Source organism: Arthrobacter sp. AB6, assembly GCF_031844545.1.
GTDB lineage: Bacteria > Actinomycetota > Actinomycetes > Actinomycetales > Micrococcaceae > Arthrobacter.
The window spans coordinates 1-50728 of the sequence record NZ_JAUZVL010000031.1; the positions used below are offsets into that span (position 1 = coordinate 1).

General features: G+C 66.2%; 48 protein-coding genes and 2 pseudogenes. 19 read left to right on the forward strand and 31 right to left on the reverse strand.

Features of this window, described 5'->3' with window-relative positions; translation table 11 throughout:
- The 8 genes from Q9R30_RS17985 to Q9R30_RS18015 all read right to left on the reverse strand — a co-directional run.
- Window positions 1-1290: S8 family peptidase (locus Q9R30_RS17985; protein ID WP_311218442.1), on the reverse strand; the 1290-nt coding region annotated here is incomplete at its 3' end.
- A gap of 662 nt (window positions 1291-1952) precedes the next feature.
- The gene (locus Q9R30_RS17990) at window positions 1953-2417 is read right to left on the reverse strand and encodes a DUF4383 domain-containing protein (RefSeq protein WP_311218443.1); all 465 of its coding nucleotides are present in this window, start codon (window positions 2415-2417) and stop codon (window positions 1953-1955) included.
- A 262-nt stretch (window positions 2418-2679) separates the two neighbouring features.
- Window positions 2680-2958, reverse strand: a complete 279-nt coding sequence (locus Q9R30_RS17995; protein ID WP_104997116.1) for a DUF4190 domain-containing protein — start codon at window positions 2956-2958, stop codon at window positions 2680-2682.
- A 135-nt stretch (window positions 2959-3093) separates the two neighbouring features.
- The gene (locus Q9R30_RS19385; protein WP_396136744.1) at window positions 3094-3306 is read right to left on the reverse strand and encodes a Wadjet anti-phage system protein JetD domain-containing protein; all 213 of its coding nucleotides are present in this window, start codon (window positions 3304-3306) and stop codon (window positions 3094-3096) included.
- 125 nt (window positions 3307-3431) lie between these two features.
- Window positions 3432-3809, reverse strand: a complete 378-nt coding sequence (locus Q9R30_RS18000) for a type II toxin-antitoxin system VapC family toxin (protein ID WP_311218444.1) — start codon at window positions 3807-3809, stop codon at window positions 3432-3434.
- 8 nt (window positions 3810-3817) lie between these two features.
- Window positions 3818-4084 carry a type II toxin-antitoxin system Phd/YefM family antitoxin gene (locus tag Q9R30_RS18005; RefSeq protein WP_104997117.1) on the reverse strand — a complete coding sequence of 89 codons (267 nt, stop codon included), beginning with the start codon at window positions 4082-4084 and terminating at the stop codon, window positions 3818-3820.
- Window positions 4085-4133: 49 nt separating this feature from the next.
- A complete protein-coding gene (locus tag Q9R30_RS18010) occupies window positions 4134-4898 on the reverse strand; it encodes an alpha/beta hydrolase (protein ID WP_311218445.1) in 765 nt (254 codons plus the stop codon).
- A gap of 54 nt (window positions 4899-4952) precedes the next feature.
- Window positions 4953-6209: an NAD(P)/FAD-dependent oxidoreductase gene (locus Q9R30_RS18015; RefSeq protein ID WP_311218446.1), complete on the reverse strand. Its 1257-nt coding sequence runs from the start codon at window positions 6207-6209 to the stop codon at window positions 4953-4955.
- Between the two features lie 250 nt (window positions 6210-6459).
- Here Q9R30_RS18015 and Q9R30_RS18020 point away from each other — a divergent pair, with 250 nt between their 5' ends.
- From Q9R30_RS18020 to Q9R30_RS18030, 3 genes are all read left to right on the forward strand, one after another.
- Entirely contained in the window at window positions 6460-6663 is a 204-nt protein-coding gene (locus tag Q9R30_RS18020) for a cold-shock protein (RefSeq protein ID WP_009372930.1), read from the forward strand.
- 180 nt (window positions 6664-6843) lie between these two features.
- Window positions 6844-7338, forward strand: a complete 495-nt coding sequence (locus Q9R30_RS18025; protein ID WP_311218447.1) for an IS1096 element passenger TnpR family protein — start codon at window positions 6844-6846, stop codon at window positions 7336-7338.
- 247 nt (window positions 7339-7585) lie between these two features.
- Window positions 7586-8434, forward strand: a complete 849-nt coding sequence (locus tag Q9R30_RS18030) for an alpha/beta fold hydrolase (RefSeq protein ID WP_311218448.1) — start codon at window positions 7586-7588, stop codon at window positions 8432-8434.
- A gap of 18 nt (window positions 8435-8452) precedes the next feature.
- Here the strand turns inward: Q9R30_RS18030 and ctaD are convergent, their stop codons facing one another.
- Together ctaD and Q9R30_RS18040 are read right to left on the reverse strand one after the other, a co-directional pair.
- Complete coding sequence (ctaD, locus tag Q9R30_RS18035) at window positions 8453-10207, reverse strand: cytochrome c oxidase subunit I (protein ID WP_311218449.1); 1755 nt, start codon at window positions 10205-10207, stop codon at window positions 8453-8455.
- A 114-nt stretch (window positions 10208-10321) separates the two neighbouring features.
- Window positions 10322-11056 carry an FCD domain-containing protein gene (locus Q9R30_RS18040; RefSeq protein ID WP_311218450.1) on the reverse strand — a complete coding sequence of 245 codons (735 nt, stop codon included), beginning with the start codon at window positions 11054-11056 and terminating at the stop codon, window positions 10322-10324.
- A gap of 190 nt (window positions 11057-11246) precedes the next feature.
- On the opposite strand from Q9R30_RS18040, the gene Q9R30_RS18045 reads away from it, so the two are divergent.
- The 3 genes from Q9R30_RS18045 (at window position 11247) to Q9R30_RS18055 (ending at window position 14236) form a co-directional block, all read left to right on the forward strand.
- Window positions 11247-11792, forward strand: a complete 546-nt coding sequence (locus Q9R30_RS18045; protein ID WP_311218451.1) for a gluconokinase — start codon at window positions 11247-11249, stop codon at window positions 11790-11792.
- A 41-nt stretch (window positions 11793-11833) separates the two neighbouring features.
- Window positions 11834-13237, forward strand: a complete 1404-nt coding sequence (locus Q9R30_RS18050) for a GntP family permease (RefSeq protein ID WP_104997124.1) — start codon at window positions 11834-11836, stop codon at window positions 13235-13237.
- 249 nt (window positions 13238-13486) lie between these two features.
- Window positions 13487-14236, forward strand: coding sequence for a hypothetical protein (locus Q9R30_RS18055; protein WP_311218452.1), 750 nt, complete (start codon window positions 13487-13489; stop codon window positions 14234-14236).
- An 80-nt stretch (window positions 14237-14316) separates the two neighbouring features.
- On the opposite strand, the gene Q9R30_RS18060 is transcribed toward Q9R30_RS18055, so the two are convergent.
- On the reverse strand, window positions 14317-15906 hold the full coding sequence (locus Q9R30_RS18060) for an alkaline phosphatase (protein ID WP_104997125.1): 1590 nt from the start codon (window positions 15904-15906) through the stop codon (window positions 14317-14319).
- A gap of 105 nt (window positions 15907-16011) precedes the next feature.
- Here Q9R30_RS18060 and Q9R30_RS18065 point away from each other — a divergent pair, with 105 nt between their 5' ends.
- Window positions 16012-16665: a LysE family translocator gene (locus tag Q9R30_RS18065; protein WP_311218453.1), complete on the forward strand. Its 654-nt coding sequence runs from the start codon at window positions 16012-16014 to the stop codon at window positions 16663-16665.
- On the opposite strand, the gene Q9R30_RS18070 is transcribed toward Q9R30_RS18065, so the two are convergent.
- On the reverse strand, window positions 16666-17052 hold the full coding sequence (locus tag Q9R30_RS18070) for a TfoX/Sxy family protein (RefSeq protein ID WP_104997127.1): 387 nt from the start codon (window positions 17050-17052) through the stop codon (window positions 16666-16668).
- Between the two features lie 148 nt (window positions 17053-17200).
- On the opposite strand from Q9R30_RS18070, the gene Q9R30_RS18075 reads away from it, so the two are divergent.
- Window positions 17201-18022 (forward strand): SDR family NAD(P)-dependent oxidoreductase, encoded by an 822-nt coding sequence (locus Q9R30_RS18075; protein WP_311218454.1) that lies wholly within the window; start codon window positions 17201-17203, stop codon window positions 18020-18022.
- Between the two features lie 62 nt (window positions 18023-18084).
- On the opposite strand, the gene Q9R30_RS18080 is transcribed toward Q9R30_RS18075, so the two are convergent.
- A complete protein-coding gene (locus Q9R30_RS18080) occupies window positions 18085-18714 on the reverse strand; it encodes an FMN-binding negative transcriptional regulator (RefSeq protein ID WP_311218455.1) in 630 nt (209 codons plus the stop codon).
- Between the two features lie 4 nt (window positions 18715-18718).
- Entirely contained in the window at window positions 18719-19699 is a 981-nt protein-coding gene (locus tag Q9R30_RS18085; protein ID WP_311218456.1) for a DMT family transporter, read from the reverse strand.
- On the opposite strand from Q9R30_RS18085, the gene Q9R30_RS18090 reads away from it, so the two are divergent.
- Window positions 19698-21158 carry a PLP-dependent aminotransferase family protein gene (locus Q9R30_RS18090; protein ID WP_311218457.1) on the forward strand — a complete coding sequence of 487 codons (1461 nt, stop codon included), beginning with the start codon at window positions 19698-19700 and terminating at the stop codon, window positions 21156-21158. The two genes, Q9R30_RS18085 and Q9R30_RS18090, sit on opposite strands and share 2 nt — an antisense overlap.
- A 36-nt stretch (window positions 21159-21194) precedes the next feature.
- Window positions 21195-21671, forward strand: a complete 477-nt coding sequence (locus Q9R30_RS18095) for a tetratricopeptide repeat protein (protein WP_311218458.1) — start codon at window positions 21195-21197, stop codon at window positions 21669-21671.
- 56 nt (window positions 21672-21727) lie between these two features.
- Here Q9R30_RS18095 and Q9R30_RS18100 read toward each other — a convergent pair whose 3' ends face one another.
- Both Q9R30_RS18100 and Q9R30_RS18105 read right to left on the reverse strand, forming a co-directional pair.
- Window positions 21728-21949 (reverse strand): hypothetical protein, encoded by a 222-nt coding sequence (locus Q9R30_RS18100; protein WP_104997132.1) that lies wholly within the window; start codon window positions 21947-21949, stop codon window positions 21728-21730.
- 39 nt (window positions 21950-21988) lie between these two features.
- Window positions 21989-22412, reverse strand: a pseudogene (locus Q9R30_RS18105) (dihydrofolate reductase family protein).
- 210 nt (window positions 22413-22622) lie between these two features.
- Here Q9R30_RS18105 and Q9R30_RS18110 point away from each other — a divergent pair.
- A complete protein-coding gene (locus Q9R30_RS18110) occupies window positions 22623-23045 on the forward strand; it encodes a hypothetical protein (protein WP_311218459.1) in 423 nt (140 codons plus the stop codon).
- Here Q9R30_RS18110 and Q9R30_RS18115 read toward each other — a convergent pair.
- From Q9R30_RS18115 to Q9R30_RS18130, 4 genes are all read right to left on the reverse strand, one after another.
- The gene (locus Q9R30_RS18115) at window positions 23042-23959 is read right to left on the reverse strand and encodes a diguanylate cyclase (protein WP_311218460.1); all 918 of its coding nucleotides are present in this window, start codon (window positions 23957-23959) and stop codon (window positions 23042-23044) included. The two genes, Q9R30_RS18110 and Q9R30_RS18115, sit on opposite strands and share 4 nt — an antisense overlap.
- The gene (locus tag Q9R30_RS18120) at window positions 23956-27009 is read right to left on the reverse strand and encodes a response regulator (RefSeq protein ID WP_311218461.1); all 3054 of its coding nucleotides are present in this window, start codon (window positions 27007-27009) and stop codon (window positions 23956-23958) included. Before Q9R30_RS18120 ends, Q9R30_RS18115 begins: the two co-directional genes overlap by 4 nt.
- Before the next feature lie 139 nt (window positions 27010-27148).
- Entirely contained in the window at window positions 27149-29248 is a 2100-nt protein-coding gene (locus tag Q9R30_RS18125; protein ID WP_311218462.1) for an EAL domain-containing protein, read from the reverse strand.
- Between the two features lie 227 nt (window positions 29249-29475).
- On the reverse strand, window positions 29476-29745 hold the full coding sequence (locus Q9R30_RS18130) for a GlsB/YeaQ/YmgE family stress response membrane protein (protein WP_104997136.1): 270 nt from the start codon (window positions 29743-29745) through the stop codon (window positions 29476-29478).
- Window positions 29746-29910: 165 nt separating this feature from the next.
- Between Q9R30_RS18130 and Q9R30_RS18135 the strand changes: the two genes are divergently transcribed.
- Complete coding sequence (locus Q9R30_RS18135; protein WP_104997137.1) at window positions 29911-30777, forward strand: HAD family hydrolase; 867 nt, start codon at window positions 29911-29913, stop codon at window positions 30775-30777.
- Here the strand turns inward: Q9R30_RS18135 and Q9R30_RS18140 are convergent.
- Together Q9R30_RS18140 and Q9R30_RS18145 are read right to left on the reverse strand one after the other, a co-directional pair.
- Window positions 30774-32153, reverse strand: a complete 1380-nt coding sequence (locus tag Q9R30_RS18140) for a UDP-glucose/GDP-mannose dehydrogenase family protein (RefSeq protein ID WP_311218463.1) — start codon at window positions 32151-32153, stop codon at window positions 30774-30776. The genes Q9R30_RS18135 and Q9R30_RS18140 overlap by 4 nt on opposite strands.
- On the reverse strand, window positions 32150-33307 hold the full coding sequence (locus Q9R30_RS18145; protein WP_199775338.1) for a glycosyltransferase family 1 protein: 1158 nt from the start codon (window positions 33305-33307) through the stop codon (window positions 32150-32152). Before Q9R30_RS18145 ends, Q9R30_RS18140 begins: the two co-directional genes overlap by 4 nt.
- Window positions 33308-33566: 259 nt before the next feature.
- Between Q9R30_RS18145 and Q9R30_RS18150 the strand changes: the two genes are divergently transcribed.
- Window positions 33567-34403 carry a DUF2382 domain-containing protein gene (locus Q9R30_RS18150; protein WP_104997139.1) on the forward strand — a complete coding sequence of 279 codons (837 nt, stop codon included), beginning with the start codon at window positions 33567-33569 and terminating at the stop codon, window positions 34401-34403.
- A gap of 264 nt (window positions 34404-34667) precedes the next feature.
- On the opposite strand, the gene Q9R30_RS18155 is transcribed toward Q9R30_RS18150, so the two are convergent.
- The gene (locus tag Q9R30_RS18155; protein WP_104997140.1) at window positions 34668-35126 is read right to left on the reverse strand and encodes a DUF4383 domain-containing protein; all 459 of its coding nucleotides are present in this window, start codon (window positions 35124-35126) and stop codon (window positions 34668-34670) included.
- A gap of 155 nt (window positions 35127-35281) precedes the next feature.
- On the opposite strand from Q9R30_RS18155, the gene Q9R30_RS18160 reads away from it, so the two are divergent.
- Window positions 35282-36595: a DUF6350 family protein gene (locus Q9R30_RS18160; protein WP_104997141.1), complete on the forward strand. Its 1314-nt coding sequence runs from the start codon at window positions 35282-35284 to the stop codon at window positions 36593-36595.
- 23 nt (window positions 36596-36618) lie between these two features.
- Here the strand turns inward: Q9R30_RS18160 and Q9R30_RS18165 are convergent, their stop codons facing one another.
- Window positions 36619-37050 carry a hypothetical protein gene (locus tag Q9R30_RS18165; RefSeq protein WP_311218464.1) on the reverse strand — a complete coding sequence of 144 codons (432 nt, stop codon included), beginning with the start codon at window positions 37048-37050 and terminating at the stop codon, window positions 36619-36621.
- Window positions 37051-37089: 39 nt separating this feature from the next.
- Between Q9R30_RS18165 and purN the strand changes: the two genes are divergently transcribed.
- Window positions 37090-37659: a phosphoribosylglycinamide formyltransferase gene (gene purN / locus Q9R30_RS18170; RefSeq protein ID WP_104997143.1), complete on the forward strand. Its 570-nt coding sequence runs from the start codon at window positions 37090-37092 to the stop codon at window positions 37657-37659.
- A gap of 451 nt (window positions 37660-38110) precedes the next feature.
- Entirely contained in the window at window positions 38111-38749 is a 639-nt protein-coding gene (locus Q9R30_RS18175; RefSeq protein WP_311218465.1) for a hypothetical protein, read from the forward strand.
- A gap of 65 nt (window positions 38750-38814) precedes the next feature.
- On the opposite strand, the gene Q9R30_RS18180 is transcribed toward Q9R30_RS18175, so the two are convergent.
- Window positions 38815-40167 carry an MFS transporter gene (locus Q9R30_RS18180; RefSeq protein ID WP_104997145.1) on the reverse strand — a complete coding sequence of 451 codons (1353 nt, stop codon included), beginning with the start codon at window positions 40165-40167 and terminating at the stop codon, window positions 38815-38817.
- Between the two features lie 141 nt (window positions 40168-40308).
- Between Q9R30_RS18180 and purH the strand changes: the two genes are divergently transcribed.
- Entirely contained in the window at window positions 40309-42006 is a 1698-nt protein-coding gene (purH, locus tag Q9R30_RS18185; RefSeq protein ID WP_311218466.1) for a bifunctional phosphoribosylaminoimidazolecarboxamide formyltransferase/IMP cyclohydrolase, read from the forward strand.
- 128 nt (window positions 42007-42134) lie between these two features.
- Here purH and Q9R30_RS18190 read toward each other — a convergent pair whose 3' ends face one another.
- Window positions 42135-42341 carry a hypothetical protein gene (locus Q9R30_RS18190; protein ID WP_311218467.1) on the reverse strand — a complete coding sequence of 69 codons (207 nt, stop codon included), beginning with the start codon at window positions 42339-42341 and terminating at the stop codon, window positions 42135-42137.
- The gene (locus Q9R30_RS18195) at window positions 42325-43305 is read right to left on the reverse strand and encodes a hypothetical protein (protein ID WP_311218468.1); all 981 of its coding nucleotides are present in this window, start codon (window positions 43303-43305) and stop codon (window positions 42325-42327) included. Before Q9R30_RS18195 ends, Q9R30_RS18190 begins: the two co-directional genes overlap by 17 nt.
- 331 nt (window positions 43306-43636) lie before the next feature.
- Here Q9R30_RS18195 and Q9R30_RS18200 point away from each other — a divergent pair, with 331 nt between their 5' ends.
- On the forward strand, window positions 43637-45856 hold the full coding sequence (locus Q9R30_RS18200; RefSeq protein WP_311218469.1) for an NADP-dependent isocitrate dehydrogenase: 2220 nt from the start codon (window positions 43637-43639) through the stop codon (window positions 45854-45856).
- Between the two features lie 82 nt (window positions 45857-45938).
- Here Q9R30_RS18200 and Q9R30_RS18205 read toward each other — a convergent pair whose 3' ends face one another.
- Window positions 45939-46862 carry a DMT family transporter gene (locus Q9R30_RS18205; RefSeq protein ID WP_234005532.1) on the reverse strand — a complete coding sequence of 308 codons (924 nt, stop codon included), beginning with the start codon at window positions 46860-46862 and terminating at the stop codon, window positions 45939-45941.
- Window positions 46863-46945: 83 nt separating this feature from the next.
- Here Q9R30_RS18205 and Q9R30_RS18210 point away from each other — a divergent pair, with 83 nt between their 5' ends.
- Complete coding sequence (locus tag Q9R30_RS18210; protein ID WP_311218470.1) at window positions 46946-47869, forward strand: LysR family transcriptional regulator; 924 nt, start codon at window positions 46946-46948, stop codon at window positions 47867-47869.
- A 37-nt stretch (window positions 47870-47906) separates the two neighbouring features.
- Here the strand turns inward: Q9R30_RS18210 and Q9R30_RS18215 are convergent, their stop codons facing one another.
- The 3 genes and pseudogenes from Q9R30_RS18215 to Q9R30_RS18225 form a co-directional block, all read right to left on the reverse strand.
- Entirely contained in the window at window positions 47907-48401 is a 495-nt protein-coding gene (locus tag Q9R30_RS18215; protein ID WP_311218471.1) for an FIMAH domain-containing protein, read from the reverse strand.
- Entirely contained in the window at window positions 48398-49624 is a 1227-nt protein-coding gene (locus Q9R30_RS18220) for a serine/threonine-protein kinase (protein ID WP_104997153.1), read from the reverse strand. Before Q9R30_RS18220 ends, Q9R30_RS18215 begins: the two co-directional genes overlap by 4 nt.
- A gap of 275 nt (window positions 49625-49899) precedes the next feature.
- Window positions 49900-50728: pseudogene (locus Q9R30_RS18225) on the reverse strand (hypothetical protein); the annotation flags it as partial.

Genomic DNA, 50728 nt, shown 5'->3' on the forward strand with positions numbered 1-50728 from the left:
GCCGGTGCCGGGGTAGGTCCAGAGGGTGCCGTCGGTGTCCCGGGCCAGCAGGTCGGCCAGGCCGTCGCCGGTAAAGTCCCGTGCTGCCGCCACAGGAGCAGGCAGCCAGGCATCACGGCCTGTGTTGAGCAGGCGGTTCGGGGTGCCCGGTGACGCGCCGGCGATAACGTCCGGGACGGCAGCCGAGGTTATTTCCGCGGAAACTCCTGCCGGCGTCTGCCCGGGGTTTTGGGACAGGACTACAGCCGCAGCACCCGCAACGTGCGGGGCTGCCATGGACGTGCCGTTCAAAGTGGCGGTGGCCGTCGTCGAGGTGTGCCCGGCTGACTGGATGCCGACCCCGGGCGCGTAGAGGTCAACACAGCTGCCGTGGTTCGAGAACCACGCCTGGCGGTCCGAGGAATCGCTGGCGGCCACCGTCAGCGCCTCGGGCACCCGTGCGGGTGACCGGGTGCAGGAATCCACCCCGGTGTTGCCTGCGGCCACGACTGTCGTGACGCCGTCACCGATGACGCCCCGGACCGCCGCGTCCACCACGCTGTTGCCGCCGCTGCCAAGGCTGAGGTTTGCGACGGCGGGCGTCCCGGCGGCGTGATGCGCAGCAATCCAGTCAAGGCCCGCGACGACGTCCGAATCGTAGCCGGAACCTTCGCAATCGAGGACGCGGACCGGAACGATGGTGGCGGCCTTCGCCACTCCGAACGTCCTGCCGGCGATGGTTCCCGCGACGTGCGTGCCGTGTCCGTTGCAGTCACTGCTGCCCACGCCGTCCGCGACGGAAGTCCAGCCAGCCGCGACCCGGCCGCCAAAATCCGAGTGGGCAGCCAGCACGCCGGTATCGATGACATAGGCGTTGACGCCGGCGCCGGAGGAAGGCGGCGTGAACGTGCCGGAGAGCGGGAGCGCCTTTTGGTCGATCCGGTCCAGCCCCCACGGCGGCGACTGCTGGGTCTCGTCCAGCGAAACGGGCCCGTCCACCTCGATGGCCGCAATCCGGGGCGAGCGGGCGAGGGCAGCGGCCTGCCCCTTGGTGGCTGTGATGACTGCACCCCGTACCGCGGCGGAGAAGGTTTTTCCCACGGCCACGCCTTGGGAGCGCAGGGCCTGGGCCTCATGGGCGACGTCGGCGCCCGGGGAGAAGCTGATCAGGTACCGTTCCGCGCCGCCCTGGTCCTGCTGGCCGGGAGCCACCGTGAAGGGCGCTGCAGCAGCGGGCACGGCTGCCGGCACTGCAGCGGCTGCAACCGCGAGGGCGCCAAGCGCGCTCAGGAGTCGTTTCGGGAATGGCATGGTGTCCTCCTCAGGACCTGCACGGACGGGTTGGGCAGCTTGACGGTAAACCAGAAGAAGTTCGCAGCGGCGGGACCAGCCGATTGGCTGAGGTGCTGAAGGGCATTGACGCAGTGCACGTTTCGCAGGCTGCGCTCCCGCGGACAAGATCCAGCGTCCCGGCTGGCGGGCGCCACAGTGGCCCCCAAGCCATTCCTTACGCCCCCGTCAGGCTTGAGCGAACAAGTGAACCCGTCCGTTGTCACGCGATCTTGTCTTCCCCCCGGTGTACACCCCGGCTGAGCCCGGAGCCTGTCCCAACGCTGGGTTTCCGCTCAGGAAACCGGGGCGTTGTGACGCAACAAGTTTACAGGAGCAGCCCGGGCCTGTGGCCCCTGCGAGGGCCCGTCGCATGGGTCAGTAGCGAGGAGGGCAAACACGGTGGCGATGGTCTGTGACCACCACCCAGCCGCTCCATGCGCGGGTGTTCGGCGATAGTTGTCAGCGCGCCTGGCTTTCGTCGGTGGGGCTTCAACCGAATACTCGGGCCTGCCGCCCTGGCCGAGGTGCCCAGCCTCGAATAGTGGACGGGAGCTCAAACGGCAATGCCCCCGGCTGCAGCGAAGGCTGCGGCCGGGGGCATTACTGGATTCGGTTGTGCGGGCGTCGCCCGGACGGTGCCTTTAGACGGTGCCTTTAGCGTGGGTCCTGCTGTGGCCCTTGGTGAGGACCAGGGCCAGGGCCACCATACCGGCGCCGAGCAGCAGGTGCAGGCCGTTGTCGAAGGCGTTCAGCGGGACGAAGTTGCCGGCCGAATCCTGCGGGACAACCAGGCCGTAGACAAAGAGGACCAGGTAGATGATGCCGCCGTAGAGCAGGAATGAGCGGGCGCCGCCGGCGGTCTTGGCCAGGACGATGCCGGCAACGCCGAAGAGCAGGTGGACGATGTTGTGCAGGGCGGAGACCTGGAAGAGGCCCAGCAGCATTGCCTCGGAATGCGCGCCGGCGAAGTGCAGCTGTTCGAAGTTGGCCGTGATGCCCGGAACGAATCCCAGGATTCCGACCAGCAGGAATACAGCACCTACGGCCAGTGATGCCTTTTGCACGTTGGTGCGGGTTGCAGTGCCGGTGTTCGTGTGTGTTGCCATGGTGTTTCTCCTGAATGCGATATGGGTTTATGGGTTTAGCTGGTTGTTTTTACCTGCCTGCCCCAAAGGGTTATGCCAGCAATTCGTGCTGTATCGCATTGCGGATGGGTCCGCACTCAAAATGATTTGGCCGGGCCACCATCCAGCCGGTCATGGCCAATAGGAGCACGGCCGCGTCAACGCACTGCCGGAAGTTTGCCGTAAGCGGGCAAAAAGGAGACCCGTGCCCGGAATGTCCGGGCACGGGTCTCCTTTTCTGCGGTCAGCCCTGGTAAGCGGCAGCCGACGCGAAGACGACGATGATGATGATGACGGCGAGCGCCAGCGACAAGTAGCCGATCACTAGGGCGGCGATTGCCAGGCCGCGGCCGCCTTCACCGGTGGTCTTGATCTGGTTCAGGGCGATGTGCCCCAGGATGATGCCGAGCAGGCTGACGAAGAATGACGAGATCAGCGCTGCAATGGCCAGCGTGTTGGTCTTGGCCTGCATGGTTGGCTGCGGGTAGCTCTGGTACTGCGGCTGATACTGAGGTGTGCTCATGAGTGATGCCTTTCGAATCCGAAAACGATGGGTCCCCCCGGCCCGCCTATTGCGGAGCGGCAATCAAAAAGTATCAATATTCCGGGCAGTAAGGACGGTTGAGGCGAAAGAATTCCTCTGGATACTGTGCCAGGCTCAATCACCGGGTTTAGCAAGGCTCAATTGCGCCAGCGCCCAGTCCCAGCGGATCAGCTCCTGCTCCAGCCGAATGCCGGGGGCGTAAGCGTCACTGCGGAGTGCGTCATACAGTTCCGACTCTTCATCGGTCAGCCGCCCCAGAACAGCCCGGAGTGTCCAGCACCGCGTTGTGGAAGAGGGCGAGCACCACGGTGCCCGGAGGAGTGCCATAGAAATCCATGGCGTCCTTGGATTGGGCAGGCGGGCGGACGACGGATGAGCCCTAAGCTGCACGTTACCTCCGACAATTTTCGGCGGCGCGAACAGGATGTATTCCGGATGAAGCACAGGTGCCCTCACGCAGGTGATTGGACGGCGAGGCCTGCCTCTACCGCTGCTGCGAGTAGTTCCGCATCGTAGGCGACCAGGACATCCGCCTGCAGCCGGATTGCGGTGGCCAGGTGGATGGCATGGGCACTCCGCAGCTTGCCGGGCAGCGCTGCCGCATACATGAGGTCCGGACGTGAAACGTCCACAAGGTTGATTCCGCTTAGTGCCGTGTTGATGAGTTCGCCCGGTATTCCACGGCGGCGCCCCGCGCAGTGAAGCTCAGTGTAGAGGAGCATGGAGGCGGCCAGTACGTCCCCCTGTGAGGCCGCTGCCGACAGGTAGCCGGCAGTCGCCGCTGATTCGTCTTCGGCGATCACCAGCTTAAGGACAGCAGAGGTGTCCACATAGATGATCAACGGTCCCCGCGAAGATCGTCCAAAATTTCAGCAGTGCTGGCCTGCGAAGTCATACGCGGCAAGGAACGGAAGTCGACGGGACCGGCCTTTGCAGGCCGGACCTGGCCCGCCAGCAGGAGCCGTTCAAAGGGAGACGCCGAAGGAGGGATCAACGTTGCCGCGACCTCGCCGTTGTTGGTGACGTCGATAGTTTCGCCGTTCTTGACGCGCTCAAGGATTTTACTGCTGTTATTGCGTAGCTCACGGTGCGGAATAGTAGTCATGCCTGCCTCCGTAGCAATTGTCGCAAAAGGAAGGGTCCGAAGATAAGTATCAACCTGTCTCCGCCTGCTCCCAGTGCCGCCGGAGCAATTCAGCCAGCCGCTTGGGCTCGATCCGGTGGGGAGGATCAAAGTGGTGGCGCTTGGGGAACACTTCCAGATGGAAATCCGGGAAGAACACCCGGGCCAGCCGGGCGGCGATCTCGCCGTAGTCATCAGGGTTGCTCAGGCCGCCCAGGGCGAAGAACACGGGCGGTTGAAAGGCGGCCAAGCGGGCCCTGTCCAGGTGGTAGCTCTTGAAGGTCCGCAGGAAGGCCTTGATACCCGCGGGCCGCTTGGCCATCCACGGGGGCGGGGCACCGGGCGGCGGGGGCGGAAGGACGACGTCGTGCCTCACTCCCAGCCTCATGAAGGCGGGCATGAACTGCTCGGGCGGGAGCGTTTCCAGCCGCTCGTACTGTTTCCAGAGTTCGGTGTGGGCAGGGCTCCAGTCCCAGTTCCCGGCCCAGGCGGGCTCCAGCAGTGCCAGGCTGAGCAGCCTGTCAGGATGTTTTGCGGCGAAGGCCAGGGCAGCCGCGCCGCCGCCGGAGTACCCGAGAAGGTGGAAGGTCTCCCATCCGAGGGCATCAGCCTCCCGCAGCACGCCGTCGATCTCGGTGTCCAGGCTCCAGCCGGGCGGCGGTTCGTCGTCCGCGTAGAGCTCCAGGTCCTTGGCGACCGCCTGCACATCGGGTCCCAGGGCTTCAATCAGCGGGCCGTAGGCCTCATCGGCGGGGAGGACGGCGCCCGGCAGCAGGATGACCCGAATCGGTTTCATGGAAGGAACCCTACGCCGGGGCCGGCTGTTGGCAAGGGGTGCGTTCGCACGGCTTCAGCCGCCCAGGCCGGCGATGTGGCCGGCCACGTATTTGGCGTCGTCGCCCACCAGTGCCAGGGTGGCCGAGGCGTGCCTCGTCAGCCAGGGCAGTCCGACGGCGTACAGGCCGGTGACGTCCGTGACGCCCCGGGAGTGCCGGGGGTAGTTCCACTCATCCAGCACCGGGATGTCCAGGAAGCTGAAGTCCAGGCCGTACCCGGTGGCCCAGATGACTGCCGTGATGCCCTCCGCGTCCAGGTCCAGCCGTGCCCCGGATTCCGGGGGGAGCCATGAATCGGTCCGCGGCGTTTCCGGGGCCGGCGCATCGATGCCGGCCGCGGCGATGTAGGCGTCCGCCATCAGCTTCAGGCGCTGGCCGAACCCTGCCTCAACCAACGCCAGGCGTTCGGGGAGGTCGTCGCTGAAGGTGAGGACGCCGTCGTCAATTCCCTCAAAGCGGCCGTGCAGCCGGACGCCGCGGCGGCCCAGGTCCCGCACGCGGATGCTGTGGCCGCCGTCGTTGCCGGAAACCAGCGGATTGCACAGGAAACGCGCCGCGGGGGAGGGGAGCTGGTCCACCTGGAAACCGTTGATGCCGTGCTCGGGCCCGTGCAGGTTGACCTGCAGGATCCAGTGGAAGACGTCCTGGCCCCGGTACCGGCGCGGCGCCTCGGGGCAGGTTGAGACAGCCAGGTGCACCACCCGGCCGGCCGCCAGCAGGTCCTCGGTAATCTGCCCGCCTGACTGTCCGGTGCCCACCACCAGCACTGCGCCGTCCGGCAGCTGCTGCGGATTGCGGTACTCGTGGCTGTGCAGCTGGAGCACATGCGGGGGAAGGCCGGCCGACGCCGCCGGGATGCGCGGCAGCTGGAAGGCTCCGTTCGCCAGCACGACGTTCTGTGCCGCGAACTGCCCGCCTGTGCTTTCCACGCTGAATCCGCCGTCAGCCCGGCCAATCCGGGTGGCTTCGGTGCCCAGCCGCACCGGCGCCGAAATCCGCTGAGCGTAATCACGGAACAGGTTGATGACGGCGTCGCGGGGGAGGAAAGCGTCAGGCTCGGGACCGTCGTAGGTCAGGCCCGGCAGCATGAAGGAGAAGTTGGGCGTGTTCAGGTAGAACGAATCCCAGCGGTCCTGCCATGCCCCGCCCAAGGCATCCCGCCGCTCCAGCACCTGGTGCTCCACGCCGTGCCGCGTCAGCCAGTAGCTGGTAGCAAGGCCGGCCTGCCCGGCCCCGATCACCAGGGTGTTCACCCGTTGCGGTATCTCCATGGTTTGCTCCCGCAGGTCAAGAGGCGGACAGGATCTGCTGCTGGCAGGATATGCCCGGATGGGTGCCGTGGTAAGTGCTGCTCCAAATCTCCTGTAGTGTTGATCCTGTTGTTGTGTTTATGCAGTTGGTAGTTCAGGCAGTACGCGCGGTCGAAAGTCCGCGTTCTTCTGAAGTAGCGGTTTTGAACACCCCACACCGGAGGGCCCGAAAGTCGGGACTTTCCCTCCACCTTCACGAAGGACAAAAATAATGGCTACTGGTACCGTCAAATGGTTTAACGCTGAAAAGGGCTTCGGCTTCATTTCCCCCGATGACTCCTCACAGGACGTTTTCGCACACTACTCTGCGATCAACTCCAACGGCTTCCGCTCCCTCGAAGAGAACCAGAAGGTTTCCTTCGACACCGAGCAGGGCCCCAAGGGTCCCCAGGCCACCAACATCCAGGCCCTCTAATTCATTAGGGAATCTGGGGCCTTCGGGTTTCGAATTTTGAAAAAGCAGGGCCGGTCAGCTGACCGGCCCTGCTTTTGCTTAACCCGGCTGTGCTGCCAGATCAGCGCTGCAGGACCTTCTCCGGCTCTGGAAAGATGGCCCTATGCGGTCCGCCGCACGCGTCCCCGCTCCGCATCAGCATTGAAGACACCGAGCCAGGGATCTGGCGCCGCCTGCGCGTTTCCCGCCGCCCTGACAGTGGAAGAGTTCCATCTTGCCGTGCAGGCGGCCTTCGGCTGGGAGGACCGCCACCTTTACGCCGTCAGGTGCGTAGATCCCCGCGGGAACGGGCGCGTGGTTGCAGGGCCCCGCGACGCAACGGAGGGGTTGGAGGCAGAGACGGCCTCCGCCGTCGTCCTTTCCGACCTGATGGATCCCCGGAAGCCGGGCAGGGCCTGTGAGTACGAGTACGACTTCGGCGACGGCTGGACTCATCAGGTTGAGTTGCTCGGGCCGGCCGAACTGGCTTGCGGCGAGCTCCAGTGCGTGGGCGGCGCCAACCGTTGTCCCATGAGGATTCCGGCGGGCCGGAAGGATATGCCAACCTGGTCCGCGTCCTCGCGGACCGGCACCATCCGGAAAATGGCGATGCCTGAGAGACACGGCGGTCCGTGCACAGACGTGCAGCGGCCATGAACGGCGATGCGACGGCAGTACCGGCAGAAAAAGCTACTGATTAGTAACAACGCTTGTGGAATGCCCCCTGAACCTGGCCGCGCCCAGTGCAAACGGCGGGCGGTCCCGGCCGCACGTTCGTGCAGAACCCGCCGCGGCCGCCCGGTCCTGCCTAGCCTTTAAAGGGTCCGGGCAGGAACGCGGCCCGCAGCACAAGCTCCGGCTCATGCCCGGCCCATCCCGCTGACACGCAAACGAAGAGGTTTATATGTCACTGCTCAAAAAGGCACTGTCCCTGGCCGCGACTGCCGTCCTGGCCGGTTCCCTCGCCGCGGCACCCGCCCAGGCGGACGTCGTCGAAATTTCCCCGCCCGGCGCCAACGACTGGTCCTGCAAGCCGTCCGCCGAGCACCCCTACCCTGTCATCCTGGTCCCCGGGACCTTCGAAAGCATGGCAAAAAACTGGTCCACCCTCTCGCCGTACCTGAAGAGCGAAGGGTACTGCGTCTTTGCGCTTAACTATGGTGAGACGAACGGCATCTACGCCACCGCGCCGGTAGCGGAATCCGCGAAGGAACTCGCCCCGTTTGTCGACGCTGTCCGCGCAGCCACCGGCGCGAAGAAGGTGGACCTCGTGGGCCACAGCCAGGGCGGCATGATGCCCCGCTACTACATGGGCTTCCTCGGCGGCGCCAAAAACGTCAACCAGCTCGTTGGCATCGCCCCCTCGAACCACGGCACGGAAGGAGTGATTCTTCCTCCGCCGGACGTCGTGGCGGACCCGGACTACACGGCTCTCGGGTGCGCGGCGTGCGCCGACCAGCAGGCAGGGTCGCCGTTCATGCAGGAACTCAACTCCATCGGGGACACTGTTGCCGGGCCGTCCTACACCGTGATTTCCACCGTCTACGACGAAGTGGTGATTCCCTACAACAGCCAGTTCCTGTCCGGCCCGGCGCGGCAGGTTACCAACATCACCATCCAGGACAAGTGCCCGGCGGATGTGTTTGAGCACGACCAGACGCCGAATGACCCCGTGGTGCACCAGATCGTTGCCCATGCCCTGGGCAGGACGTCAGGGCCGGCGGATCCGGCCTACCAGCCCCGCTGCATCTAGCAGCGGGCCGCCGCTTCGCTACTTGTCCGGGTCCGGGTCCCGGACGTCCTTTTCGCCGATGTCCGCCGCGCCCAGGGCTGCCGCCGCCGCGCTGTGGACCGGTTCGTGTTCGCGGACCCGGATCTCGGGGTGGTGCAGGTCCAGGGCGGGCCGCTCCGAACGGATCCGGGGCAGGGACGTGAAGTTGTGCCGTGGAGGCGGGCAGGACGTGGCCCATTCCAGCGAGGCGCCGAAGCCCCAGGGATCGTCCACGGTGACCTTCTTCCCCGCCCGCCAGGTGATGTAGACGTTCCAGAAGAACGGAATCAGGGAGGCGCCCAACAGGAAGGAACTGAAGGTGGAGAACTGGTTCATCAAGGTGAAGTTGTCCTCCACCAGGTAGTCCGCGTACCGGCGGGGCATGCCCATGACGCCCAGCCAGTGCTGGATGAGGAATGTGCCATGGAAGCCAACGAGCAGCATCCAGAAGTGGATCTTGCCCAGGCGTTCATTGAGCATGGTGCCGGTGAACTTGGGCCACCAGAAGTAGAACCCGGCGAACATCGCGAACACCACGGTGCCGAACACCACGTAGTGGAAGTGCGCCACCACGAAGTAGGAGTCCGAGACGTGGAAGTCCAGCGGCGGGGACGCCAGGATGATGCCGGTCAGGCCGCCGAACAGGAAGGTGATCAGGAAGCCGATGCTCCAGAGCATCGGGGTTTCGAACGTCAGGGAACCGCCCCACATGGTGCCGATCCAGTTGAAGAACTTCACGCCGGTGGGGACTGCGATCAGCATGGTCATGAAGGCGAAGAACGGCAGCAGCACGGATCCGGTGACGTACATGTGGTGTGCCCATACCGTCATGGATAGGGCGGCGATGGCAATGGTGGCGTAGACCAGGCCCTTGTAGCCGAAGATCGGTTTGCGGCTGAAGACCGGGAAGATCTCCGAGACGATGCCGAAGAACGGCAGCGCGATGATGTATACCTCGGGGTGGCCGAAGAACCAGAACAGGTGCTGCCAGAGGATGGCGCCGCCGTTTTCGGGATCGTAGATGTGGGCTCCGAAGCGGCGGTCCGCGCCGAGGGCGAAGAGTGCTGCCGCCAGCGGCGGGAACGCCATGATCACCAGGATGGCCGTCACCAGGGTGTTCCAGGTGAAGATCGGCATCCGCCACATGGTCAGGCCGGGGGCGCGCATGCAGATGATGGTGGTGATGAAGTTGACCGCACCCAGGATGGTGCCGAAGCCGGACAGCGCCAGGCCGAACACCCACAGGTCACCGCCGATGCCGGGACTGAAGGTGGTATCGGACAGCGGCGCGTAGGCGAACCAGCCGAACGACGCCGCGCCCTGCGGGGTGATGAAGCCGGACACCGCAATGGTGGAACCGAAGAGGAAGAACCAGAAGGCCAGCGCGTTCAGCCGCGGGAACGCGACGTCCGGCGCGCCGATCTGCAGCGGCATGATCACGTTCGCGAACCCGGCGAAGAGCGGCGTTGCGAACATCAGCAGCATGATGATGCCGTGCATGGTGAACAGCTGGTTGTACTGCTCCTTGGTCTGCAGGACCTGCATGCCGGGCTCGAACAGTTCGGCCCGGATCAGCAGCGCCATCACGCCGCCCATGCAGAAGAACGCAAAGGACGTGATCAGGTACATGTACCCGATGGTCTTGTGGTCCGTGGTGGTAAGCCAGTTGACCACGATGCTGCCCTTGCGCCGGGGTACCACGGCCGGCGCAGCCGTAGCGGCGAGCCCTTCACCTGAACGTCCGGTAGTGGTCATCGTTCCACCTCGCAGATCTCCTGGATGGCGCTGGAGGCCCCTTGCGTAAGCCCTACTTTGAAGGCTACTCAGGATCCCGGTGTCCGGGAAGGGCCTTGATGAGGCACCGCCGCGCTAATGCAGCCCCATCGCGTTCCGGACCTCGTCCAGGATGTGGTGCATTGCTGATTCAGCCGCCGCCGTGTCCCCGCCCGCCACGGCTGCAGCCACGTCCTCATGCGCCCGCAGCGCCTCGTTCCGCGGCTTGAACGGCATCAGCCCCTGCTGCGTCCGGCTGGTCAGCACCTCCGCGACCATGCCCTCAAGTGCCCGGAACATCTCGTTTCCGCAGCTTCGCAGCAGCAGCTGGTGGAACTCGATATCGGCCGCCAGGAACCCCTGGAGGTCGCCGGCATCGCCCAGGCGCCGGAGCTCCGCCGCAAGGGCAACAAGCTGGGCGCGTTCAGCGGCGCTGGCCCGGCGCGCTGCGCCCGCGGCGGCAATGGGCTCGACGGCGATGCGCAGCTCCGTGAGGCTGCTGTACTGGGCCTCACGCCGGTCCGAGGCCAGCCGCCAGCGCACCAGCTTGGGGTCAAAGACGTTCCAGAACCGGCGCTCCTGCACCACGATGCCCACCCGGCGCCGCGAATAGACCAGGTTCATCGATTCCAGGACCTTCATGGTGTCCCGGGCAACGGTCCGGGAAATTCCGTACTCCTGCTGGAGCCCCTCCAGGGTAAGCCTGCTGCCCGGGGCCAGCTTCGCGGAGGCGATGGCGACGCCGACCGCCTCCAAAACGCGCTCATGCATCGCGGGGGAGGCCCCGCCGTCGTGCGCCTCATCCGCGCCCTCAACTGTCGCCGTCGACATGTTTTCCGCCTCTCTCTGCGCCGGAGCGCACCTCCAGAATAGCGAATAAAACCGGAAAGGTATGACCTGTGACACGCAAAGATAGTATTTATCTTCTCCAAAGGTGATACCTTATGGCGTAGCCCACGCAACGACGGGCACGCAGCGAGCTTCTTCGAAAGCCAAAGACGTCTTCTCCGGAGGTATGAACATGCAGAATCCACCCATGCATCTCGTGGTGATGGGCGTCGCCGGGTCCGGCAAAACCACCTTGGCGGCGGCCCTGTCCGGGCAGCTGGGCTGGGCCTGCGCCGAGGCGGACGAGTTCCACCCGGACGCGAACATCGCCAAGATGTCCCGGGGCATCCCGCTGCAGGACGAGGACCGCTGGCCGTGGCTCCAGGAAATCCGCGCCTGGATGACCGCACAGGCCCGGGCAGGCCGCAGTACGGTCATCACCTGCTCCGCCCTGAAGAAAAGCTACCGCCAGCTCCTGTCGGAGGCGGAGGGACGCGTCATCTTCCTCCACCTCGACGGCGGTGCGGACCTTATCAGCCAGCGCATGCAGGGCCGCGAGGGCCACTTCATGCCGCCCGCCCTGCTGCCGAGCCAGCTGGCCACCCTCGAGCCGCTCAGCCAGGAAGAGCTCGACGCCGGCAGCCTCCGCCTGGACGTCGCGCAGTCACCCGAACGGCTGGTCGCCGCCGTCGTACAGGCCCTTCACCTTTCCTCCGGCCCGGCGCCCAGCGCGTCCTGACCACCCCTGACCCCCAACAAATCCTGCTTCAAAGGAGAACCATGACCATCGAAGGATGGACCCAAACACTCGGCGCAGGCCCGCTGCTGCTCATCGCCGCGGCAGCGATCCTCGTCCTGCTGTTCCTGATCATCAGGCTGCGCATGCACGCCCTGTTGGCGCTGATCCTGGTCAGCCTCGCCACCGCCTTCGCCACCGGCATCCCCGCAAACCAGGTGGTCCCGGTGCTGATCAACGGCTTCGGCACGACGCTCGGCACGGTGGCACTCCTGGTGGGCCTGGGCGCGATGCTCGGCCGCATCGTGGAAACCAGCGGCGGCGCCAAGGTGCTGGCCGACTACCTCATTGGCGTCTTCGGCGAAAAGCGCGCCCCGTTCGCGCTGGGCCTGGCCTCGCTGATCTTCGGCTTCCCCATCTTCTTCGACGCCGGCCTGGTGGTCATGCTGCCCGTGGTCTTCGCTGTGGCCCACCGCTTGGGCGGGGGAGTGCTCCGCTACGGCCTGCCCGCCGCCGGCGCATTTTCCGTGATGCACATTTTCCTGCCGCCGCACCCGGGTCCGGTGTCCGCAGCGGCCTTCTTCGACGCCAACATTGGCCTGGTGACCATCGCCGGCCTCATCGTCGCCATCCCCACCTGGTACGTCACCGCCTACCTGTACGGCCTCTACACCGGCAAGAAGCTGGTCCTTCCCGTGCCGGAAATCCTGGGCCACGCCACCGCCGAAGCCGAGTCGCACCCGCCGCGCTTCCGCACCATCGTGGGCCTGCTGCTCCTGCCGTTGGTCCTGATCTTCATGAACACCGGGCTGAACACCCTGGCTTCCTCCAACGTCCTGCCCGCAGGCGTCAAGAACGAGCAGTGGTACCAGGTCCTGCGCACCCTCGGCGAAACCCCCGTGGCACTGCTGATCGCCGTGCTGGTGGCCATGTTCGTGCTGGGCGCCAAGCGGGGCAAGGACGCGGGCGCGCTTGAGAAGTTGCTCGAATCATCCCTGGGCCCGGTCTGCTCCGTCATCCTGATCACCGGCGCTGGCGGCATGTTCGGCGGCGTCCTGCGGACCTCCGGCATTGGCCAGGCACTGGCCGACGTCCTGGGCGACCTGGGTATCCCGCTCATCCTCGCCGGTTTCCTGATCTCCGCCATCCTGCGCATCGCCCAGGGTTCGGCCACCGTGGCGCTTACCACCACCGCCGGCCTGATCGCCCCCGCTGTTGCCCTGGCGGGGCTGAACGGGATGCAGGTTGCCGCCCTGGTGATTGCCGTGGCTGCCGGCTCCGTGGTGGTCTCCCACGTCAACGACTCCGGCTTCTGGCTGGTGGGCCGCTTCTTCGGCATGGACGTCAAGACCACCCTGAAGACCTGGACGGTGATGGAAACCCTCATCGGCGTGATGGGCTTCGCCATCGCCGCGGTGATCTTCCTGGTGGCCGGCCTGGCGGGTTAGCCTGCCGAATTAAGGCGCCCCCTCCCCAACTAAGTAGCGCCAAGTGTCGTTTTGGACCCCCAAAACGACACTTGGCGCTACTTACTTTTTTAGTGCGTGCCGGAGATACCCCAACGTGGACGGATCACCCTCCTTAGTAAGGGGTAGCCGAGGGGCTTCAGGTTGGCGACCGGCTGCACTACCTTTCTCCTATGGCCATGGGCAAGCAAAGGTGCTCTGACCCCCAATAGGAATTTCTACTCAGAAGGAGTGGGAAAGGTCATGAATCAACCAACCAAGATTTTCCTGGCCGTTCTCGTAGTGCTGCTCGTAGCGGCCGGGGCGGCACTTTTTGTCACTGAAAGCACTAGGAGGAGCAGGGCGGCGGAGTACACCCCCCAGGTCAATCCCGCAGATTTCAGCACCAAGATCACGAACAAATACTTTGCCCTTCCGGTCGGCAAAAAGTTGACCTATGAGACCGTTGAGCAGGGGAAGGTCACCGAGACGATCGAAATCGAAATCCTGCAGGAGACCAAGACCATTGAGGGTGTTGAGACCGTCATTTACCTGGACAGGGAATTCAAGAACGGGCAGCTCGTGGAGGAAACCCGGGATTATCTGGCGCAGCACAAAAACGGCGACGTGTGGTATTTCGGCGAGGACGTGAACAACTTCTGGAATGGGATTTTGATCAACCACTCCGGCAGCTTTCTCCACGGGAAAGACGGGGCGCAGGCGGGGATCTGGATGAAGGCCGAGCAGCGCGTGGGTGACTCCTACCGGCAGGAGTTCTACGCAGGCTATGCGGAAGATATGCGGGACACCCTCGCCGTCGGCGAGACGGTCTCCACAAAATCCGGCACCTACACGGACTGCGTCAAGGTCTACGACTGGACTCCGCTTGAAAAGAATGCACGGGAGCACAAGTACCACTGCCCCCAGGTCGGTGCCCTGGTGCTTACCGAGGACCTGGAAACGGGCAGCCGTTCAGAACTAGTGAGTGTCGTCCAGCCCTAGGCTTCCGGCAGCGGACGCCTGGCAGCGGAAGGTCCGGCCTGTGTGCCGGCCGGACCTTCCGCTGGAACCGGCTTTCGAGCCTAACCGCGCGCCTGCAGCCCGGGCACGCCGTCCTGGATCGCGAACGAGGCCTTCGTCGAAACGGGGGCGCCGGGCGTCGTGACATAGTCCACCGTCCGGAAGTCTGCGGTCATCGCATCGCGGGTAATGCGTGTGTTCACGTAGCCGCGGTTGTCGTTGAAGAACTTCAGGTGCGGGTTCCAGGCCGTCACCGGGTCGGTGGTGGAGCCGGTGCCGTTGCCGGTGGAGGTGATCGATGTGCACACCAGTTCCGAGCCGACCACGGCGGAAGCGGGATCCTTGTAGTCCACCTTGAGATCGTTGGCCCAGTTGCGGTGCACGTCGCCGGTAAGTACGACGGCGTTGCGCACGTTGGCGTCCACCCAGCCCTGGGTGATGCGGCGGCGTGAGGAGGCATACCCGTCCCAGCCGTCCATCGAGACGTCATCGATCTCGGGCGCCTGGTTGCGGTCGCGCTCGGCGAAGAACACCTGCTGGCCCAGGATGTCCCAGCGCTGGGTGGAGTTCCGGAAACCGTCCAGCAGCCACTTCTCCTGTTCGGCGCCGGTGATGGTGCGGTTCTCGGCCAGGCGCTCGGCGACGTTCTTCTTCCAGCCGTCGCCCGCGAGCTGGTCGTCGCGGTACTGCCGGGTGTCCATCATGTGGAAGTTGGCCAGCTGGCCCCACTGGATGGTGCGGTAGATCTTCATGTCGAAGCCGGCCGGTACGGATGAAGCCCGCAGCGGCATGTTTTCGTAGTACGCCTGGAAGGCGGCGGCGCGGCGCTGCCGGAAGCGCTCCGTGGTGTCGTTCATCTGGTTGGGGTCGCGGTTCTCGGGAACCTCGTCCGCCCAGTTGTTGTCCACCTCGTGGTCATCCCAGACCACGAGCCACGGCGCGATCGCGTGCGCTGCCTGCAGGTCGGCGTCGGACTTGTACTGTGCGTGCCGCTGGCGGTAGCCGGCAAGGCTCACAGTCTCAGGGCCCTGGTGGTCGCGCGGGTTGCCGCCGCCGATCACGTAGCTGCCCTTCTTGTACTCGTACAGGTAGTCGCCCAGGTGCAGCACCAGGTCCGGGTGGTCCTCGGCAAGGCGGGTGTAGGCGGTGAAGTAGCCGTGCTCGTACTGCGAACAGCTGGCAAACGCCATGGCCAGGGACGCAGGCGTCTCGTGCAGCGCCGGGGCGGTCAGGGTTCGGCCGGTTGCGCTGATGTGGCGTCCGCTGCGGAACCGGTAGAAGTATTCGCGGCCCGGCCTGAGGCCCTTCAGTTCCACGTGGACGGAGTGGGCGGTTTCGATCCCGGCCTGCTCGACGCCGCGGGCTACTACCGTGCGCATGCCCTCGTCTTCGGCCACCTCCCAGGCCACCGGGACCTGGCGGGAGGGCATGCCGCCCAAGCCGTCCTCGGCCAGGGGATCCAGCGCCAGGCGGGTCCAGATCACGAAGCCGTCCGGCCACGGCTCGCCCGACGCGATGCCGAGCATAAAGGGATCGGTGCGGAGGCCGGCGTCGTCCGCTGTTGAAACGGCGACGGCGGCACCCGGCAGGGCGGCGACGAGGCCTGCCCCGAGGCCGGCGGAAATCAGGGATCTGCGTGAGATGTTATCCATGCCTCCGACCGTAGGAAGGCCGGTTGGACGGGTGCTGAGGGCGGCATGAATGACTGGTTAACTGCGTGACAAGAACTGTCTTGTTCGCCGCCGTATCCTTGGACCGTGACCCTCCTACAAGCTGTCTTTTCGTTTGCGTTGGTTGCGGGGCTGCTGACCCTGATTCCCGGCCTGGACACTGCCCTGGTGCTGCGCTCCTCGATCTCGAAGTCCCGGCGCTACGCCTTTGCCACGGCCGCGGGCATCAGCACCGGCGCGATGCTGTGGGGAGTCGCCGCAGCCGTGGGCGTATCTGCGCTACTGGCCGCATCCGAGTTCGCCTACCGCGTGGTGACTATTGCCGGCGCCGCCTACATGGTGTGGCTGGGACTGTCCCTGCTGTGGAAGAGCCGCAGGCAGGCCAGCGCGCCCGCTGCACCGGCCGGCCAGAACGATGTGCCGGCGGCGGGCAGGGATGACCTGTACAAGGGCTGGTTCACGGGGACCGTGACAAACCTCCTGAACCCCAAAGTTGGCGTGTTCTACGTAGCCACCATTCCGCAGTTCATGCCGGCCGGAGCCTCTCCCTTGCTGGTGGGCACGCTGCTCGCCGGCGTCCACTGCGTCCTGGCGATGGCATGGTTCACCCTCCTGATCTTCGGCACGGGGTACGCCTCCCGCTGGCTCAAGGGCGCACGCAGCATCCGGATCATCGACGGGATCACGGGAACGGTCATGGTGGGATTCGGGCTAAGGCTCGTCCTCGAACCCGCCCACTAGCTACTTGCCTGCCGTCCGGGACTTCGCGGCCTTCGGCTCCTTCGGCGGCAGCCCCGCCACGTACTCGAAGGCCTTGTGGATCCACGCCTTGGCCCGGGCGTCGTCGCCGTCGCCTTCCTCGTTCCACACCTCCGGCAATCCTGTGTAGCCGCCCATGGGCCGCTCCGCCGGGCCGAAGGGGACGGTCCGCTCCGCGCCTTCGAGCTGCTGCCTGTCCTCCGGTGAGAGCTTGATCCCGACGGTGGACCCGAACAGGCCGGCGAACATGTTGCCATTAACAAACGCACCGAGGTTGCCGAACATCGGTTTCACCACCACGCCGGGGCCGTCCGGCACCAGGGACCGGAAGCGCTCCTTGTCCGCGTCCGACGCTTTGGGCATTTCCATGGTTTCCCCCCCGGGTTCGGCTGGCTGGTCTGTGCAGGATATGCCCTCTTGTCCGCGCCGGGGAACACCTGCCGCGCCGCCGTCGTTGTGCCGGTAGTGCAGCATGCCCAACCCGGGCGCCGCGACTTCCCCAACCGAAGGACACCCCTTGACTCCTCGCACCATCGTGATCACCGGCGCCAGCGACGGCATCGGCGCAGCAGCCGCGCGGACGCTGGCCAAGGCAGGGGAGCAGGTGGTCGTCGTCGGCCGTTCCGCGGAGAAGACCCGGGCCATTGCCAAGGAACTGGACGCCGACTACTTTGTCAGCGACTTCGCGGAGCTCGCGCAGGTGCGCGCCCTCGCCGCCCAGCTGAAGTCCGACTACCCGCGCATCGACGTTCTGGCCAACAACGCCGGCGGCATCATGGGCAAGCGCACCCTCACCGTTGACGGCAACGAGTCCACGTTCCAGGTCAACCACCTGGCGCCGTTCCTGCTTACCACGCTGCTGATGGACACCCTGGTTGCCAGCAACGCAAAAGTCATCAACACCTCCAGCGGCGCCAACAACTTCGGCAAGCTGGACCTGTTCGACCTCACGGCGGAGCACACCTACTCCACCAACCGCGCCTACGGCACCGGCAAGCTCGCCAACATCCTTTTCACCTCCGAGCTGCACCGTCGCTTCGGCGAGCAGGGAATCACGACGGCGGCATTCCACCCGGGCGTGGTCCGCACAAATTTTGCGGCCGAGTCCAGCAGTCCGTTCCGGCACGCCTACAAGACGCTGCTGAACCGCTTCATGCTCACGCCGGACCAGGGCGCGGACACCCTCCTCTGGCTGGTCAACGGCACGGCGGGCAAGGACTGGATCTCCGGCGCGTACTACTACAAGCGCGCCCTGGCCAAGGCCAACCCCCAGGCCTACGACGCCGAGCTGGCGCGCGGTCTGTGGGAGGCGAGCGAAGCGCTCGTTGCGGCCCGCTGAGTTCTTGCAACTGGGTAGCGCCAAGTGTCGTTTTGAGCCCCCAAAACGACACTTGGCGCTACCTAGTTGGGCCGGGGGCGGGCCTGCTGCACATCGGCCGCGGCCTCTGACTGTCCCCGCGCATGAAGCCCTGCCACCACACCGTCAATGTCCGCCTCGGACCGGTTCTGGCTCAGCTTGGCCTTGGCCTCGATCCGGGTGATGACCAGTTCGACCCCCACGATGGCCCGCAGCTGCCCGGCGATGTACCGGCCAGGGGCGTCATCCACGCTCCACGGGTGGGCGAAGCCGGCCTCGTGCAGTCCCGTGAGGCGCCGGACCTGCCGGTCCAGCCATTCCGGGTCGTCGTGGATCACCAGCCGTCCGTAGACGTGTGCCGTGGTGTAGTTCCAAGTGGGCACAACGCGTCCGTGCTCGGCCTTGGACGCGTACCAGGACGGGGAAACGTAGGCGTCCGCTCCCTGGATGATGGCCAGGGCATCCCCGGCGGCGGGCTGGGACCACTGCGTGTTGTTCCGCGCAACGTGCCCCTGCAGCGCGCCGTGCTCGCCGGAGTCGGGATCGTAAACGAAGGGCAGGAGCGTGGCGAGGAGGCCGTGCGGGGTCATCGTGACCAGGTTCGCGGCTCCCGGGCGGGTGAGGAGGTCCTGCACGGTTGCGGGGACCGCGGCAAAGTGGGCTGGAACGTACATGCGGTTAATCCTTTGCTGGCTGGAGGACGGTGCTGGGGAGGACGGTGCTGGGGAGGGCGTCGGGCGCGGGCCTGAACCGGACCCGGACTGCGGCTCCGGCGCATAGAATGACGGTCAGCCCGCCGAGGACCGTGGACCATGTCAGGCCCTCGCCCAGCAGGAGCGCCGCCCAGCAGATGCTGAGCACAGGCTGGATGAGCTGGATCTGGCTGACCCGGGCAATAGGGCCGATGGCCAGGCCGCGGTACCAGGCAAAGAACCCCAGGAACATGCTCACCACGGCGAGGTACGCGAAAGCGGCCCACTGCGCCGGGGTTGCGGACGGCGGCTGCTGGATGGCGGAGACGGCGGCCGCGGCCAGCATCAGCGGCAAAGCGAGGATCAGCGCCCAGGAAATGGTCTGCCAGGAACCCAGTTCACGGGCAAGCAGGCCCCCCTCTGCGTAGCCGACTGCAGCAGCCGCCACTGAACCCAGGAGCAGCAGGTCCGCCCAGTGCAGGACGCCCAAGCCGCCGGACTGCAGGGAAGCGAAGGCGATGACCGCGAAGGCGCCGAGGCCGCTGATGAGCCAGAAAGCAAGCGGCGGGCGTTCCCGCCCGCGGATAACGGCGGCCGTCGCAGTTGCCGCAGGGAGCAAGGCGATGACCACGGCGCCGTGGCTTGCCGGGGTGCTGGTCAGGGCAAAGGAGGTCAGTAGCGGAAAGCCAATCACGACGCCAGCCGCCACCACCGCCAGGCGCAGCCACTGCGTTCCGCGGGGGAGTCGTTGCCGGCTAAGGGCCAGGGCGGACGCCGCCAGGATGCCGGCCACCACAGCCCGGCCGGAGCCGATGAACAGCGGGGACAGCCCCGCAACGGCAACCTTCGTGAGCGGTACGGTGAAGGAAAAGGCTGCCACGCCCGCCAGGCCCAGCCACAGCCCGGACGGCTGCGGCCTTAGTATCACTGTGCGGGAAGGCAGGGTAGCGCTACTATTGTCTTTCATGAACAACGATAGCAGTTCGCGGATAGTGGCGCACCTGAAATCCTGGATCTCTTCAGCCGCGCCGGGAGCGAAACTGCCGTCCACCCGTTCCCTCGTGGCCGAGTACCACGCCAGCCCGGTCACCGTGCAGAAGGCCCTGCAGACCCTCACGGCCCAGGGCCTCATTGAAAGCCGCCCCGGCGTGGGGACGTTCGTGCGGGCTGTCCGTATGGCGCGCCCGTCCGACTACGGATGGCAGACGGCGGCGCTCCGCTCGCCGTCGGCGGCGCTGCCGCCGGCTTCTGCCACCATGCGGGACGTGCCGCTTGGCGCCATCGCCTTCCACTCCGGCTATCCTGCCCGCGAGCTCCTCCCGGAGCGGTTGGTGCGGGCGGCCCTTGCCCGGGCCTCCCGCGGTGACGCGGCACTGTCCAGGCCGCCCGCCGCCGGCCTGCCCGAACTGCAGTCGTGGTTCGCCCACGAGCTCAGCACGTCGACGCCGGCGGGAATTTCGCCGCCGAACCCAAGCGACGTCGTCGTACTCCCCGGCAGCCAGAGCGGGCTGAGCTCCATCTTCAGCGCGCTGGTGGGCAGGGGACAGCCGTTGCTGATGGAGTCACCGTCCTACTGGGGGGCCATCCTCGCCGCCGCGCAGGCGGGCGTCCGCGTGGTCCCGGTGCCCAGCGGCCCGGAAGGGCCGGATGCCATGGAGCTTGCCCGCGCCTTTGACGAGTCCGGGGCGCGGGTTTTCTACGCGCAGCCCAACTATGCAAACCCCACCGGCGCGCAGTGGGCTTCGGAACGCCGCGACGAGGTCCTGGACGTGGTCCGCGCGAAGGGCGCGTTCCTGGTGGAGGACGACTGGGCACACGACTTTGGCATCAGCTCCAGCCCCGTGCCCGTAGCGTCCCGCGACGATTCCGGGCACGTCGTCTACCTGCGCTCGCTGACCAAGAGCGTGTCCACTTCCATCCGGGTGGCGGCGCTCATTGCCCGCGGGCCGGCACGGGAGCGCATCCTTGCAGACCGGGCCGCCGAATCGATGTACGTGAGCGGACTGCTGCAGGCGGCCGCGCTCGACGTCGTCACGCAACCAGGGTGGCAGACGCACCTGCGCAGCCTGCGCCACCAGCTTGAATCCCGCAGGGACCTGCTGGTCACCAGCGTGCGGGAGCATATCCCCCGGGCACACCTTGAGCAGGTGCCGAGAGGCGGGCTCCACCTGTGGTTGCGGCTTCCAGACGGAACGGACCTGGCGCGCCTGGCCCGGGACTGCGAAGCCGCCGGGGTCATTATTGCCCCTGGCGACGAGTGGTTCCCGGCTGAGCCTGCGGGTCCTTTCGTCCGGCTCAACTACTCCGGCACGAATCCGGGCGCCTTCCCGGAAGGCGCCCGGATCATTGGCCAGATGCTGGAGCGGAACCTGGCCTGGGAGTCAGCTGGCAAGGACCGCGCAGACGTCAGTGGCCGTCCCGGATGAACTGACCAGGGTCCACACACCCTCGGTGCTGATGGTGTGAACGACCCTTCCGCACTCACTAACCTTGCGGAGTGCAAGGAACAGGCAGGCGACTGCGTGACCGCCGAACGGCTTCTGCTTGAGGCTGTGGACGCGTCGCTGAAACTCCGGGCCCACGGGAACCTCGCTGCATCTCTTGAATCACTGGCTGGAGTCTATGCCGGGCAGAACCGCCTGGAGTTCGCCATCAGGTTGCTTGCAGCAGCTAATGCTTACCGGTGGGAGCACGTGCGGCCCTTGAACGCGGAGGAAGAGAAACGCGTGGCAACCATCACCGCGCGCGTCCGGGCGGAAGCCGGTCCTATCCGTTTTGGGCTTGCCTGGGCCGGCGGAAAATCCCTCACCATAAGGCAGGCGGTCAACGAGGTGCTGCAGGGCGCACGCCACACCGGAGTCCCGCCGGGCGCTGCCCGCCCGGCAGACGCGTATCCATCAACCCCGGGGAGCGCCGTGGACCCGGCGCCGTGGTCCTGACTCATAGTCCTGACCGCGACCCATAGTCGTGGCCCCGGGGTCCGTGTCCACCCGGGTCAGTCCTTCGTGTCCTCGGCGTGGTGTTCCTCGGAGTGTGCTGCCTTTTCGCGGGCCTCAATCTGGTGCTGCTCAAGTTTCGCTTCGGCATCCCTGCGCCGGTAGCCGATGGACCGGGCCTGTTCAGGCGTGGGATGCCGGTGCTCCCGTTCCCAGGCATGGTCATTGACGCCGGTACCCGGGACTGCCTCGTCATCAGGACTGTTGGTTTCTTCATCCATATTCAAACCCTTTCACAGACCCGGTGCGGATAGTAGGGCCTACGCCCCGAGCCTCCCGTAGGTGCTGATCACGTTGCCTTTGCTGGTCCGGGACTCGTCCTGCAGCACCAGCCGGGTGGTAGGGTCGCCGTCCTGGAACAGGCGCCGGCCGGTTCCCGTTCCTCCAGCGGCGCGTCCATCAGCCGCGAGTTGTGCCACTCCAGCGGCTCCGCCAGGGTCCGCGACGCCACAAACTTCTCCACCGGGTTGATGAAGGCGGCAAGTCCTCGTCCACCGACGCATTGGGCCAGTAGGCTGCCCACTCCTGGTAGCTCACCCGGCCCAGCACCACGGTGTCCACCGTTTCCATCATGGTGCTCAGGCCGGCTCCCAGTTCGTCGTCGAAGCTGTCGAACTGGAACCTGTAGGGATCGGAGACCACCCCGTCCACGGAGTGGAACAGGCCGGCAGTGACTTTGCGCATGGGGACCTTTCGGGAATGCCTTTCGAGTGGACAGGCAACACGCTAGTGCGCCCTCCCGGCGAGCGGAAGGTCCGTGCTGGAATGCACGACGGCGGCTGCTCCAGTTACGTTCATCACTCGCCGCGGCGTCTTGCGGGGTTTCGCTGATTCCGGGCCCCATACTTGTGGTGAGCGGCCGTTGCCGCGCCCCGGCCAGGCAGGAGGAAGTGCATGGAAACCCTGAAAAAAATCGTGACCAACCAGTATTTCCCGGCCGGTGCAGTACTTACGGCTGTCCTGCTCTTCTGGGCCGTGGGACTCTTGGGCGGGCTGTCCCTCCTGAACAACAACCAGCCGCCGCTGACGACGCTCACGTGGATGCTGTTTGTCTACATGGCCGCGGTGCTCACCCCTCTTGCCGGCGCAGCGGCCGCCGTCGACCTGGTCCGGCGCTGGCGGCGCAACCGCACAACTGAAGCAGCGGGCGCCATTGAAGCAGCGCGGGCATCGGATCAGGATGTCACAGCCGAAGAAGAATCCGCCGCCCAGCCTGTGCCGGCTCAGGACCAGCCAGGAGCGGATCGGACGGCACCCCGGAAACCGGTCCAGCAGAAGCCCGTCCAGAAGAAGCCCGGCTCCAAGAAGGCTGCCTAGCCGGACTGCCGTGCCAGTTCCACCCTGTTTCGCCCCGCGGCCTTAGCTGCGTACAGGGCCGCATCGGCCTCACCCAGCAGGGTAACCGTATCCACTGGGTGCTCCGCGGTGAATGCGGAGAGCCCAGCACTGAGCCGCAGCTGGCCGGTAGGATCGCCGGCGTGCGCGATTGCCAGGCCCCGTACAGCATCCAGGGCCCGTTCCATCAGTGCCTTCGCGCCGGATACCGACTGCCGGGGCAGTACCAGCAGGAACTCCTCCCCGCCGAAGCGGTACACGCCGTCGCTTTTCCGGACGGAGCTGAGCAACGCTTCCGCCACAGCCCGCAGGGCCTGGTCTCCTGCGGGGTGGCCATAGAGGTCGTTGTAGGTCTTGAAGTTGTCCACGTCGCACATGGCCAGGCTGTACTTTTCCCCGTACCGAACGCTCCGCTGGTGGAGCTGCTCCAGATCCTCCGAGAGCTTCAGCCGGTTGTGCAGCCCTGTCAGCGGGTCTGTGCGCGCCTGCCGGGCCAGGACCCTGCGGTAGTGCGCCAGGTCCGCGTGGAGGGTGGTGACACGCAGCGCCACCAGCAGCCGGGCCTGCAGCACGAAGGGGTCCAACGGCTTGGTGACGTAATCGTCGGCCCCGGCCTTGAGCCCGGCCAGTATGTCCTCGCGGGACCCCTGCGACGTGAGCAGGACGACGTAGGTGTAAAGGTCCTCCTCCCGCTCCCGGATGGCCCGGCACAAGGCCATCCCGTCCATTCCCGGCATCACCCTGTCCGTTACCACCACATCGGGTTGGTGCTCCAGGTAGAGGGCCCAGGCCTGGTCGCCGTCGGCTGCTGCCAGGCAGTCGTGCCCGGAGCGCTCGACGGCGGCCCTTGCCACCATCAGCGACCCTGGATCGTCGTCAGCTACCAGCACCTTCACGTGGCCTCCTTTAACGCCGTGTCGAGTCCTGCGTCCAGCAGCCGCAGTTCAGCCTCGAGACGGCGGACCAGTCCCGGGCCGTCGCCGTCCCGTGCGCTGCGCCCCATCCGCTCCAGCTCTGCACAGGTCCCCGCTACTTGCGCCGCCCCGATATTGGCTGCCGCCCCCTTGAGCGCGTGCGCCGCCCTGGCAAGGGCGGGCCAATCGGCGTCGTTCACTGCTGCACGCAGCGCCGCGAGGCGTCCGGGGAGCTCCCGCCTGAACGCGGCCACCGCCGCGGGCAGCAGTCCCAGGCCGTCGCCGGGCCCCAGGTCCCGCAGGATCGCAAGCCTGTCCCGGTCCAGAATCGGCGGGCCTACGGGATCGGCAGGAGCCCGGACCCCGGTGACGGCAAGCGGGCGCTGGACAGCCTGGGGGACGCGCTGGGGCTCAGGTTCCGGAACCCAGCGGGCCAGCGTGGCTTCCAGGGCTGCGGCATCCACGGGCTTTGCCAGGTAGTCGTCCATGCCGGCTGCCAGGCAGCGTTCCCGGTCGCCGTCCAGCGCCCCCGCCGTCATGGCAATGATCGGCAGGCGGGTATGGGTGCCGGCCCTGCCCCGGATCTGCCGCGTGGCCTCGAAACCGTCCATCACCGGCATGTGGCAGTCCATCAGAACGGCTGAGTACCTGGACTCCGCGGTGGCGGTGAGGGCCTCTGCGCCGTTGGACACCACGTCCACGGCATAGCCGAGTCCGCTGACCGTTGCGCGGGCCACCAGTTGGTTGACCTCGTTGTCCTCCACCACCAGGATGCGCCCCTTCGATGGCCCGTCCGTCACCGGCGCCGGCGGTACTGAACCGGCGGCCGGAACGGAGGGCTCGTGCGTGGATATGAGGCGGACCAGCCGGTTGTAGAACTCGGAACTTCGGACCGGCTTCATGAGCCATTCGCGCACGCCCGCATCCGTGATCTCGGCCGCGTTGACCTGCATGGTGGACGTGAGCATTATCAGTTCGATATCCGCCAGGGCGGCTTCGCCTTTCAGGCGCCGCGCCAGCTCCAGCCCGTCCATGCCCGGCATGCACAAGTCCAGGACTGCCAGGTGGAACGGTTCTCCGGCGGCGTGTGCCTCGCGGGCACGTACCAGCGCTGAGGCAGCATCGGGGAACGCTTCCGGCTGCAGCTGCCAGCCGCGCAACTGGGACTCGAGGACCAGCCTGTTGGTGGCGTTGTCATCCACCACCAAAACCCGCAGGCCGCTCAGGAAACCGGCTGCCGGAACCGGGTCGGTGGACGGCGGGGCAACCGGCAGGGGCAGCCGGAACCGGAAGGTGCTGCCCTTCCCCGGAGCACTCTCAACGGAAATCTCGCCATCCATCGCATCGGCCAGGCGGCGGCAGATGGCGAGGCCCAGTCCGGTACCGCCATATCTCCGGGTGGTGGAGGCATCGGCCTGGGAGAACGACTGGAAAAGCCTGCCATGCTGGGAAGGGTGGATCCCGATGCCGGTGTCACGCACCTCGAAGCACGCCATGGCGGTGCTTCCGGGTGCCGCTCCGGGGCTCTCCGTTGTAACCCTTATGGACACCTCGCCTGACGCCGTGAATTTAACCGCGTTGGAGGCAAGATTCAGGAGGACCTGCCGGATCCGGCCGGAGTCACCCACCAGCCGTACCGGGACGTCCGGCTCGCAGTAGGCGATCAGCTCCAGGCTCTTGGCCTGTGCCGGTTCCGCCAGGAGCCCGGCCACCTCCTCCACCAACGTGCGCGGATCAAAGGGACGCGCCTCCAAATCAACCTTGCCGGCCTCCAGCTTGGAGAAATCGAGGATGTCGTTGATCAGGGCCAGCAGTGCCTCTCCGGCGCTTTTGACACCTTCCGCATACTGCTTCTGGGTCGGGTCCAGCGGGGTTTCCAGCAACAGGGCCGTCAGGCCCACCACCCCGTTCATGGGGGTGCGGATTTCATGGCTCATGGTGGCCAGGAACTCCGACTTCAGCCGGCTGGACTCCATCGCCGCCTCACGGGCCGCTTCCAGTTCCCTGGTCCGGACGGCCACTTCATCCTCCAGCCCGGTGGTGAGGGTGATGTTCTCAAAAATAATCAGAACCTGCCGGACCATGACAAACACCAGCACGGCAGCGCCTACCACCAGCAGGAACGGCTCAAGTTCGTCCATGTGGGGCCCCGCGAACAGCACCACCGCCATGAGGAGCGGGACGTACGGCAGCAACTCCAGGGCCAGGGTGTAGCCAGCCCGGTCCGTCCCCGAGCTTTCCTCGTACGGAGCCAGCGGGGCCAAGGCAATCAGGAGGAAGGCGATGATCCATCCCAGGGCCAGGGGCGACCCGGTGGTGCCGGTAACGCCGTCGAACGTCATCCGCACGTAGACGCTGTCCGTCACGGCCAGAACCAGCAGGCCGCCGCCCAGGAACAGCCATGGCCGCCGCTCGCCCGGCTGGCGCCGCATGGCAAGGACCAGGACCAGGGACGTAATCACCAGATCCGCCACGGGGTAGGCCATCCCGGTGAGCCGCGCCAGCGGATCGCCCTCGGCCTCGAAGGCCTGCCCAAGCACCATGTACCAGCTGACCACCAGGACAGAACCGGCAATCACGGCAGCATCCATGACCGCCCGGTACAGCGCCACCGCATGGTTGCCGTTGCGCCTCTTAAACGCAAAGAGGGCGGCGACCGCGGGCACCGAGTAGCCGATGAACAGGGCATCCGCCAGGGAGGGGAACGGATATACGTGGTTGTTCGCGAGGCCGTAGAAGGCGTAGAGGGCCATCCCGGCGGCCCACATAAAGGCAGCGACAGCTACAAAGGCCCAGGCCCTGGCATTGACGCCCCCTCGCAGCGCAGCACGCGTGCAGCTTGCTCCGGCAAGCAAGGAAGCTGCCAGGATCAGGAAGTCACCCGTCACGAGGGCGGCCGGAGACCCGCTGTTTACGGCAAGGAACAGTCCGAGCACAGCCAAGGCCGCGCCCGTGGACACAGCCGGCCACTTTAGCGGCGCCGTGTTGCTGCCGCCGGCGGACCGACCCTCCAGGAGACCAGTCTGAGACACGCGGAACCTCCCCTACGTGCGCCTGTACTCCGAAGCCGTTACCGCTGAGGAACCGTAATCGGAGCCCACCCGAGACCTGGGCGGAGGCGCCCTTCCATGCTATCCCCCTCAGGCGGAAGGCGCCCCCTCCCGGGCGGCGCTACCGCTCCTTGAGGGCATGGAGCACTTCCTCCGCACGCTGCAACGCCTGGTCCAGCCGCCGGCCGGGCTGCGGGAGCGAGAACAGGTAGCCCTGGAGCGTGTCGCATTCCAGTGCCGTGAGGTAGTCCGCCTGCGCTGCCGTTTCCACACCTTCCGCCGTGACCGTCAGGCCAAGGCTGTGGGCCATGTTGATCATGGAGCTGAGGATGGGGAGCCGTTCGTTGCCGGTGTGCACCATGGATACGAACGTCTTGTCGATCTTCACCGTGTCCACCGGCAGGTCCTGAAGCCTGCCCAGCGAGGAATAGCCGGTGCCGAAGTCGTCCAGGGCAACCCTGGCGCCCGCGTCCCGCAGGGTGCTGAGCTGTTTGATCAGGGTGCAGTCGGCGTCGAAGAACACGCTCTCGGTGACCTCCAGGACCAGCTGGTAGGCGGCTACGCCCTTGGTCTCCGCGAGCCCCAAGACGGTTTGCGCGAAATCCGGGTCCTGCAGCTGGACACCGGAGACGTTCACGGCGAGCGACCGGGACGGGTCCCGGCTGAGCCAGGGCGCCAGCTCCGCCATGCCGCGTGCCATCACTTCGGCACCGATCTCGTTGATCAGTCCCGTGCGTTCTGCCAGCGGGATGAAGACCGACGGCGGGACCCGGCTGCCGTCGCTGTCCCACCTCGCCAGTGCCTCCAACGTGACCACCTGCCCCATGCGGTGGGAAACGATGGGCTGGAAATCCACCGAGATCTCGCTCCGGGCCACGGCAAGCTGCAGCCCGCCCTCCATGTAGGTCCGTTGCACCAGGGCCGTCATCATCTCCGGGTGGAAGCGCAGGAACCGGTTCTTGCCGGCGGCCTTGGCCGCGTACATGGCAATGTCGGCCTGGCGCAGGAGCTCGGAGGCGCCCACATTGTCCCGGGCCAGGGAGGCGAGCCCCAGGCTGAGGCTTGGCCGCAGGACCGTGCCCTGGATGGTGACCGGGACGTTCAGGCACCGGACGATGCATTCGGCAATGGCGTCGGCGTCCGGGCAGGCGGTCAGGAGCACAACGAATTCGTCACCGCCCAGCCTGGCCACCACGTCCGCAGTCGGGACACAGCCGGCGAGCCGGCGGGCCACCTCCGTCAGCATGTCATCCCCGGCCTGGTGGCCGAGGATGTCATTGACTTCCTTGAAGTCGTCCAGGTCCAGGAGCAGGACGTCGACGGTCTTCAGCCGCGGCTCCTTAAGCGCATCCGCCAGTGCGTCATTGAAAACTGCCCTGTTGGCCAGCCCCGTGAGCGGGTCCTGGAACGCCATCGCGCGCAGCTTCTCCGTCTGCGCCGCCAAGTCCATCATGGCCTGGCGGGCCTGCTCCTCGGCCTTCCGCCGCGGCGTTACATCCCGGAAGCTCCACACCCTGCCCACCACTTCGTCCCCCACGCGCTGGGGGCGGGAATACCGCTCCAGGGTCCGGCCGTCCTTGAATTCCAGGATGTCATGGCTTTCCGCGGCCGGGTCCGCTTCGAGCTCCGCCATCCGGGCCATGAACGCATCCGGGTCGACGAGCTGGGCGAGAATGAGCTGCAGGATGCGCTCTTCGCTGCCACTCTGGAAAAGCTCCGCAGGCATTCCCCACATGGTAAGGAACTGGTCATTGAACCCGGCGACGCTGCCGTAGGAATTGATGACCAGGATGCCATCCGCGGTTGACTCCAGCGTGGCGGTCAGCAGGGACATCGCCTCCCGCAGGTCGGCGTCCGCGTCCTGGCGGTGGGAAGTACCCCGGACGGACAGCAGCAGTAGCGGCCCGGCGGGGACGCCGTCGTCGGATCCCGGCATCAGGGAACCCGCCGCTTCAGCGGGGAACTCCGTCCCGTCCCCGCGCACTCCGTAGATTTCGCGGGGCGGGAGATGCTCCTCGGGCCCGGCAAGGAGCCTGGCGAAAAGCTGTTCCACCTCGCCGCGGAAGCCCTCGGCCAGGAGCATCCTGTGGTCCCGCCCGGCCAGGTCCCTGCTGAAGTACCCGAACATCCTCCCTGCGGCGGCGTTGGCCATTGCGATGCTGCCATCGGCCGCGATGGCCAAGAGAGCGTCCGGGCTGGCGTCCAGGACTGTGCCGAACATTTGTGCTGCCGGATTTTTCCTGTGGTTCCAGTCATCAATCATTGCGCCACCCCCCCGCACATCATAAAGCGCGAATGCTGAATTGGTGACGGAACAGCAGGAACTGGTTACCGGCTGCCGGGCGCCCTGTGTGCGTGCGGCCCGGTTGCCAGGTCCCACCGGGAACACAAATAGCGCCGCCCTTTGGAGGGGCGGCGCCATTTTCTTGTTGAGGAATATGTGGGTTGCTACACCCGGCGGCCACTGCGGTTGGCAACCGCACCGTAAACCAGGAGCACGATGACTGAACCAAGAATGGCCAGCAGCCAGGTGCGGAGATCGAAGAATTCAGCCAGTCCGCCGCCGAAAATCAGCGAGCCGATCCAGCCGCCCAAAAGGGCACCGACAACGCCGAGAACCAGGGTAACCACCCAGCCTCCGCCTTGGCGGCCAGGCAAGATGGCCTTTGCAATGGCGCCGGCGATCAGGCCCAAAATGAGAAATCCGAGAATACCCATGTTGCCACTCCTTAATCAGTAAGTTGTGCCGGGCCCCCATTTCCGGTTCCATAATTCAATCAGTGTGCTTACTGCTCTGCAAGAGTTTGATTGTCACGGGATGACTGTCAGTTTTCGCGCCTGGATAGGATTGGGTGTCCCCGCCACCAACCAAGGAGCTCCCGCATGTGCAGCCAGCAGACCGTCCGGCCGCGTGCCGTGTTCCTCGATATCGACGGCACCTACGCGGACCATGGGCTGGCTCCGGAAGCCCATGTGGAGGCGGTCCGCACCGCCCGCCGGCTGGGACACCTCGTCTTCGTGTGCACCGGCCGGCCGCTGTCCATGGTCCCAGCCCACATCCTTGAGGCCGGTTTTGACGGGACCATTACCGGCGCCGGCGCCAGGGTGGAACTGGACGGCCAGGTCCTTAAGGACACGCGCTTCGACCAGGACCTGGCCGGGCGCATCGTTGATGCCCTGGATGCCCATGATGTGGCCTACATCCTGGAAGCCCCTGAATCCCTTCACGGGCGTACTGGCGTGGACCAGCGGCTGAGGGAGGTGCTTGGACCTATTTTCGCCGGCCGGCCGCAGCATGACGGAGTCCTGGGCACTGATGTGGATCCCCTTGAGGACATCCTGGGGCCCATGCAGTACAGCGATGACCTGCGTGCCACGTCCTACGCCAAGATCTCCTGTTTCGATTCAGATGTGCCGCTGAAGCAGCTGGTGGACCGGCTCGGTCCGCAGGTGGGTCTCATCCCCAGTTCCCTCTCCGCCCTGGGGGACCGTGCCGGGGAAATCTTCATGGCCGGGACCCACAAGGCGGTGGGCATCCAGGTGGTGGAGGAGCATCTGGGCCTTGACCGGGCGGACATCGTGGCAATCGGCGACAGCGCCAACGACATTGAAATGCTGGAGTACGCCGGGGTTGGGATCGCGGTGGAAGGCGGGCACCCTGCCGTGCTGGCCGTTGCCGACCGGTTAACGCCCGGCCCGGCCGGCAACGGCGTTGCCCTGGCCTTCGCCGAGCTGGGCCTGCTGGACTAAACCCGGGGGAGGGCCCCCTCCGCAGCCGGCACGTCGGAGCCCCTGGTGCCCAGGCCGCGCACTACCCAGCCGTGGGCCTGCCAGTCCGTCGCGTCCAGGACGTTGCGCGCGTCCAGCACCACCCGCCGTCGTACGGCCGCACCCGCAGTGGCGGGGGACAGCCGCCGGTATTCATCCCACTCCGTCAGCAGCAGGACCAGCTCGGCGCCTTCGAGCGCCCGCCTGGCGGCGGCTTCGAACCGCAGGCGCGGGTACCGCAGCCAGGCGTGGTTCACCGCCTTGGGATCCGTGACGGTGACGTGCGCCCCGGCCGCGGCGAGCCGGTCGGCAACGTCCAGGGCGGGCGAGTCCCGGATGTCGTCGGTATCGGGTTTGAAGGACGCGCCCAGCACGGTAATGGAGCGGCCGGCGACGCTGCCGCCGCAGAGTTCGGCGGCCAGGCGTACCGTCCGTTCGCGCTGGCCCAGGTTGACCGAATCCACCAGGCGCATCCAGTCGTCAACGGCGGTGACGCCGAGGTCTGATGCCTGGGCCCGGAAGCTGCGGATGTCCTTGGGCAGGCAGCCGCCGCCAAATCCGAGTCCGGCGTGCAGGTACCGTCCTCCGATGCGCGGGTCCATGCCCATCGCCTCGCTGAGTTCCGCCACGTCCGCGCCAGAGGCGTCGCATAGTTCGGACACCGCATTGATGAAGCTGATCTTGGTGGCCAGGTAGGCGTTGGCTGCCGACTTGATGAGCTCTGCAGTGGCAAAGTTGCAGACCAGGCGGGGAATGCCTGCCCGGAGAAGCGGTTCGTAGACCGTGTCCAAGGCGGCCGTCACCCCGAGCGGTGCGCCGGTGCCGGGGTGGAAGGCAGCTGCGCGCCCGCCGTCAACCCCGTACACCAGCCGGTCCGGCACCAGCGAGTCCTTCACCGCGGTCCCTTGCCGGAGGAACTCCGGGTTCCATGCCAGCACGACGTCCGGCCGGGGGGCCAGCACGCCGCGGAGCATCTCCACCGTGCCAACGGGAACGGTGGATTTGCCGACGACGACGGCGCCCGCCGCCAGGTGCGGCAGCAGGGCTTCGATGGCGGAGACCAGGAAGGTGAGGTCCGCGGCGTCGGACGTTTTGTCCTGCGGTGTCCCCACGCACAGGAAATGCACCTGTGCGCCCTTCGCGGCGGCGGCGTTGGTGGAAAAGGTGAGCGTGCCGGTTTGCCGGCCGTCCCGGAGCAGTTCATCCAGGCCGGGTTCATGGAAGGGGGCGGCACCGCGCGCCAGCTGTTCCACTTTGCCGGGATCGACGTCGATCCCCACCACGGTGTGGCCCATGGAAGCGAGGGTTGCCGCGTGCACGGCGCCCAGGTAACCGCATCCAATCACGGAGATTTTCACAATGCTGCTCCTTCGGTGCTGCCTGAGCCCAGGGAAACCGGGATTCCGGCGATGACGTCTTCGTAGTGGCGCACCAGCTCGGCGCACAGTGCAGGCCAGGTCCTGTCCTGCACGGAGGCATGCGCTGCGGCGGCGAAGGCGCGGCGCTTGGCGTCGTCGCCCATCAGGTCGAGCACTTGGCTCCGCATGGCGGACAGGTCACCGGGTTCGTAGAGCCACCCCGTCCGCGAGTTCTCCACCAGGTCCAGCGGGCCCCCGCGGCCGGTGGCCACCACCGGCACGCCCGATGCCATGGCCTCCTGGATGGTCTGGCAGAACGTTTCGAACTCACCCGGGTGGACGAAGAGGTCGAAGGACGCCACGGCGCGTGCCAGCTCCCCGCCGCCCAGGAACCCGGTGAAGACCGCGTCCGGGAGCGCTTCCTGCAGCGCCGCACGCTGCGGCCCGTCGCCCACGATCACAAGCCTGGCGTTGGGGACGCCGGCAAGGGCAGCCAGGTCCTCCACCTGCTTCTCCATCGCGAGCCTGCCCACGTAGCCGATGATCCGCCTGCCGCCGGGAGCTACCTCGGCCCGCCAGCCGTCGTCGCGCTTTTCCGGTGAAAACCTGGCGGTGTCCACGCCGCGCCGCCACATCCGCACCCGTGGAATGCCGCGGCCGCGCAACTGGTTCAGCGCGAACGTTGACGGCGCCAGGGTACGGGAGGCGAGCAGATGGATGTTCTCCACCCGGTTCCACGCCCAGTTTTCCAGGAACGGAACCCCGTACCTTCCGGCGTAGCTGGGAACCTCGGTCTGGTAGATCGCCACGGTGGGGATGCCCAGCTGGTGGGCGGCCTGGACGGCACGCCAGCCCAGGACGAACGGCGAAGCCAGGTGGACGACGTCCGGTGCGTAGTCGGCAAGGATTCGCTTGACCCGGTACACACCGCCCATCGCCACCCGGACGTTTGTGTAGCCGGCCAGCGGAACCGCCGGCAGCCGGTGGATCTCGGCACCCTTGACGCGGTCCGGCGCTTCTGCGTCCTGCGCGGAGGGCGCGATGACCAGGACGTCGTCGCCCCGGTCCTGGAGATGGTCCAGCACCCTCAGGATGGAATGGGTGACCCCGTTCATCAGTGGCAGGAATGATTCAGCAACAATTGCGATCCTCACCCCTCCACGATGGGCCGGGGGCTTGAAATGGCGGGGGAGAAAGCGTTACCCGCAGGAAAAGGCTGGGTGAACAGGAACCGCCGTGTTTCGAAAAAATTACTAAGTAGGCTTCCCTTTTGATGCTAAGCATGCTTACGGTATGGGGGCAGCTAACGCGAAGCCTCAAGCAGTCGGGGCGGAGGCCGCGCCACGGGAACGCCGTGCCGGTACATCCACTGGTTAGCCAAGCCCAGCGCAACGACACATCCAAGGAGACGTCATGCTCAACCGGGAAAACATTGAAAACCTGCTCACCAAGGGCGGCAACGTTATCGGCTCCGATGGCGAGAAGATCGGCTCTATCGGCCAGCTCTACGCGGACGACGACACCGGCGAGCCCACATGGGTTACCGTCAAGACCGGCCTTTTTGGCACGTCACAGTCCTTCGTTCCCGTCGAGGGTGCGCACAGCCAAGGCGACGACCTGGTGGTGCCCTACAGCAAGGAGCACGTCAAGGACGCCCCGCGGGTGGACGTGGACGGACACCTCACCCCTGAGGAAGAGGACCGCCTCTACACGTACTATGAGCGCGGTGCCCGGACCTACTCGGAGTCCCGGGACGATGTGGACCTGCAGGGCGATGCCGACCTGAATGCAGGCACTCCCACGGCTGGTATCGATTCGGACCGCCGCACTGACGGCGGCACCGTGGGACACGACACCTCCGGCCCCACCACGGATGACGCCATGACGCGCTCCGAGGAGAAGCTCCACGTTGGCACCGAGCGTGAAGCTACCAGCCGCGCCCGCCTGCGGAAGTACGTCACTACGGAAAACGTCACCAAGACCGTCCCCGTGCAGCGCGAGGAAGTTCGCCTGGAGCGCGAACCCATCACCGACGCCAACCGCGGGGCAGCCCTCAACGGGCCGGACATCAGCGAAGAGGAGCATGAGGTCACCCTCCACGAGGAGCGGCCCGTAGTCCAGAAGGAAGCCGTTCCGGTGGAGCGGGTCCGCCTTGACAAGGACGTTGTCCAGGACGACGTGACGGTCAATGAGGAAGTCCGCAAGGAGCACATCGACGCTGAGGGCGTGGCTCGGGACGGGCGCCGCTAGCCCCAGGCAGTGCAGAGGCTGAAGCGCCGCTGAACGGACCGGCGCAAAGGCACAAGCGCAGCGCGCCAAGGCACACGCGCAGTCAACGACGCCGGGAGTCCTATTTGGGGGCTCCCGGCGTCGTTTCTGCATGCCGAACTGGTTAAAACGCTGGTGCAGCCTCCGCTCGGGGCGGCGACTGCACCAGCCAGTAGGACGAATATCTTCAGAACTTAGGTTCTTCTTTCATTCGCGGCTCCTGTTTCCCGGCTTACGGATTCCGGGTTATGTCCTGCTGGCCGAGTTCCTCGAGAACAGCCAGCCGGCAACAATCATCACTGCGCCCAGTGCCAGGTGGGTCCAGTTGTCCATCATGTTCAGTGACAGGAAGTTCGCCGCTGAATCCACTCCGACAATCAGGCCGTAGACGGCAAGGACGATGTACAGTGCGCCTGCTCCCAGGAGGAAGTTCCGTGCCCCATGTTCGGTGCGGGACATTGCCCAGCCGGTTGCGCCGATGGCCAACTGCACGATGTTGAGCAGCATGGACACCTGGAACAGTCCAAGGAACATGGCGTGTGACGCCGGTCCGAGGAACATCAGTTCGCTGTATTGGGTGGTGACGCCGGGGATGAACCCCAGGATACCCACCAGCATCAAAACAATTCCCACTCCCATGCCCGCGTTTTGGACGTCTGCCCGGCCAAAGTGAACACCGTGTGCATGTGGGGATGCGGTAGTCATTTTCTCCTCCAATCCACTCGTTGTGGACAGTTAAATCTTACGGCGGACGCCTGCGAAAAGCGCCGGTGCGGACGCCCCTGAAGTTTCCTCATGATCAGGCGGCTAAGCCTGTCGTTGCCGCCTTGGATGGGCTGGCCGTGACACCATGGGGCACGATGAAACTGCGTGCTGACCAGACCGGAGACCGTGGCCTTCCCATGCCCTTGTGGCTGCAGGGTGCCCTTGAAACGGCACAGGCAGCCATCATTTCCGCGCTGGTTGTGATCGCCCCGATCATCGCCGTCTGGGCAACCGCCGGTTTCCATGACAGTGCCTTCGACGTCCTGGCCCGGCTGGCCGGGCAGTCCTGGCTGCTGCTCCACGGGGTGCCGCTGGAGCTCACCGCCGCGGGTCCCAACGCCGCGGCCAACGGGAAATCCGGGGTCCTTTCGCTCATCCCCTTGGGCCTGACCCTGCTGCCTTTCCTCCTGGCCTGGCGGGCCGGGCGACGGCTGGCCCGCGCCTCCTATACGGACCAGCTCTGGCAGGCCCTGCTCGGTTCATGGGTTGTTTACGCCGCCTTCGGAACAGCCACCGGCTTTGTCTGCCGCACGCCTGACGTCCTCATCAACCCTTGGCACGCCATGCTCATACCCCTTATTCCCTACGCGTTCGGCATGGTGGTCGGCGCGCGTCGCGAGGCCGGGTCCTGGAGCCGGCTGATCGGCGTCGACGCAGTCGACTGGATCTCGCGCAGCAGCCAGCATTCGCGGTGGGCCGGCTCCTATCTCGGTTCCGCCGCGAAGGCAGGGTTCGTTGCAGCTGTTTCGGCGCTTGCCATGGCCGCGGCGCTGCTGGCCGTTGACCTGTTCATTCACTGGAACCTCGTGGTCGCTGTCTATGAAGCGCTCGACGCCGGCGCAGTCGGAGGTGCGGCCCTGACCATCGCGCAGCTTGGGTTCCTGCCCAACCTCGCGGTCTTTGCCCTGGCCTGGACGTCCGGGGCAGGCTTTGCCATGGGCGCCGGTTCCCACGTGGGCCCGCTGGGTACCGCCGTCGGGCCGCTGCCGTCCATCCCGGTGCTGGCTGCCCTTCCCTCCGGGCCTTTGGACTACGCCTTTGTAGCCCTGATCGTCCCGGTGCTGGCCGGGGTCCTGGCCGGCTGGTGGTTCCTCCGCGAAGGCGAAAACCACTTTGACGAATGGCTGGCCATCAAGATCCGCCTGCGCTGGTTCACGGCCAGCCTTTCTACCCTGGTGCTCGGGGTGCTGACCGGCCTGGCCGCCGGGCTGCTGGCTTTTGGGCTGGCCTGGCTGGCCCGCGGATCAGCCGGAATCGGACGCCTGACGGACATCGGCCCTGACCCGTTCTGGACGGGAGTCTGGCTGGCTGCGGAGGTGGGTGCCGGCGTCGTTATCGGTTACGCGGCCGGGCCGTGGCTGGAACGTGAGCACGCGTCAAAGGACCAGGAAGCGCAGCTGGTTTCCTAGGCTTATTGCCGCTGCTGGCGCGGCTAGGGGATCTGCCGGGGCAGTGAATCCTGCAGCTGGATGCGGCATGCGGACTGGGCCTTGTCCGTGAGCGCACGGCCAACACATGCCTGGTATTCGCGGACTTCATCGAAGAACACTGCCGTGACAAGGATGAGCAGCACCATGACTGCGGACACCACCAGGCCGGAGATGGTGCCCACCAGGACCAGTCTGGATTCCTTCAAGCGCGCCGCCCGCACCAGCAGGACGATTCCCAAAGTGATGCTGGCAGCCGTCAGGACGCCCGTCAGCCACAGGTAGGTTACGTCCAGCTGGTAGACGAAGAAGGCGCCCAGCACCGAGACGACGAACATCCGGAACAGGGTGTGGGTCTTGGCGAGCGAGGCTTTGGCCGCCTCGCTGAGCCGCGGTTTGGTCCGCTGCTGCCCAGCCGGTCCCGGTGTGGTGTTCATGTTTTCCAGCCTACGCGAGGCTGCCCATAAGCTAGAGCCATGCGCATCGTAGTCCTCGTTTCCGGTACCGGGTCCAACCTCCAGGCTGTCATCGACGCAGCCAAGGCTGGGGAACTGGACGTGGAAATCGCTGCCGTGGGAGCCGATCGCCCGGGCACGTACGGGGTGGAACGGTCCGCTGCCGCCGGGATCCCCACGTTTGTGGTGGACTTCAAGGCGTACCCGGACCGGGCGCACTGGGATGCCGCGCTGACGGAGGCCGTTGCAAGGTTTGAGCCGGACGTGGTGGTCTCCTCGGGGTTCATGCGGATCGTCAGCCCGGAGTTCATCGAGGCTTTCAATGGCCGGTACCTCAACACGCACCCCGCGCTGCTCCCTGCCTTCCCGGGTGCCCATGGCGTGCGGGACGCGCTGGCCTACGGCGTCAAGGTCACCGGCTGCACGGTGCACTGGGCCGACGCCGGCGTGGACACCGGCCCCATCATTGCCCAGGAAGCCGTGGCCATCGAGGAGTCGGACACGGAGGAGACCCTGCACGAGCGCATCAAGGTGGTGGAACGCCGGCTCTTGGTGTCCACACTGGCCTCCCTGGCCGCGGCCCACCCCTAACCCCTCCTCCCCACCCAACTAGGTAGCGCTAAGTGTCGTTATGAGCGCTCATAACGACACTTAGCGCTACCTAGTTGGGCATGGGCGGGCTGGCCTGTGGATAACCACTGCGGCATCCCGCCCCGCCTGCCACGATGGGCGGATGAAGGCACCGAGTCAATTACCCGACCAGTTGGCGTCCCTCCCTTTTACTTTCCAGGAAGCGGTCGACGCCGGAATCAGCCGCCGGCGGCTGCGTCACCCTGGTCTGCTCTGGCCAAGCCGGGGAGTCCGGGTACCGGACGGGGACGATGCATCACACCTCGCCCCCCGCATCCGTCCCTACACCTTGGTGACGGAGTTTGCCGCCGCTTCGCACGCGTCGGCCTTTCTCCTGTGGGAGTTTCCGGGTTTCCTCCCGGGCAGTGATCAGCCTCTGCTTCACATCTCGCGGCCTGACACCGTTGCCATCATGCGCCGGCCCGGAGTGAAGGGACACCGCGGGCAGTTCTTCGCGGACGAGATCGAAAATCTTGCCGGACTGCTGGTCACTTCGCGGGTGCGGACATGGTTGGACTGCGCCCGCAAGATGAGCATCGAGGAGCTGACCGTGGTTGCAGACCACTTGCTTCGCATTCCGCGGCCCGACTTCGAGGGCAGGTCAGAGCCCTATGCAACCCGGGAGGATCTCGAAGACATGCTTGACCGGCACAAGGGGACACCGGGTATCAGGAAGGCCCGGGTTGCCCTCGAGCGTGCACGGGTGGGGTCCGATTCCGCCCCGGAAACCAGGCTCCGGCTGGCCCTGGAGGACGCAAGCCTGCCCGAACCATTGCTGAACGTTCCCACGGAACTGGGAGCCGGCGTCGTCCGCCAACCTGACCTGAGTTATCCGGAACAGAAGGTGGCGGTGGAATACGACGGTGAGGTGCACTCGGAGGCAGCCCAGATCGTCCGGGACATTGCCCGTGAAGAGGACTTCGCCCGTGCAGGCTGGCTCCTTGTGAGGATTTCGAAGCGGCACATGGAGAGGGATGCCCGGCCGGCGGTGGCCAAAATCCGTTCAGCACTCCTGAGCCGGGGCTGGTATCCCAAGAATGAAACTAGGTAGCGCCAAGTGTCGTTACGAGGGTTCAAAACGACACTTGGCGCTACCTAGTTGGGAGGCCGGAGGGGTTACTCGAGGCGGCGCTGCTTGGTCTCGGGGGAGAAGAACGCCATCCAGAGCACGGCCAGCAGCACCAGCCCGCCAGCCAAAGCGAAGCTCGTGGCCAGGCCCAGTTCGGGCCAGAAGTAGTTGGCGAAGATCAAGGGCCCGAACCCGGCCCCCAGCCGTGAAAATGTGGAGGCCCAGCCGAAGCCGGTGCCGCGCAGCTCCGTGGGGTAGAGCTCGGAAACGTAGGCGTAGAGCACCGGGATGGCCACCTGCACCACGAACCCGAACACCAGAAGCCAGAACACGGCCGCCGTGGGGATGTCCACCACGATCGCCACGATCACCAGGGTCAGCGCGGACAGCGGGCCGGTGATGGCCAGAATCCACTTGCGGCCGACCCGCTCCACCAGCAGGGCCGCCACAATCACGCCCAAAAGCCCCACCGCCGCCATGGACGCCGTAGTGACAAACGCCTTGTACTCGGCAAAGCCGGCGCCGATGAGGATCCGCGGCATCCATGTCAGGGACAGGTAGTACACCAGCAGGATGCTGAAGAACAGTGACCAGGCCGCGGCCGTGATCTTCCAGTTGTACTGCCACACGAGCCGCAGCTGATGCCAGGCGCTGCCGGCCGACAACCGGGGCACCTCCTGGGCATCGGGCAGGCTGTAGGCACGGGCCTCTGCCCCGGTCGCGGCCACCAGGTCGTCTATGACTTTGGCTGCTTCCTCCCGCCTGCCCTTGCGGATCAGGAACAGCGGGGACTCCGGCACGCTGCGCCGGACCCAGAACACCAACAGAGCAGGCAGGACCATCACCAGCATGGTCAGCCGCCAGTCGCCGAAAACGGCTACCAGCGCGGCGGAGACGAAGCCCGCCAGGGCTGCGCCCACCGGCCACCAACCGTCCATTGCCGTCAAGACGCGCCCGCGCTGCTTCCGGGGAGTGAACTCACCCACCAGGGCATAGTCCACGGGGATACAGCCGCCCAGGCCGAAACCGGCCATGAACCGGAATACGCAGAACCAGATGAAGTCGGGGGAGAAAGCGCCCAGGACGGTAAAGAGCGAAAAGATCAGCAGCGTGGCCGTGAAGGCCTTCTTGCGCCCGATAGTGTCCGCGATGGTGCCCCACACGAACGCGCCCAGGGCCATGCCGATCAGGTTCGACGTGCCCACCCACGCCACTTCACCCGGGGTGAGGGCCCAGTGGGTTGAGAGCAACGGGATGAGGATGCCGTTCAGCGTCACGTCCCAGGCATCGAACATGAAGCCGAGGCCGCCGATCAAAAAGATCCTGCCTTGGACTTTCCATCGCCAGGGCAGTTCCTGGACCACCTGTTCCCCGCTCGGCACAGTGGTGTAAGTGTTCATCGCAGCCTCCTGGGAAAACTCTAGCCGGGCGCACCGGCGTTCACACTCAGGCCGACTCGCGGGGCAATCTCCGCTTCGGGATAAACTGGGCCTATCCCCACCAACCGCGGCGTTGTTCCGCGAGATAAGACGGAGACATTTGTGAGCTTCACGCAGCATGAGCGCGTATCCATCGACCGTGTTCCCATCCGCCGGGCACTGATCTCGGTTTACGACAAGACCGGTCTGGAGGAGCTCGCCCAGGGCCTGCACGCAGCGGGGGTCAAGCTTGTATCCACCGGGTCCACCGCCAAGAAGATCGCCGCGGCGGGGATTCCCGTCCAGGAGGTCGAGGAGGTCACCGGTTCTCCGGAGATGCTGGACGGCCGGGTGAAAACGCTGCACCCGCGCGTCCACGGCGGCATCCTGGCTGACCGCCGTGTGGCAGCCCACATGGACACGCTCACCCAGATGGAGATCGAGCCCTTCGACCTGGTGGTGGTGAACCTCTACCCGTTCGTGGAGACCGTGAAGTCCGGCGCAGCCCAGGACGACGTCGTCGAACAGATCGACATCGGAGGCCCCGCCATGGTGCGCTCTGCTGCGAAGAACCATGCCGCCGTCGCTATTGTGGTGGACCCGTCCTTCTACGGCCAGGTGGTCACCGCAGCCGCTGAAGGCGGCTTTGATTTGAAGACACGACGGCGGCTGGCCGCCAAGGCGTTCGCCCACACCGCGTCCTACGACAACGCCGTGGCCACCTGGACCGCGAGCCAGTTCCTGGACGAGGACGGCGACGGCGTCATCGACTGGCCCGCCTACGCCGGTCTTTCGCTGGAGCGCTCCGAGGTGCTGCGCTACGGCGAAAACCCGCACCAGCAGGCTGCCCTGTACGTGGACAAGGCCGCGCCCGTGGGCATCGCCCAGGCCGACCAGCTGCACGGCAAGGCCATGAGCTACAACAACTTCGTTGACGCCGACGCCGCCCTCCGCGCCGCCTACGACTTCAGCGAACCGGCCGTGGCCATCATCAAGCACGCCAACCCGTGCGGCGTGGCCGTCGGTTCCGCAGATGCCGCCGACCCCATCGCCGATGCCCATGCCAAGGCCCACGCCTGTGATCCGGTTTCCGCGTTCGGCGGAGTGATCGCGGCCAACCGCCCGATCACCGCTGGAATGGCCAACACCGTCAAGGACATCTTCACCGAGGTGGTCATCGCCCCCGGCTTCGAACCGGAAGCCGTCGAGACCCTGTCCAGGAAGAAGAACATCCGCCTGCTTACCCTGCCGGAAGGCTACGGCCGCTACCCCACGGAGTTCCGCCAGGTCTCCGGCGGCATGCTGGTACAGGTGAGCGACAAGGTGGATGCCGACGGCGACAACCCCGCCAACTGGACCCTTGCCGCCGGGGAAGCTGCGGACGAGAAGACCCTCGCCGACCTCGCCTTCGCCTGGACTGCCTGCCGCGCCGCCAAGTCCAACGCCATCCTCCTTGCCTCGAACGGCGCCGCCGTCGGCATCGGCATGGGCCAGGTCAACCGCCTGGACTCCTGCCGCCTGGCCGTGGAGCGGGCCAACACGCTCGGCGTGGAGGTCGAGTCCGGCAGCGCCAGTGGGAGCGACGCACCCGGGGGTGCCACTAACGCCAGCGGCAGCGGTGCACCCCAGCGGGCCCGCGGCGCGGTGGCGGCTTCCGACGCATTCTTCCCGTTTGCCGACGGCCTGCAGATCCTGATCGACGCCGGCGTCCGCGCAGTGGTCCAGCCCGGCGGTTCCGTCCGGGACGAGGAAGTCATCGCGGCGGCCAACGCCGCAGGGATCACCATGTACTTCACCGGCGCCCGGCACTTCTTCCACTAAGCCCCACCCATTGCTCCGTAACTGCCGTTTTCGCATCCGATAGCGGCAGTTGCGGAGCAGTCGATGAGTTAACGACGACGGCGCCCGCCCCGCGAAGGGGACGGGCGCCGTCAGTATTTCCTGCTGTGTCAGTCAGAAGGCCCGGACTCCGGTTTACCGGTGTCCGCGTCCCCCTGCTTGAGACGCGGACCCTCTCCCGGAAGTCGCAGCTCCCGGGGCTTGGCTTCCGCCATCCGTTCCGCTGTCCAGTACTCGAGGACCGCCTCGTGCGTCTGGTTCAGCTCGGCGTGGCTGACGGAATCGGGGCGGGGAATGTCCTTAGGATGCTGATGCACTGGCGTAGGTCGCCTGGATGACATCTCCCCAGTACGGGCCGTACATGACAGCGGAGCGGTTGTAGCCGTAGCTGTTGACGGAGTTCTGGACACCGGCTGCATTGGTGCCGAACGGATCCGCGCCGATGAACCAGGGCCCGCCGGAGGAACCGCCGGTCATGTCGCAGCGGATTCCCTGGGTTCCAAACTGGGGGTTGATGGTATCTCGTGTTGCCGTGCCGGTGCAGCTCTTGAGGGTCTCGCCGTTGAAGGGGGCTGCCGCCGGGTAACCGAAGGACTTATAAGTGAGGCCGTACCCTTGGTTGAAGGCAACGCCGGACCCGCCCACTGCGGCAGTGAGCGTCTGGCCGTTCAGGGGCTGCATAACGGCGAAACCCGTGTCATAGGCCATGTCCCCGTCCCGGCTCCACGCGGTGGGCGAGTAGAGGGCCTTGGCAGTCCATCTGCCGTAGGGTGCCGCGCCGTTCTCATACGCAGGAACAAAGATGAAGTTGGTGGCGTCCGCCCCGGGCCCCTCATTCACGCAGTGACCGGCGGTGGCCACGGTGCTGCCGTTCGCGGAAGCCACGGCGTTGCCGGAGCAGACGTAGTTTGAGCCGCCCATGGTGAAGAACACCTTGCCGATGTGGCTGACCGGGGTCTCGCTCTGGGCGATGGTGGCTTTGCCCTTGGTGGCCTTAACCGTGGTGTCCTTGCCCTTCTCCACAACGTCGGTGCTTGAGCGGTTGCCCCGTTCCAGGGCTTTGCCGGCCAGGACATCACCGGGGACCGCGCTGCGCATCCGGTCAGCCGTCCAGTAATCTGCCACGCCGTTGGTGTCAAGGATCGCACTGGTCACGGAGGGATTCTTATTATCCTCGGTTGCAGTCGGTGCAGCGGCGGCCCCGCCGGCGGAGGTAAGTGCCAGAACGGCAGCAGCCGAGATGCTCAGGAGGCCGGAAGCCAGGGACCAGGTGCGTGTCATTGTTGTCCTGTCTGAACGTGGATAGCCCGGAAAGGGCCCAAAGTTACCCTGCGAATTTATCGCTACATGACAGGTTTGTAAATAGTAGTGACGTATCATGTATGGCCGCCGGCGGCAGCGGCGGGAACGTACGGCATGAAAGGCGCGACGACGGCCGACCCGTCCGGGTGCGTCCCGGCGTCGTGCGTTCTCCATCGCTGTAACCCTGCTCACCGTGAGGGTAACGCAGAGGCTCCGGTAGGGTTGAAATCCGTGCGCTCGGGTAAGTTGTACGTGGTGAAATAGACCGAATTTTTCACAACCAAGCCGACCCACAGGGAGACGCCCGCGCATGTCCAAGATTATCTACACCCACACCGACGAAGCGCCGATGCTGGCTACCTATTCGTTCCTGCCCATCATCGAGGCGTTCGCCTCGACAGCAGGTGTGGAGGTGGAGACCCGCGACATTTCGCTCGCCGGCCGCATCATCGCCGTCTTCGGTGACTACCTGACCCCCGAGCAGCAGATCGGTGACGCCCTTGCTGAACTCGGTGAGCTGGCGAAGACGCCGGAAGCCAACATCATCAAGCTGCCCAACATCAGCGCCTCCATCCCGCAGCTGAAGGCAGCCATTGCCGAGCTGCAGGGCCAGGGCTACGCCCTCCCGGACTACCCGGACAACCCGTCCTCGGACGAGGAAACGGCCATCCGCTCGCGCTACGACAAGATCAAGGGCTCTGCCGTGAACCCGGTCCTGCGCGAAGGCAACTCGGACCGCCGGGCACCGCTATCCGTCAAGAACTACGCCCGCCAGAACCCGCACTCCATGGGCGCCTGGACCCCGGATTCCAAAACCAACGTGGCCACCATGGGCCAGGATGACTTCCGCTCCAACGAGAAGTCGGTTGTCATCGAGTCCGAGGGCACCATCGCCATCCAGCTGGTGCGCGAAGACGGCTCCGTGAAGGTCCTGAAGAAGGCATTCCCGGTCCTGGCCGGCGAGGTCATCGACGGGACCGTGATGCGCGCCGCCGCCCTGGACGAGTTCCTGAAGGCACAGGTTGCGCGCGCCAAGGAAGAGGGCGTGCTGTTCTCCGCGCACCTCAAGGCCACCATGATGAAGGTCTCGGACCCCATCATCTTCGGCCACGTGGTCAAGGCCTACTTCTCCGAGCTCTTTGAGACCTACGGCAAGCAGCTCGCCGCCGCCGGCATCAGCCCCAACAACGGCCTCGCCGCCATCCTGAGCAGCCTCGAGGACCTTCCCGAGGACGTCCGCGACGGCGTGCAGGCCCTCATCAAGAAGGGCCTCGAAGAAGGCCCCGCCTTGGCCATGGTGGACTCGGACAAGGGCATCACCACCCTGAACGTCCCCAGCGACGTCATCGTGGACGCCTCCATGCCCGCCATGATCCGCAGCTCCGGCCACATGTGGGGCCCGGACGGCAAGGAAGCCGACACCCTGGCCGTGCTCCCGGACAGCTCCTACGCCGGCATCTACCAGGTGGTCATCGACGACTGCCGCGCCAACGGCGCCTACGACCCCACCACCATGGGAACCGTCCCCAACGTGGGCCTTATGGCACAGGCCGCCGAGGAATACGGCAGCCACGACAAGACTTTCGAAATCCAGGAAGCCGGAACCGTCCAGATCGTTGACGGTTCCGGGAACGTCCTGATTGAGCACCAGGTTTCCGAAGGCGACATCTGGCGCGCCTGCCAGACCAAGGACCTGCCCATCCGTGACTGGGTCAAGCTGGCCGTCACCCGTGCCCGCGCTTCCCAGACCCCGGCCGTGTTCTGGCTGGACGAGGAACGCGCCCACGACGCCAACCTCATCGCCAAGGTCAACGAGTACCTCAAGGAGCACGACACCGAGGGCCTGGACATCCAGATCATGTCCCCGGTCAAGGCCATCGCCTTCACCCTGGAGCGCATCCGCAAGGGCGAGGACACCATCTCGGTGTCCGGCAACGTCCTGCGCGACTACCTCACGGACCTGTTCCCCATCCTGGAACTGGGCACCAGCGCCAAGATGCTGTCCGTGGTTCCGCTGATGAACGGCGGCGGACTCTTCGAAACCGGCGCCGGCGGCTCCGCCCCGAAGCACGTCCAGCAGCTGCTCAAGGAAAACCACCTGCGCTGGGACAGCCTCGGTGAGTTCCTGGCACTGGCCGTCAGCTTCGAACACCTTGCCACCACCACGGACAACAAGCGCGCCCAGGTCCTGGCCGACACCCTGGACCGCGCCACAGGCACGTTCCTGCTGGAGAACAAGTCCCCGAGCCGCCGGGCGGGCGAGCTGGACAACCGCGGCAGCCACTACTTCCTGGCCCGCTACTGGGCCGAGGAACTGGCCAAGCAGGCGGACGACGCCGACCTGGCCGCCGCATTCAGCTCCGTCGCCGGAGAGCTTTCCTCCCAGGAACAGACAATCGTGGGCGAGCTGGCCGAGGTCCAGGGCTCGCCGGTGGACATCGGCGGCTACTACCACCCGGACGAGGCCAAGGCTTCGGCCGTGATGCGTCCGTCTGCCACGCTGAACAAGGTCATCGCGACCCTCAGCTAGGTGGCGCGCGCTGCTGCGGCAGCCGGGCATTAAAAGAGGCGGTGTGCCGGTAACCCGGCGCACCGCCTCTTTTGTCGCGTCTTCAGGAACGGGCAGCGGGCGCTTCGGCTGCCAGCGGGCCGCCGTCGTGCTGTTGTGGAGTGCCTTCCTCGTGTTCCCGGGCGCCCTGAAGCGTGACGCCAATGCCGGCCGCCACCACCAGGGCTATGCCCAGGACGGCGCTGAGACCCGGGGCCTGCCCGAGGACCACGAATCCAATCACGACGGCGATGGCCGGTTCCAGGCTCATCAGCGTCCCGAAAGCCGAGGCTTTCAGGCGGCGCAGGGCCAGCAGCTCCAGGCTGAAGGGGATCACCGGCATCAGGAGGGCAAGCCCGGCACCAACGAGCAGCAGCTGCCAGTCCAGGTGCGCGACGACCGCCGGGCCCACGAAGACGGTGGTTGCCACTGCCGCGACGGGCATGGAGACCGCCAATGCCTGGAGGCCGCTCACCGCGTTACCGGCGCGCTGGGTCAGCAGAATGTAGGCGGCCCAACAGGCTGCCGCGCCAAGCGCCAGGAGAATCCCGGCAGGATCGGTGCCGCCATGCCACGGCTCAGTCAACGCTGCCACCCCGGCGGCTGCCGCCAGCGCCCACCATCGCCCCGACCGCCGTCCCCGGATGACCGCGACAGACAGCGGCCCCAGAAACTCCAAGGCGCTTGCCGTGCCCAAGGGGATCCGCATGGCCGCTGCCATAAACATCAAGGTCATGCCCGCCGTGGTCAGGCCGAGCAGGGCGCAGGTGACCAGGCCGGACCGGGTGAACCGGTGCCGCCACGGACGTGTGAAGGCGACCAGGATGACGGCGGCCCAGGCCAGACGCAGCCACGAAACGCCTTCGGGACCCAGCCGGTCCGCGAGCCCCACGGAGGCGGCAAGGCCGAGTTGTACGCAGCACATTGCGCCGCCGGCCATTGCAGTTCCGGAGCGCACACCGTTGAAGTGTTGAGGTGAAAAGGGCATGGGGCCAGTAGACCGCACGCAAAACGTCTGCGTCCACGTGATAATTCTTCACATATCGTCCGCAAATTATGGACAATGGCTGTATGGAGACGCGTCGGTTGGAAGTCCTGCTCGAACTGGCCCGGCAGGGCTCCATGCGGAACGTGGCAGACTCGCTGGGCACGACGACGTCGACCGTCTCCCAGCAGATTGCAGCGCTCGCGCGGGAAGCCGGCACCGCGCTGCTGGAACCTGCAGGCCGGCGCGTGCGCCTCACCCCCGCAGGCCGGCGCCTCGCCGATCACGCGGTGACCATCCTGGCGGCGGTGGATGCGGCGACCGCCGGGCTCGACCCGGGTGCCGAGCCCGCGGGAACAGTCCGGGTTGCCGGCTTCGTCACTGCTGTCCGTAAGATCCTGATGCCCATCGTCGGGGAGCTCGCCGTTACGCACCCCGGCGTCAAACTGGAAGTCCGGGAGCATGAACCTGCAGAAGCCCTTGCCCTGCTTGCTGCTGATTCCGTGGATCTGGCGTTGACGTACGATTACAACCTTGCCCCGGACAGCGCCGGCGCCGCCTTCGATTCCGTCCACTTGTGGAGCACACCCTGGAGCCTGGGCGTCCCAGAGGCCGCCGCGCCGGTTGCCGGGAGCGCTTTCGAAGTCCTCTCGGCCTTCCGGGACCGGGACTGGATCGGCAATTCACGGAACAAGGCGGACGAGGATGTCCTCCGGCTGCTCGCATCGATGGGGGACTTTGAGCCGCGGGTGAGGCATCAGGCCGACAGCCTTGAGCTGGTTGAAGACCTCATCCTGGCCGGGATGGGCGTGGGCCTGCTGCCTGCCGACCGGGAACCGCGGGCCGGCGTGGCCCTTGTTCCGTTGAATGGTCCGGATGTCCGGGTGCGCGCCTACGCCCGTACCCGGCGGGGCAACAGCACCTGGCCCGCCCTCGCCGCCGTCCTGAACCAGATCACCGGGAAAGCCGCGGCGCTGCCGGGCGCCGCGGCCGCCCACGGAAAAGCCTGAACCGGTCCTCGTGGCAGCGCCAAGGATATCCTCGGCGTCAGCCGTTTCCCTTTCCCTTGCCCTCGTTGTCCTTTTTGCCGGTGCTGGCTTCGGGCGCAGGAGCCGGTGCCGGTGCCGGAGTTTCGACGGCGGGCGATGGGGTCTCGGCGGCCTGTGTTTCCGTGGCGATCCGCTCCTCTTCGGCCGCCTTGTCCGCTGCAGCCTTCCCGGCGGCCGCGATGGCGTCATTAAGGTCTGCCCGGACGGCCGTGGCGATTGTGGTGATGTTCCGGCGCCGTTCTTCTGAAATCCGGCCTCCGGCCTGCGCCGCTTCCAGCTCAGCCTCGAGCCCTTCGAGTGCCTTCAGCGCGGCGGCAGGATTGTTCTGCGACGAAGCCTGGGTCACTTCCAGCACGCGGGCCTGCAGCTGCCGTGCGGCGGCACGCTGCAGCCCCGTATCAGCTGCGCCGCAGCCGCTCAGAAGTCCGGCCGCCAGCAGGACCGCGGAAAATCCCAGCACGGACCGGCGTCCGCGTGCGAAAGGAAAGCTCACGGCTCCACGCTCTTCTGGAGTTCCTCCAGATGCTCGCCGAGGATCCCGGTCACCGTGGGATAAGGTACGACGTCGGGTGTGGACTGAGTGGACAAAGTCAACATCACTGCCGCTACAGCGGCCACAATCACCACAAGGCCAAGGATGGCGGCCAGCCAGAACCGCTTGGTCCTGGGCTTAATGCCTTTCGCGCGGTCCCGGTTCAGGGCGTCCATTGGGCGGGCCGGCCCGTGGTCCCCGGCACCGGACGCACCGAGCTCTGCGGCCTCCCGAATCTCCTCCATCGATTCCTCGGCGGTAATGGAGGGAGGGCGGAACGGCATGGCAGGCAGTACCCGCGTGGTTTCGGGCGCAATCTCCCCGGGCGTCGACGCGGGCGAAACCAGCGCCTGCCGCAGGGCAGTTTCGATGTCCGCCGCAGCCGGCCGTTCAAGCGGTTCTATGGCGGTCATCGAGCGGATGAGGTCAGCCCATTCTGATGGCAGGTCCTCGGGAATTTCCGGTGCGCGGTGAAGCCGTGCCACAGCAGACTCCACCGCACCGCCCGGATACTCCACGGTGCCCTTGATGCATTCGAGCAGCACCAGGCCCAGCGAGTAGATGTCCGTCGACGGTGCCAGGGGCTGGCCCAGCGCCTGCTCGGGACTGAGGTAGGCGGCGGTGCCCACCATGGTTCCCGTGGCGGTCAGCCGGGTTGAATCAACGATCCGTGCGATGCCGAAGTCGGTCAGTTTTGGCCGCAGGGGTTCACCGGGACGGATCTGGACCAGCAGTATGTTGCCCGGCTTGATGTCCCGGTGGATGATGCCGAGCCCGTGGACGTAGGCCAGTGCATCGGCGATGCCCGCGCCGATGACGGCCAGCTCCTCAAGGGGAACCGTACTGTGCCGGATCCGGCCCCTGAGGTCCTGGCCCTCCACAAGCTCCATGGTCAGGAACGGGCGCGGTTCGTCCGGTATCCGCGTATCGATCCCGGCGTCGAAAAGTGTCACCAGTCCCGGGTGGTTCAGCGTGGCAAGCAGCTGGATTTCTGCTTCCTGCCGTTTCAGTTCGTCGGCGTCGGGGGCCTGCGGTGCAAAGAGTTTAAGTGCTACGTCCCGGCCCAGATTTTCATCCCGGGCACAGTAAACCGAGGACATGCCGCCGCGGCCAATAACCGCACCCAACCGGTAACGTCCGCCAACCACTTCATTCTTGATGGAGCTAGGCGATTCCGCCACCATGACCCGTTCCTCCCGGTGCGCTGCGGCACTCTAGTACGTCAAATTATACGGGCGGGTTGGTTGAACCGGGGATAAGGCCCGGCATCCGGCGGGCGCACCGATGGCCCGGCGGCGAAAGACGAGCCTTTCGCTGCCGGACCCTCGGTCACAAGGACATGTGTGCTGATGACATGTCGTGTAAGGTCTTGGGTTTTGTCCTATTCAACCTCCTTTCCCTCAGCCTGCCGGTGCTGCCGCTTCAGGCGCATGGCCAGGCGCTGTCAGAGCGTTCGGCGTCAGGACACTTTCCGCTTACGGGACAGGAGGAGTCCTGCCACCAGGAGCAACAGGGCGAGGGGAAGCAGTGAGGCGTCCACGCCCGTCTTGGCCAAGGCGGTGGCGCCGCCCTGGGCCGGGGTGCTGCGCGGGTTGGTGCTGCCCGCGGCGGCGTCAACGGCAATGGCGCCGCCAACTGCTGTGGAGCCGGCAGCAGGTGCTGCAGAGAAACCGCCGGTGCCTGAAGTGCTGGCATCCGTTCCGTTGCCTGTGCCCGTGTCCGTGCCCGTTCCCGTGCCGGGGGTGCTGGTCCCGGGATCTACGGTTCCGGTTCCTCCGGTATTCCCGCCGTTATTTCCGCCGGTGCCGGGGCCAGCCGTGCCCGGGTTCTCAGTTCCCGGGGTGCTGCTGCCACCCAGTCCAAGATCAACGCCGAGCCCAACTACGGCATCCAGTCCGCCGGTGGTTCCGGTGTTGCCGTTGCCGAGGTCGACGACGGCATTCACCACGGTGTCGAGGCCACCGCTGGTGCCCTCAGTGCTGTTGCCGCCGAGGCCCAGGTCTACGGCTGCGTCAATGGCGGCGGCGAGCCCGCCGGTGGTGCCGTTGGTGCCGGTGCCGAGGCCGAGGACGGCATCCGCAGCGACGGTCAGGTCGGTTGCGGCCGCATCGGTGCCGGTGTTGCCGGTGCCAAGGTTGACGACGGCTGCTGCGGCGAGGTCCGCCGCGGCGTTGCCGGTTTCGGTGACTGTTCCGAGGCCTAGGGATGCGTCGGCGGCGAGGGCCGCGTCTGCGGTGGTTGAGCCGGCCGTTGCGGTGTTTCCGAGTCCCAGGCTTGCGTCTGCGGCG

Bases quoted from the DNA above. Each gene is read 5' to 3' on its own strand.
- Q9R30_RS17990 (WP_311218443.1), bottom strand. From the start codon at position 2,417: ATGGCAACACACACGAACACCGGCACTGCAACCCGCACCAACGTGCAA.
- Q9R30_RS17995 (WP_104997116.1), bottom strand. From the start codon at position 2,958: ATGAGCACACCTCAGTATCAGCCGCAGTACCAGAGCTACCCGCAGCCA.
- Q9R30_RS19385 (WP_396136744.1), bottom strand. From the start codon at position 3,306: ATGGCACTCCTCCGGGCACCGTGGTGCTCGCCCTCTTCCACAACGCGG.
- Q9R30_RS18005 (WP_104997117.1), bottom strand. From the start codon at position 4,084: ATGACTACTATTCCGCACCGTGAGCTACGCAATAACAGCAGTAAAATC.
- Q9R30_RS18010 (WP_311218445.1), bottom strand. From the start codon at position 4,898: ATGAAACCGATTCGGGTCATCCTGCTGCCGGGCGCCGTCCTCCCCGCC.
- Q9R30_RS18015 (WP_311218446.1), bottom strand. From the start codon at position 6,209: ATGGAGATACCGCAACGGGTGAACACCCTGGTGATCGGGGCCGGGCAG.
- Q9R30_RS18020 (WP_009372930.1), top strand. From the start codon at position 6,460: ATGGCTACTGGTACCGTCAAATGGTTTAACGCTGAAAAGGGCTTCGGC.
- Q9R30_RS18030 (WP_311218448.1), top strand. From the start codon at position 7,586: ATGTCACTGCTCAAAAAGGCACTGTCCCTGGCCGCGACTGCCGTCCTG.
- ctaD (WP_311218449.1), bottom strand. From the start codon at position 10,207: ATGACCACTACCGGACGTTCAGGTGAAGGGCTCGCCGCTACGGCTGCG.
- Q9R30_RS18040 (WP_311218450.1), bottom strand. From the start codon at position 11,056: ATGTCGACGGCGACAGTTGAGGGCGCGGATGAGGCGCACGACGGCGGG.
- Q9R30_RS18045 (WP_311218451.1), top strand. From the start codon at position 11,247: ATGCAGAATCCACCCATGCATCTCGTGGTGATGGGCGTCGCCGGGTCC.
- Q9R30_RS18050 (WP_104997124.1), top strand. From the start codon at position 11,834: ATGACCATCGAAGGATGGACCCAAACACTCGGCGCAGGCCCGCTGCTG.
- Q9R30_RS18060 (WP_104997125.1), bottom strand. From the start codon at position 15,906: ATGGATAACATCTCACGCAGATCCCTGATTTCCGCCGGCCTCGGGGCA.
- Q9R30_RS18070 (WP_104997127.1), bottom strand. From the start codon at position 17,052: ATGGAAATGCCCAAAGCGTCGGACGCGGACAAGGAGCGCTTCCGGTCC.
- Q9R30_RS18080 (WP_311218455.1), bottom strand. From the start codon at position 18,714: ATGTACGTTCCAGCCCACTTTGCCGCGGTCCCCGCAACCGTGCAGGAC.
- Q9R30_RS18090 (WP_311218457.1), top strand. From the start codon at position 19,698: ATGAACAACGATAGCAGTTCGCGGATAGTGGCGCACCTGAAATCCTGG.
- Q9R30_RS18085 (WP_311218456.1), bottom strand. From the start codon at position 19,699: ATGAAAGACAATAGTAGCGCTACCCTGCCTTCCCGCACAGTGATACTA.
- Q9R30_RS18100 (WP_104997132.1), bottom strand. From the start codon at position 21,949: ATGGATGAAGAAACCAACAGTCCTGATGACGAGGCAGTCCCGGGTACC.
- Q9R30_RS18110 (WP_311218459.1), top strand. From the start codon at position 22,623: ATGGAAACCCTGAAAAAAATCGTGACCAACCAGTATTTCCCGGCCGGT.
- Q9R30_RS18125 (WP_311218462.1), bottom strand. From the start codon at position 29,248: ATGTTCGGCACAGTCCTGGACGCCAGCCCGGACGCTCTCTTGGCCATC.
- Q9R30_RS18130 (WP_104997136.1), bottom strand. From the start codon at position 29,745: ATGGGTATTCTCGGATTTCTCATTTTGGGCCTGATCGCCGGCGCCATT.
- Q9R30_RS18135 (WP_104997137.1), top strand. From the start codon at position 29,911: ATGTGCAGCCAGCAGACCGTCCGGCCGCGTGCCGTGTTCCTCGATATC.
- Q9R30_RS18150 (WP_104997139.1), top strand. From the start codon at position 33,567: ATGCTCAACCGGGAAAACATTGAAAACCTGCTCACCAAGGGCGGCAAC.
- Q9R30_RS18155 (WP_104997140.1), bottom strand. From the start codon at position 35,126: ATGACTACCGCATCCCCACATGCACACGGTGTTCACTTTGGCCGGGCA.
- Q9R30_RS18160 (WP_104997141.1), top strand. From the start codon at position 35,282: ATGAAACTGCGTGCTGACCAGACCGGAGACCGTGGCCTTCCCATGCCC.
- Q9R30_RS18165 (WP_311218464.1), bottom strand. From the start codon at position 37,050: ATGAACACCACACCGGGACCGGCTGGGCAGCAGCGGACCAAACCGCGG.
- purN (WP_104997143.1), top strand. From the start codon at position 37,090: ATGCGCATCGTAGTCCTCGTTTCCGGTACCGGGTCCAACCTCCAGGCT.
- Q9R30_RS18175 (WP_311218465.1), top strand. From the start codon at position 38,111: ATGCGCCGGCCCGGAGTGAAGGGACACCGCGGGCAGTTCTTCGCGGAC.
- Q9R30_RS18180 (WP_104997145.1), bottom strand. From the start codon at position 40,167: ATGAACACTTACACCACTGTGCCGAGCGGGGAACAGGTGGTCCAGGAA.
- Q9R30_RS18195 (WP_311218468.1), bottom strand. From the start codon at position 43,305: ATGACACGCACCTGGTCCCTGGCTTCCGGCCTCCTGAGCATCTCGGCT.
- Q9R30_RS18200 (WP_311218469.1), top strand. From the start codon at position 43,637: ATGTCCAAGATTATCTACACCCACACCGACGAAGCGCCGATGCTGGCT.
- Q9R30_RS18205 (WP_234005532.1), bottom strand. From the start codon at position 46,862: ATGCCCTTTTCACCTCAACACTTCAACGGTGTGCGCTCCGGAACTGCA.
- Q9R30_RS18210 (WP_311218470.1), top strand. From the start codon at position 46,946: ATGGAGACGCGTCGGTTGGAAGTCCTGCTCGAACTGGCCCGGCAGGGC.
- Q9R30_RS18220 (WP_104997153.1), bottom strand. From the start codon at position 49,624: ATGGTGGCGGAATCGCCTAGCTCCATCAAGAATGAAGTGGTTGGCGGA.